The following is a 57,671-nucleotide window of genomic DNA, read 5'->3' as shown; positions in this document are numbered from 1 at the left end:
GCTCGGCGCGCTGGTCGTCGCCGACCGTCCCGCCACCGAGATCAGATCTGCCGCCGCCCGTCGGCTCCCGCAGTTCCTCGTGCCGAGTCGGATCGTGCACGTCGAGCAGATTCCGTTGAACCGCAACGACAAACTCGACATCCACGCCGCCACCGCACTTCTCACCGCGCCGGTCACCCGTGGACCGGAAGCCGAACCGGCGACCGACACCGAACGCGCACTGCTGGAACTGATCACGGCCATGCGTGACGGATCGGGTGCGCGCATCGGCATTCTCGACAGCCTCGTCGACCTCGGCATCGACAGCATCGGCGTGATCGATCTGGTATCCCGACTGCGCGGTGCCGGGTACCAGGTGGCGGCCAAAGATGTACTGGCAGCGGCGGATCTGCGTGAGCTGGCCCAGCGGATCGACGCAGGAGAAACCGGCGTCGCCCCGACCGAGGTCACCCCGGCGGGCACCATCCTGCCCCTGACCGCCCTCGCCCGCGAGATCGTCGCCAACGGCAACTACCGGTACCTCGCGCAGAGCCAGGTGCTCACCCTGCCGGATGAGACCACCGCCGAAGAGATCATCGCCCGTCTCGACGCCCTGGCCTTGGCCCACCCAACCCTGCGCTCCCGCCTGCACCACGACGAGTCCGGACCCGTCCTCATCGTCGAAGAGTCGTCCAGCGCAGCCGAACTCACCACCCTGCCCCGAGACATCGACCCGGCCACCGCCCTCACCCGAACCGTGCACCGCCTCGACCCGGACGCGGGCCGAATGATCGCGGCCACCCTCCTCGAGGGCCCCACCCGCCGCCTACTCCTCTCGATCCACCACCTCGCCGTCGACGTCGTGTCCTGGCTGTTCCTCGCCGACGACCTCCGCATCCTCGATCAGAATCGCGAAGTTCCACCCGAAGCACTTGTCGTCGAAGCAACTTCGCCCAATGCGTCCGGCGCGCCTGCTGGACCCGAGGTGCCCGCCGGAGCGGGTCCGTTGGGCAGGGCCGCTGCGCTCGATTCACGGGGCCAGCCCGATGTGCCTGCCAGGAGCGAAACGCCCGTGATTCGTGGCGCGGTGCTCGGCGCCCGCTACACCGATCCGGCCCGTGACCGTGCCGCACACACCACGAACCAGGTGGTCGAGTTCGACGCGGCCGAGACCGAGGGGCTGTTGACGGCCTGCGCCGACCACGGCGTGACCCTCGACGAGGCCATGCTGGTCGCCGCCGCGGCGGCCTTCCCCGAGACCGCCGACGCGACGGGCGATATCGCGCTCACTCGCGAGTCGCACGGCCGCCCGGCCGATGACGACTCGCGGCGAGTCGGCTGGTTCACCGTTGAGGAAACCCTCGCGGTACCCGCCCGGATCGCCACGAACTGGACACCGGCGGCCGGGCCACCGGAGCTGGGGGAGCGCGACCGCACGACCCGCGCCCAGGTCCGCCTGAATCATCTCGGCCGATTCGACCTCCTCCAGTTCGGCAGTGGCCCATGGTCGCCGGTGCCGCTGGCGGAGTTCACCGCCGAGTTCGGGGTCGCGGTGGACCCGGAACTGCCACTGCGGTTCACCGTCGACCTCACCACCGCGGTCGTGCCGCGCGAGGGGCGTCCGGTGCTGGTCGCCCAGTTCGATCTCAACTCCGCGGTACTCGATCAGGACGCGATCGCCGAGGGCGTGCGGCGCTGGCGGCGGATCGTGCTCGGCTACCTCGGCTGAGGCGCCGGAAACGGCCGATGACCTTGCCGGATCGATCCGGAGGTCGGCCCGTCACAAAGACCCATCCAGGACCGCTCCATGAGCTACCATGCCATGGAGATTAGGCAAGCCTTGCCTATGTGTGACCGGTGTGGCTGATCTGGTTGATGAGGAGTCTGATGCTCGGCAAAGCGGAAGTGCGCGACATCGTTGCGGCCGATCTCGGTCTCGCGCCGGACAGCATCGGTGACGACGACGACCTCGTGAGCCTCGGGATGCACTCCATGAAGCTCATGCACCTGTCCGCGAAATGGCGCAAGCAGGGCTACGACCTCCGCAGCTCCACCCTGGCCCTGCAGCCGACGATCGCCGCGTGGGCGGACCTGCTCGCCGCGGCGGGCGGCGCCGAATCCGCACCCCCGATCGACCCCGCGCCCGAGGTGGCCGGTGAGGAGTTCGAGCTGGCCACGATGCAGCACGCCTACTGGGTCGGCCGCCGCCAAGGCCAGGCGCTGGGCGGTGTCGCGGCGCATCTGTACGTCGAATTCGACGGCGCGGGTCTCGACCCCGAGCGGTTGCGTCACGCGGTCGCCGCGCTGGTGCGCCGCCACGACATGCTGCGCGCCCAGTTCCTCGACAGCGGTACCCAGCGCATCCTCCCGCAGCCGCTGGTCCCGGTGTTCGCTGCCGCCGACCTGAGCACCCGCCCCGACGCCGCCGACGAGCTCGAGCGCATCCGGCAGGACAAGAGCCACCAGCGCATGGACATCGGCGCGGGGCAGGTCGTCGACATCGCGGTGAGCACCTTGCCCGAGGGCAGACACCGCCTGCACCTCGACGTCGACATGGTCGCCGCCGACGCCCAGAGCTACCGGCGCATCCTCGACGATCTGGCCACCCTCTACGAATCCGACACCGAATCGCTTCCGCCACTGGGCATCTCCTTCCGCCGCTACCTGTCCGCCAAGAACGGCAACGTCCCCGATGCCGACGCCGCCTGGTGGGCCGAGAAGATCACCACCCTGCCCGACATCCCATCGCTCCCGGTGGTGCCGGAGAACGAACGCGCCGACGCCGCGCGCAGCATCCGCCTGCACCACTGGTTCGACGCCGAAGCCAAGGCGGCACTGCACCGCAACGCCCACGGCAACGGCGTCACCCCGGCCGTGGCCCTGGCCACCGTCTTCGGTGAGGTGCTGGCCCGCTGGTCGGCACGGCAGCGCTTCCTGCTCAACCTCCCGCTGTTCGCCCGCGAGCAACTGCACGACGACATCGACCAGGTGGTCGGCGATTTCACCAACTCGGTGCTGGTCGAGGTCGACGCGAGCACGCGCGAGTCGACGGTGGACCGCGCCAAGCGGCTGCAACGCGAATTGCACACCTGCGCCGAGCATTCGGCCTACGAGGGCCTCGATGTCCTGCGTGATCTGGGACGGCTGCGCGGTGGTCCGGTGACTCCGTCGGTGGTGTTCACCTCCGGCCTCGATCTCGGTGAGTTGTTCTCCGAGCGCGTGACTCGGCTCTTCGGCGAGCCGGTGTGGATCATTTCGCAGGGCCCGCAGGTCGACATCGATGCTCAGGTCGCCGAGCTCGGCGGCGGTCTCCTGGTGAACTGGGACATCCGCCGCGACGCCCTCCCCGAGGGCGTCGCCGAGGCGATGTTCACCGAATTCCGCAGCATCGTCGACGAATTGGTGGCACCCGAGGCCGACTGGCACGCCGATCTCGCCATCGAACTGCCCGACCGCCAGCGCCTGGTCCGCATCGAGGCCAACAACACCGCGTCCGACCTCGCCCCCCGAACCCTGCACGCTCCGTTCTTCGCTCGCGCCGCGCAGACCCCCGAGGCGATCGCGCTGCGCTGGCGTGACGGCGGTGCGCTCACCTACGGCGAGCTGGCCGCGCAGGCCCTGTCGGTGGGCCGTGAGCTCACCGAGGCGGGTGTGCGACCCGGCGACACCGTCGCGGTGATCATCGAGAAGGGGCACCGCCAAATCCCCGCTGTCCTCGGCGTTCTCGCCGCGGGTGCCACCTACCTCCCCATCGCCACCGACCAACCCGCCGCCCGTCGCGACCGCATCCTCACCCGCGGCGACGTGCGAATCGCCCTGGTCGACCTGCCCCTCGGTGAGCATCTCCCCACCGACGTGCGCACCATCGCGCTCGCTGACGCACTGGCAGGTCATCCCCTCGACCGCCCTGTCGAATCCACCCCCGACGACCTCGCCTACGTCCTGTTCACCTCCGGCTCCACCGGCGAGCCCAAGGGCGTCGAGGTGAGTCATCGCGCCGCCGCGAACACCATCGATGCCATCGACACCAGGTTCGGCGTGGGGGAGGGCGACCGATTCCTCGGCCTGTCCGCCCTCGGCTTCGACCTCTCGGTCTACGACATCTTCGCCCCGCTGACCCGCGGCGGCACCCTGGTCTGCCTCGACGCCGAGACCGAGCGCGACGCGCAGGCCTGGGCCGAGCTGATCGCCGAAACCGGTGTCACCGTGGTGAACTGCGCTCCCGGCCTGATCACCATGCTGCTCGAGCTGGGCACCGCCGAGCAGTTGCGCACGATCCGGCTGGTGCTCACCGGCGGCGACCGGGTGCGCACCGACCACGCCCAGCGCCTGCGAGCACTGGTCCCCGGCCTGCGTTTCGTCGGCCTCGGCGGCACCACCGAGACGGCCATCCACTCCACCGTCTGCGAGGTCACCGACGATTTCCCGGCCGAGTGGGACAACGTCCCCTACGGCACCCCGCTGGCCAATGTCGCGCTGCGCGTGGTGAACGAGCGCGGCGAGGACTGCCCGGACTGGGTGCTGGGCGAACTGTGGATCGGTGGCGCGAGCGTCGCCGAGGGGTATCGGGGCGATCCCGAGCGCACCGCCGACCGGTTCGTCGAACGCGACGGTCTGCGCTGGTACCGCACCGGCGACCTGGCCCGCTATCTGCCCGACGGGACCGTCGACTTCCTCGGCCGGGCCGATCACCAGGTCAAGATCCGCGGCTACCGGGTCGAACTCGGTGAAGTGGAATCCGCGCTCACCGCGCTGCCGAAGGTCACCGAAGCCGTTGCCCTGGTGACCGATTCGGGCCGCCTCGCTGTCGCCGTGACCACCACCGAGTCGGTGGAAACCCTGCTCGACCAGCTGCGGGATGCTCTGCCGGATTACATGATTCCCGAAGTCATCGAGGTGCTCGACCGTATCCCGTTGACCACCAACGGCAAACTCGACCGCGCCACGATCCGGCGCACCCTCACCGCCGATTCGGCGCAGGCCGGCTACGTCGAACCGGCCAACGAGGTCGAGGCGGCGCTGGCCTACATCGCCGCGCAGGTGCTCGGCATCGACCGGATCGGCGTGGAGACCGACTTCTTCGAGGTCGGCGGCAACTCGATCCTGGCCACCACGCTCACCGCCAAGGTGCGCGGCCTGCTCGCCGTCGACGGATTCGGTGTCGCCGGTGTGCTCGACGGCCGGACGGTTCGTCGCATCGGTGACGACCTGCTCGCCGCCGAACCGGTGCCGGCCCGGTTGCAGCAGGTCGCCCGCATCCTGTGCGAACTCGCCGACATCACCCTTCCCGACCCGGCCCTGTCCCGCTGACCCGGCTCCACCGCAGTAACGAGATTGGTTCGACCAGATGCGATCGTTGGAAGACCTACAGGAAGCCATGCGAGCCCGCCTCGCACAGGAAGGGCTGGCCGCTTCCCACGAGGTGCCCCCGCGTCGCGACCCGGCGCGCGCGCCGCTGTCCTTCGGCCAGCGTTATGTCTGGGCGCACCAGCAGATCGCTCCCGAGAGCACGGCCTACAACCTCTGCCTCGCACTGACTTTCACCGGCCACCTCGACGACGATGCCCTGCGCCGCGCCTTCACCGCCCTGCCCGCCCGCCACGAGGTGCTGCGCACCACCTACCACAATGACGAGCAGGGCAACCCCTACCAGCGCATTCATGCCGAGCTGCCGCCGCGCGTGCGCGAGGTCGACCTGTTCGGTCACGAGCAGCCCGATGCCGAACTGGCGCAGCTGGTCTCGGCCGCCGCGCACGAGACTTTCGACCTGTCGACCGAGTCCTCGCTGCGGCTGAGCTTCGTCCGCCTCGACGCCTCGACGATCGTGGTCGTGCTGGTGATCCAGCACATCGCCTGGGACGGCATGACCCTGCCCGCGCTGTCGCGCGATGTCGAACGGTTCTACGGTCAGGCGCTGATCGGAGAGATCACCGTCGAACCGCTGCGCCGACAGGTCGCCGACTTCGCCGAGTGGGAACAGGACCGCTTCGCCGAGGACGATCACCGTGCGGCCGAGCAGTTCTGGGCCGGGCGGTTCGACGGCGAAGTGCCCGAACTGGCCCTGCCGTACAACCGGCGGCCCGCCGTGGTGTCGGAGACCGGCGCACGGCTCGACCGCCTGCTCGGCACGTCGGCCGATGCCAACCTGCGTGCCCTCTCGGCGCAGCTGCGGGTGACCCCGTTCTCGGTGTTCCTCGCCGCCTATTACGTCGCGCTGCGTCAGCTCACCGGGCAGTCCGACATCGTCGTCGGCACCACGGTCGCTCATCGCGAAGAGTCCGGTATGGACCAGCTGATCGGCAACCTCAGCAACATGCTGCCGCTGCGGTTCACCGGTGGCGTCGACACCTTCGCCGAGCTGGTCGAGCAGGTGCGCACGGTGACCACGGATGCGTTCCGGCACAAAGGATTCCCCGCCGAAGCTGTGGTGCGCGCGGTCAACAAGGCCACCGGCAACATCGGCTCCCGGCTCTTCGACACCATGGTGCTGTTCCTGCATCAGAAGATCGACGGCCCGCAGCTGCCCGGCGCCCGCACCAGCTGGCACCTCGCCGACCACGGCGCCTCCCTGCTGCCGATCGCCGTCGAAGCGTTCATGCACGACGACCGCGTCGACGTCCAGATCACCTACCGCACCGACCTTTTCGACGAGTCGACCATCGTCCGCCTGCACGAGTACATCGACCAGGTGCTCACCGCGGCGACCGCGCAGCGCCCGCTGACCGAACTGCTCACGCTCTCCGAACGCGACCGCACCGCCCTCGACACCTGGTCGCGCGGTGGACGCGTGGCGATCGAGCGCGACACCGTCGACGCGATGATCCGGCATTCGGCGCTGACCCATCCGCAGCGCACCGCGGTCGTTTTCGGCGACATCGAACTTGACTACGCCGAATTCGATTCCCGGGTCAACCGATTCGCTCGACTGCTCCAGGCCCGCGGGATGCGCGGCGGTGACCGGGTCGGGGTGTTCGCCGAACGCAGCGAACACCTGCCGATCCTGTTCGCCGCGGTCCTGCGCACGGGCGCGGTCTACGTCCCGGTCGACCCCACCTACCCCGCCGACCGCATCGAGTTCATGCTCGCCGATGCCGAACCCACACTGCTGGTCCGCGCGGTGACCGGTGCACGCGACCGCGACCTGGGCGAGCTGTCGGTACCGATCGTCGACGTGCACACCGAGCAAACCCGATCCGAACTGGCCGCCCTGAACGACACCCCCATCGACCCGCACCGCCCGATCCACCCACTCGACGCCGCCTACCTCCTCTACACCTCCGGCACCACCGGCCGCCCCAAGGGCGTGGTGATCAACCACCGCGCCATCGCCAACCACGTCCAGTGGATGCGCGACTACCTCGGCTTCGCCGGTGCGCCACGACCGGCAGCGGCCCCCAGCACCACGCCGATTGCTGGTGGCATCGCGGAGATGGCGGGTCGCGACACGCCGGTTGCGGGCGGTGCTGCGGAGGTTGCGGGCGGTGCTACGGAGGTGGCGGGGAGCGCCACGCCGGTGGTGGGTAGCGCCATGCCGGTGGCGGGCGGCGCCACATCGGTCGCGGGTGGCGCTGCGGAGACGGCGGGTGGCACTGCGTCGGTCGAGGGTGGCGCTGTGGAGGTGGCGGGTGGAGCTGCGGATTCGGCGGAGCGCATTCTGCAGAAGGCGCCGATCGGTTTCGACGTCTCGGTGTTCGAACTCGTCAATGCTCTGTGCACCGGGTCGACCACCGTTCTGCCGCCGCCGGAGTGGTGGCAGGCCGATGTGGAGGCGCTGGCCTCGATCATCGAGCGGCATCGGATCACTCAGATCTCGTTGGTGCCCAGTGTTGTTCGAGCGTTCCTCGACTCCGGTCCCGATCCGGCACGGCTGCGATCGATGCGCTTCGTCTACCTCGGCGGGGAGGCTGTGCCGCCGCCGTTGGTCGAGGAGGCGAGCCGGGTGTTCGGTGGCAAGGTGCTCGGGTTGTACGGCCCCACCGAGGGCGCCATGGACATCACCCACGAGGACTTCGCCGGGGCACTCGCCGATCCGCCCGCCTTCCGGTCGGCCCTGATCGGCCTGCCCGAGTGGAACTCCGATGTGCACGTCCTCGACGAGCAGTTGCGCCGGGTACCCACAGGTGTCACCGGTGAGCTCTACCTCGGCGGCATCCAGCTCGCCCAGGGCTACCACCGCCGTCCCGGCCTGAGCGCGGGCACCTTCGTCGCCTGCCCGTTCGCCGACGAGCCGGGCGCACGCATGTACCGCACCGGCGACATCGTGCGCTGGCACCCCAGCGGCAGCCTGGAATACCTGGGCCGGGTCGACGACCAGGTCAAGATCCGCGGCCACCGCATCGAACTCGGCGAAGTCGCCACCGTCCTGCGCCAGGTCCCCGGCATCGCCTCCGCCGTCGCGATCGCGGTCCCACGCGGCGCCGACTCGGTCCTCGTCGCCTACTACATCGCCGACCCGGAGTCCCCCTTCGCCGACAGCGCCTCCGACGAGCACGCCGGCACCATCCGTGCACACCTCGCCCACCTGCTGCCCGACTACATGATCCCCTCGGCCCTGGTCCGCCTGCCGGAACTGCCCCTCACCGCCAACGGCAAACTCGACCGCAAGGCCCTCCCGCAACCGGACCTCGGCGGTGAATCCGGCAATGGCCGTGCCCTGCGCGACGCCGCGGAAACCGCTGTCGCGGAGGTGATCTGCCAGGTCCTCGGCATCACCGACACCGTCCTCGCGGCCGACGACGACTTCCTCGCCCTGGGCGGCGACTCCATCAGCGCCATCCGCATGGCCTCGGCCCTCAAGAAGCGCGGCTTCCTGATCACCACCAGCGCCCTGTTCGAAGCCCGCACGGTCGCCGCGATCGCCACCGCCACCACCCCGCTCGACGAGGCGGCGGGCCCGGTGCTCATCGAATCCGGCGACGGCACCGGCTGGATCCCCCTGCAACCCATCGCCACCCTTCTCACCTCGGGCCCGGCCTACAACGCCTACTCCCAGGCCACCGCGGTGGTCACCCCCGCCGACGCCACCCTCACCCGCCTCACCGCCGCGGTCCACCACCTCACCGACCGCCACCCGCTCCTCCGTTCCCGCATCGCCACCGGCCCCGACGGGTCACCCGCCTACTTCGTGCCTTCGGCTGTCCGCATCGGACCAGCGGCCACGAAAGCTCTGGCCGAGGTCGCCGAGTCGCCAGCGCACGCCGTGGTCGTCACAGCCGACAACGACCTACACTCCGCAGTCCCTACTCGGACCGCCGATCGGGATGCCGCCACCGATCCGACTGCGAGCGCCGTGTCGGATGTCGCTACCGAGCTGACGGCGGGGGCTGAGCTGGGTGCCTCCACCGAGCCGATCGCGAATCTCGTGCCGGGTGCGGTCACAGCGGAGTCGGGTGCGGTTGCCGACCGGCCGGAGCTGGCGGAGGCGGTCGACGCTGTCTCCGGTGGCGGCCAGGGCGCCGTGGCTGAGATGGAGGTAGAAGCCGGGTTTCCGGTTGTGTCGGAAGTGGTCGTACCGGAAGCCGAATGGGCTGATGGTGCAGGCGAATTGCTGCAGCGCCATCTGCGCGAAACCGCCGAATCGCTCGATCCTGCCGCGGGCCGGATGGTCGGCGCGGTCTGGGCACACACCGACGGCGGTTCGACGGGCCGCCTGCTGCTCGTCGCCCACCACCTGGTCGTCGACGGCGTCTCATGGCGAATCCTCCACGACGACCTGCGCCAATGGTGGGACGGCACAGCTGATCTCGGCACCACCGGTACCTCGGTCCAGACCTGGAACACCAATCTCGCCGCCCTCGCGCACACTCCTGAGATCACCGCGACCCTCCCCACCTGGCAGGCCGCAGCCGAGGCCACCGACCCACCACTCGGTACCCGCCCCTTCGACCCCACCCGCGACACCGTCGCCACGGTCCGCGAGATCACCGCCGACCTCGACACCGACGACACCCAGTTCCTGATGACCACCGCCGCAACGGCTTTCCGCTGCGACTTCCTCGACATCCAGGTCGCCGCCCTCGCCGTCGCCACCCACCGCTTCCGCCGCGACCGTGATCGCGACAGCGCGACCACCTCCGTCACCATGGAACGCCACGGCCGCGTCGACGACCTGTTCACCGGCGCCGACCTCGCCAACACCGTCGGCTGGTTCACCACCGCCTACCCGATGGCACTCGACATCAGCGGCGGCCGTGCGGAATTCGAGCCGGACATGGTGCGCGCGGTGCAGGCGGTCAAGGAACAGGCCCTCGCCGTCCCCGACTCCGGCATCGCCTGGGGGCTACTGCGCTGGCTGAACCCGGAGACCGGGAAAGCGCTGGAAACCCGTGCCGCACCGCAGATCAGCTTCAACTACATGGGTCGCTTCGCCCTCGCCGGTCCGGACGACGCCTGGGCTGCGGCCCCGGAGTTCGGCTACCTGGGCGGTCACGCCGACCCCGACATGCCCGCCCCCGCCGTCCTCGACATCAACACCGTCGCCCTCGTCGAAACCGGCGAGCACCCCACCCTGCGCGCCTCCTTCCGCTACCCGGGCGGTGTGCTCACCGAGGCCGAGGTGACCGAGTTCGCCGCCCTGTGGACCGGCGCCCTGCGCGACCTGGCCAAGACCGTCCGCGAGAACCCGGCCGCCCGCCGCACTCCCAGTGACGTCCTCGCCACCGAGGTCACCCAGCTCGACCTGGACCGCTGGACCGGCCTCTACGGCGCCTTCGAAGACGTCCACCCCCTGGCCCCACTGCAAGCGGGCCTGTACTTCACCGCCCTGAGCACCGCGGGCCGCGACGCCTACACCGTGCAGACCACCATCACCGTGCGCGGCGCCCTCGACGTCGAGCGCCTGACCCGCTCGCTGAACACCGTGTTCAACCGCTACCCGAACCTGCGCATCGCGGTCTCGGTCTCGCACGCTGGTCAGCCGTACGCGATCGTCGCCGAGCGGATGGACTTCCAGGTCGACGAGGTCGCCATCGACACCGCCGTGCTCGAGGACTTCCTCGAAACCGACCAGGCCAAGCCCTTCGACCTCGCCCGCGGTCCGCTCATGCGCGCCACCGTCGTCCACCTGCCCGGCGACCAGCACATGCTCGTGCTCGCCTCGCACCACATCCTCACCGACGGCTGGTCGGGCCAGCTGCTGCCGCGCGAGATCTTCGCCCACTACGCCGACAGCACTGCCGAACCACTCGGCAGTCCAGCCACTTTCGCCGAGTTCCTGCGCCACACGAGGGCCACCGAGGCGGCCACCGAAGCGGCCTGGACCGAGTACCTGACCGACGTCGGCCCCTGCCTGGTCGCCCCGAACCGCGCCACCGGCAGCTCGGAAGTGCCCGTGCAACACCGCTTCCCGATCGAACCGGACCTCGCCGACGCACTCACCGAACGCGCCGCCGAACTGGGCACGACCTTCAGCGCGCTGTGCCAACTCGCCTGGGGCAGTGTGCTGCGCTGGGTCACCGGCGAGGAATCGACGGTGTTCGGCGAGGTCGTCTCCGGTCGACCGGCCGATCTCGACGACATCGACACCGCCATCGGCTGTTTCGTCAACACGGTCCCCGTGGCGATCCGCCTCGACGCGCAGCGCACCTGGCGCGAGATCGTCACCGAGACGCAGCGCCGCCGCCGAGAACTGCTGGAGTTCCACCAGTTCCGCCTCACCTCGGCCATCAAGGCCACCGGCACCCGCAAGCTCTTCGACAGCATGTTCGTCTTCCAGTCCTACCCCTCCGGGCGCGAGGAACTGGTCCGCCTGCTCGGCGCGCGCGAACTCGACCTGGTGGCCTTCGAAGGCCGTGGCGCCACCGACAACGCCCTGATGGTCATGGTCTTCCCGGCGGACCTGCTGTTCCCCGGCGAACCGTGGCAGGTGGTCGTGTTCTACGCCGAGGACTCCTTCGACGCGGGCGACGCCGAGATCATCGAAACCGCTTTCACCAACACCCTGCGCGCGCTCGCGGGCGATGTCGATGCCGCGCTCGGCGCGACCGAGATCCTCGACGACGAGGACGCGGCGATGTTGGCGATGAGACGTATGTGGCAGTGAAGGAGATAGGTACATGGCAGGCTCACCCGGCTGGCTCCGCAAGTTCCACCGTCCCCGCACCGCGGGGGCGCCACCACTGGTGATCTGTCCGCACGCGGGTGGCGGCGCCTCGAGCTATCGGCCGTTCTCCAAGGCGCTGTCGCCGGACTTCGACGTGCTGCTGCTGCAGTACCCCGGCCGCCAGGACCGCGCCGCCGAACCGGCCAAGGGCAGCATCGTCGAACTCGCCCGCGGCGCCTTCGACGAATACGAGCGCACCCCGTTCGCCACCGGCGCCGCGCCGCTGACGGTGTTCGGCCACAGCATGGGCACCATGGTGGCCTTCGAATTCGCCCGGCTGGCCGAGGCGGCGGGTTTGCCGGTGCGCCTGCTCGGCGTCTCCGGCGCGGTCGCGCCCTGGCAGGTCGCCGACATGCCCAACCACCCCACCGACGACGACGAACTGCTCGAGCACCTGACCGGACTGCAGGGCACCGGCGCCGACGTGCTCGGCAACCGCGACCTGATGCGGATGGCCCTGCCCGCGCTCAAAGCCGACTACGCCGCCTTCGACGCCTACACCTGCGGCAAGGACGTCACCGTCGCCGCGCCGGTCCACGCGATGGGCGGCAGCGACGACGAGTTCGTCGCCATCGGCGACCTGTACGCCTGGCAGCAGCACACCGAACAACCACTGGCGGTGAGCCTGTTCGACGGCGGCCACTTCTACCTGCACGACCACATCGCCGACATCGCCGAGGTACTGGCGACCGGGCTGGAGAACCGATGAGCGCGCACGATCCGATCGTCATCACCGGCATGGCCGTGGAGGCACCCGGCGATGTCGACACCCTCGGCGGCTACTGGGACGCGCTGGCCGAGTCCCGCGACCTGCTCGGCCCCTTCCCTCGCGATCGCGGCTGGCCGCTCGACCAGGTCTTCGGACTCGGCCGCCAGGAAGGGTGGAGCACCGTCCGGGATTCGGGCGGATTCCTCACCGGCGGTGCGCGATTCGATCCCGGCTACTTCGGGATCAGTCCGCGCGAGGCCGTCGCGATGGATCCGCAGCAGCGCGTCGCGATGCGGGTGGCCTGGCGCGCGCTGGAGAACGCGGGCATCAACCCCGGGCGTCTCGACGGCGACGAAGGTGGCTGCTACCTGGGGGTCTCGGCCACCGAGTACGGCCCGCACGCCGCACAGGTCAACGAGCACACCGGATATCGCGCCACCGGCGGCGCGTTCGGCGCCGTCTCCGGCCGGATCTCGCACGGCCTCGGCCTGGTCGGACCCACCATGACCGTCGACACCGCCTGCGCGTCCTCGATCACCGCGCTGCACCTGGCAGCCTCGGCCATCAGAGCGGGTGACTGCGAATGGGCGCTGGCCGGCGCGGTCTGCGTGCTCGGCTCGCCCGCCGGATTCTTCGAATTCTCCAAGGCCAACGCCCTGTCCACCGATGGCCAGTGCAAGCCCTACTCCGCCGAGGCCACCGGCACGCTGTGGGGTGAAGGTGCGGGCATCGTCGTGCTGGAACGACGCTCGCGCGCAGTGGAACTCGGCCACCGGATCTACGGTGAACTGCTGGGCAGCCGGGTCAACCACAACGGCAAGGGCGCGCCGATCGCCGTCCCGAGCGCGCAGGCGCAGGAACAACTGATCCGCAAAACCATTGCCGCCGCCGGTATTCCGGCTTCGCACATCGGCATGATCGAGGGTCACGGCACGGGGACCGCGGTTGGCGATCCGCTGGAACTGTCGGCGCTGCAACAGGTCTACGGCGACGGCGACGCGCGCCTCGGCTCCGTCAAGTCCAATCTCGGTCACGCCCAGGCCGCTTCGGGCATGCTCGGCCTGATCAAGGTCCTGCTCAGCGGTCTGCACGGGCAGATCGCGCCGACCAGGCACGTCGAGAAACCCACCGACAAGGTGGTGTGGGAATCGACGAACCTGCGCCTGGCCGACCGCCTGCACGACTGGGCACCGATCGACGGCATCCGCTACGGCGCGGTCTCCTCCTTCGGCGTCGCCGGAACCAATGCCCACGCCATCGTGGCGATGCCCGCCCAAGAGGTGACCCATGTCTGACCATCGGCTTCCCGACGGCACCATCCCGGTGCTGCTGTCCTCCGACACCGAGGACTCCCTGCGCCGCGAAGCGGTCGCCATCCTCGCCTACTGCGAACGCCACCCCGACCTGACGCCCGAGCCGGTCGCCGAGATGCTGCTGCGCACCAGGGTCGCGCGCAAGCACCGCGCACTGGCCACCGTCACCGACCGCGCCGAGCTGCTGGCCGCATTGCACGCGATCGCCGAGGGCACCGCTCACTCCCGGGTCGTGCGCGGCACCGCCATCCCGCGCACCATCGGCTACGTCTACCCAGGTCAGGGCAGCCAGCGCCCCGGTATGGGCCGCATGTTCTACCAGCACTCCGCGGCCTTCCGCGCCGCCGTCGACGAGTGCGAGGCGGTCTTCGCCGACCTGTTCGGCATCTCGCCACTGGCCTACCTGTTGCACGAGGGCGACGAACTCGAAGACGACGTGCGCATCGTGCAGCCCGCCCTGTTCATGCAGATGATCGGCCTGTCGGCCCTGTGGCGCGCGGTCGGCGTGCACCCCGCCGCCACTGTCGGCCACTCCCAGGGCGAGATCGCCGCCGCGGTGGTCTCCGGGGTGATGCCGCTGGCCGACGGCGTGCGCGTGGTGACCATCCGCGCCGAACTGGTCGAAACCACCTGCCGCGACATCGGCGTCTACGGCGAGTACTCGATGGCCGTGCTCGGCATCGACCGCGACGAGTGCGAAGCGTTGCTGGCCGCCAACTCCGGCTGGGCCGAGCTGTCGGTGGTGAACTCCGCGCACATCCTCGCCATCTCCGGCCAGCGGTCGATGATCACCGAGGTCGTCGAAACACTCACCACGCGTGGGGCGTTCGCCAGGGAGATCCGGGTCGACTACCCGGCGCACACCTCGATCGTCAGCCCGTTCCGCGATCTGCTCTGCGAGAGCCTCGACGTCCTGGACAGCCCGACCTTCGCCGCCACCGAAATCCCTTGCTACGGCGGCGCACTCGGCAAAGCCATCACGCCTGACCTGCCGACCGGCGACTACTGGTTCTGGAACCTGCGCAACCGGGTGCGCTTCGACCTCGCCATCGCCGCCGCCGCCGAATACGGCGTCGACACGCTGCTCGAGATCGCCGACCACCCGATCCTGATGCTGGCCATCCAGGAGAACCTGGCCACCCTCGCCCCGCCCCGCGACTACCTGGTCACCGGCACCTCCCGGCGCACCGCGACCGACCTCACCGAATTCGCCCGCAGCGTCGCCCAGATCGCGGTGAGCGACACCAATTTCGACTGGGACGGACTACTGGTCCCCGGCCCGGCGGTCAAACGGCTGCCGCTGTTCGACTTCCCGAACACCCAGACCAACGACAAGCACCTGTGGGCGCCCTTCGACTACACGGGCACCTCGGCGCTGCCGGTGCCGGACGCGCCGATCGTCGAGCCCGTGCCACGGATCGTGGAGCAGTGGGTGCACCTGCCGCGTCGCACGCTGGTTCCGCCGCGCTCGATCGCCCTGGTCGATCCCACCGACAGTCAGGCCGATCTGCTGGACGCGATCCGCGCGGGCGCCAAGCGTCACGGGGCGACCATCGTCGATCTCGATGGTGGAAACAACAGTGCCACAACGGTGTACGACACCATCGCGGTGCTGCTTCCCGCTCTACCGACGGCGAATGTCGAAGCGGTGGGCGATTCCCTCCCGCTCAGCGCACCCGGGTCCATCAACGCCGCGATCGCGCAACTGGCCGAGTTCCTCGGACAGCGCTCCTGGCTGCCCGACACCGCCGGGGTCACCGACATCTGGCTGGTCACCACCGGCGGCGAACAGGTCGTCGACGGCGACCTGCCCGGCCTGTTCCCCGCCGCCGCCCAGGCCGGATTCCGCTGCCTGGCAGCCGAATACCCAGGAATCAGCTTCCGTCATCTCGACCTGCCAGCCGCCGCGGCACACCCGCCGATCACAACCGAGACCTTTGTCGGCGCGTCCGCCACCACGACTGGTCCGACGAATGCGGTCACGGCGGCGCCGGGTGCGTTCGCCGGCACGACTGATCCGGCGGCGGCCAGTGCGGCATCGGGTGCGTATACCGCCACGGTGGATCCGGCCATGGCAGCACCCGGTGGGTCCGCCGCTACCGCCTATCCGGTGACCACGGCCGGGACCGCGTTCGGTGCGTCTACCGCCATCACTGATCCGGTAGCCGCGGCGTCGGCGGCGCTCGGTGCGTCTGCCGCCATCGCTGATCCGGCGGCCGGGGCGTCGGCGGCGCTCGGTGCGTCTGCCACCGTCGCTGATCCGGCGACCACCGCCAAGGCTGTGCTCGGCGCGATGCACACCGCAGGTGAACCGGAGCTCGCCGTCCGTGAATCCGGTCTGTTCGGCAAACGCCTGATCGCCGACGAATCGGTGGTGACCACCTTGACCGCCGACGAGCTGCGCGAGGTCGTGATCGTCGGTGGCACAGGAAAACTCGGTCTCGACTTCTGCGCCGAGTTCGCCCGCGCGGGTGCGGGTCGGATCACCCTGGTCAGCCGCTCCGGCGGCTCGGCCGACGCCCAGGCGCGGATCGCCGAGATCACGGCCGCCGGGGCGCGGGTGCGCGTGCTCACCTGCGATGTCACCGATCCCGACGCCGTGCGCGCGCTGGGGGAGCAGTTCGCCGATACACCTGTCGACCTGCTCGTGCACGCTGCTGTCGACTACGCGGCCGCGGCCGACCCCACTCCGGCATCCATCACTGCCGCGGCCGCACCCAAGATCGTGGCGCTCGACCACCTGATCCGCGAGCTGCCACGCACCACCAACGGCCGTGTGCTGCTGTGCTCTTCACTTTCGGCAACCGTCGGCGGGCGCGGTCATGCGGTCTACGCGGCGGTCAACCGGATGCTCGACGCCGCCGCTGCCCGGTACCGCGCCGAAGGCATCGCCTGCACCTCGGTGCAATGGGGACTGTGGCGGGCGGTCGGTGCCGATCAGGCCGAGGCGCTCGCCGCGATCACGGGCACCGGACTGCGGCCGATGGACCCCGCGGGCGCCATCGCCGCCGGTGTCACCACCGCTGCGGAGAACGTGATCGTGGTAGCGGCGGACTGGCCACGGGTCACCGAGGTGTTCACTGCGTTCGGGCTCGGTGCGCTGTTCGCCGATCTCAAGATCACCGAAACCGTTGCCGCCGAACCTGTCACGTCCGCAGCGGTCGCGATCTCCGAACGGCAGCTCGACCCGGCTGCGCCGATCGGCGCAACCCCGGTCGGCCCGATCGCCAATGCGGCCCCGGTCGCGCCGATCGGCACCGCCAACCTCGGTGCATCGATCGGTAGGGCCAACCCTGTCGCGCCGATCGGCACCGCTAACCCCGGCCCATCGATCGGCACGGCCAATTCTGTCGCGCCGGTCGGCACCGCTAACCCCGGCCCATCGATCGGCACGGCCAATTCTGTCGCGCCGATCGGCACCGCCAACCCTGTCGCGCCGATCGGAACCGCCAATCCTCTCGCGCCGATCGCCACTGCCGACCTGGTCCGCCTCGCCCTGCGCGAGGTGATGGGCCTGGACGAGACCGACCCCATCGACGGCACCGTGCCACTGGTCGCCCTCGGTCTCGACTCACTGCAAGCCCTCGACCTACGCAAACGGGTGGAGACGGAACTGCGGCTGGAACTGCCCGTCACCGCGATCATGGGCGGCGCCTCACTCGATGAGGTGATCGGGTTGTTGCAGACGTGATGCGGCTCCCACACGGGCATCAGAATTAGGTTAGCGTTGCCAAAGTCACGTTGGGGCAAGGATTCACGGGATCGGAGAAACCGCGTTGTCAACCAATCCGGCGATCGTCGTCGAGGGAGTCGAGAAGTCCTTCGGCGACGTGCGTGCCCTGCGCGGCATCAGTTTCAGCGCGCCCGAGGGGAGCGTGCTCGGCGTCCTCGGCCCCAACGGCGCGGGCAAGACCACCACCGTGTCGGTGCTGTCCACCCTGCTCCGGCCCGACGCGGGCCGGGCGAGCGTGGCCGGCTACGACGTGGTCACCCAGGCCGACGAGGTACGCGCCTCGATCATGCTCACCGGCCAGTACGCGGCCCTGGACGAAATGCTTACCGCCAGAGAGAATCTCATCCTCTTCGGGCGGCTGATGGGGCTGGGCCGCAAGGCCGCCAAGGTCAAGGCGGGTGAACTGCTCGGCCGCTTCGATCTCGAGGAGGCGGGCGATCGCCGGGTCGGCCAGTTCTCCGGCGGCATGCGCAGGCGCATCGACATCGCCTGCGGGCTGGTGCGCCAGCCGAAGGTCGTCTTCCTCGATGAGCCGACCACCGGCCTGGATCCGGTGAGTCGGCAGGGCCTGTGGACGCTGATCCGCGAGCTCAAGGAGCAGGGCGTCACCATCCTGCTCACCACCCAGTACCTCGAGGAAGCCGACGTCCTCAGCGACAACATCATCGTCGTCGACAAGGGCACGGTGATCGCCGAGGGCACCGCCGATCAACTCAAAGCCCGCGCCGGAGCCAGCTATTGCGAGGTGGTTCCGGTCGCCGCCGGTGACGTCCCCGCCCTGGTCACCGTGCTCAGCGGCCTGGGCGAATGCGCGGTTCCCGAATCCGCGGACCGGGTCTCGCTGCCCGCACCCGATGGCGCCGCCACCCTCACCGAGGCACTGGACCGGGTGAACGCCGCGGGCATCGAACTCATCGACATCGCTTTGCGCCGCCCCTCACTCGACGAGGTATTCATCCAGCTCACCACCGAGGCCACCGCGTGATCGCCTGCGATGCAACGAGTTCCGCGTATCGGCGCGCACTCGAATGCCGACACCGACCAGGAGCAGGCGCGGCCAGTCCCGAGGGCGAACGCTGGTCGATGCTGACGGACTACATTCCGGTGCTGCACGGAACCGAGGGGGCGCGCGCATGAGCGTCGCCACCGCACCGCTGGTGCGCGTACCACCGCTCGAACAGTGGAGTGCGCTGAGCGAGCGCGGAATTCGCGCCGCCCTGCGCGAGGGCGACCTCGTGCTCACCTTCGCCTCACCGCTGGTGTTCTTCGTCTGCTTCTTCGTGCCCCTGCGCAAGTCGATGGAAGCCGTCGGCATCGACTACGCCCAGTACCTGCTGCCGCTGATCGTGGTGCAGTCGATGTTCTTCACCTCGATGTTCGCCGCCGACCGTGCCGCGCGCGAGGTCTCGGCGGGGATGGGCACCCGGCTGCGGGCCATGCCGCTGCACGCCTGGGTGCCACCGGCCGCGCGGATGTCGGCCAATCTCGTGCGCGCGGTCACCGCGCTGCTCGGCGCGCTCGTGATCGGCACCCTGTTCGGCTTCCGCTTCCACGCCGCGCTGCCCGCCCTGGTCTTCGTCGCGCTCACCCTGCTCTTCGGCGCGGCCCTTGCCATCGCCTGCGATGCGCTCGGCACCCTCACCGCCAACCCCGAACTCGGCGCGACCGTGCTGTTCGTGCCGCAGCTGCTGCTGGTGATGATCTCCACCGGATTCGTTCCGGCCGAGGGCTTCCCCGGCTGGATCCAGCCGTTCGTCCGCAATCAGCCCGTCTCCCAGGTCGCCGGCGCCCTGCGCGGCCTGGCCGAAGGGCGCTATCCCCCCGAACTCACCCTGGCGGCGATCTGGATCGGCGTCCTGCTCATCGGCGGCGCGGTGCTGTCGCTCCGGGTCGAGAGGAAGCGGCGATGACCACACTGATCGACCAGAGCCTGGTGGAGACCGGGCGGTTGCTGCGCCGCTGGAGCCGCCAGCACGAGGTGCTCACCAGCACCCTGGTGCTCCCGGTCCTGCTGCTGCTCATGTTCCAGCTCGTGCTCTCCCGCACGCTCGAGCTCGGCGGTGGCTCCGAGCCCATCTACGGCTTCGTCCCGATGATCGCCGTCGCCGGTGCCATGTATGGGGCGATGGGCACCGGGATGTCGCTGTTCGGCGAACGCGAAAGCGGTCTGCTGCGCCGGTTCTGGGTGCTGCCGATCAATCGCGGCGCGGGCCTGGTCGGCCGCCTGCTGGCCGAGTGCGTGCGCGCGCTCGCCGCCACCGTGGTCGTCGTGCTCGTCGGGATCCTGCTCGGCCTGCGCTTCGAGAGCGGCATCATCGGAGTGTTCGGCGTGCTCGCCGTGCCGGTGATCGTCATCATCGGGTTCACCCCGCTGGTGGTGCTGGTCGGCGTCAGCAAGATCGGCGGCCAGGTCGTCCAGATCTTCGCCGTCGTCGTCCTGGTCGGCATGTTCTTCAACTCCGGCTTCGTCGCCGTGAGCAACTACCCCGGCTGGCTCCAGCCCATCGTCGCCCACCAACCCATGAGCTGCGCCATCGACGCCATGCGCGGCTTCCTCCTCGGCGGCCCGATCGCCACCCCACTACTCCAGACCATCGCCTGGTCGCTCGGCCTGCTCGTGGTCTTCGGCGGGCTCGCGGTCCGCGGCTATCGCAAGGCCGCGCAGAGCTGAACCACAGCCGACCGTCTCGCTACCGTGCGGTCGACAGCCGGTTGGTGAACATCGCCAGATGGTTCGCGATGCGCCGCTCGAGTTCGGCGGGCGGGCCGGGAATCACGGTGAAATCCTCGTCGTCGTGGTGTTGCAGCAGGTAGCGGCCATCGTCCGGATAGTCGAGCCAGAGGAACGCCTTGCCGTCATCGGTCGGGCGCGCGTCCAGCTGGTAGCCGGGGAACACCGTGATCTCCCCGGTCCCGATGCGGGAGCGGCGGAAGAATCGCTGAACCTGCTCGGTGGGGGAGAGCCGGGTGGGATGCCGGGCGTAGGTCGCGGCCTCCATGTCGCGGCGACGGCCCTGGAAGCGCGGCGTCGAACCACCCGGCATGCGCGGCAGCACCGCGACGATCTCCGCCGCGAGCCCCGCCCGCGCCACGGTGCTGATCGTGACCGCGCCACCTTGGTCCCGCGTGGGACCGTGCGCCTGCGCGACCAGCGTGCACCGATCGCCGATGATTCCGGCGAACACCCGCACGACCCGCTCCTGCCCCGGCCCGTGCAGCCCCGCGATCTCGACCCGGACCTGTGGCTCGAGCACCGCCTCGAACGCCGCGTGCAGCTCCTCGTCGTACCCGTTCTGCAACCGGCGCACCGCGTCCTGGCGACGCTCGTTGTACTCCTCGAGCGTCTCGGCGAACTCCGGCTGATACCGCAGCGGATAGGGCAGCCGGTCACGGCCGTGGGCCTCGATCGCGATGGCGAACGCGTCGGCGTCGAGACGCCAACGGCCCCCGACCGGTGGCGTTCGTTCGGCGTTGTCGGACAACTCGTGGAACGAGGTGGTCATCAGCCGATCACCCCGCCCGGGGGTAGGGTCGGCGGGAGCTGGCCGATGAGCTCGCTCTCCCGATCCTGGATGAGGTAGTCGGGAATGGCGTGCTCGTTCTCGTCGTCGCGACCGTTGCCGCCGCGGCCACCGCCGCCCATCATGCCCGGCATGCCACTCATGCCACGGCCCGCGCCACCGGCACCCGCGGCCCTGGCGCCGGACCCGGCGGTGCCCGCACCGCCCTGGGTGCCCGGCAGACTGCTGCCCGCGCCCGGCACTCCCGAACCCGGAGTGCCCGAACCCGGTGCGCCCGAACCGGATCCGCCGGTTCCGGGCGAACCCGCGCCGCCGGTTCTCAGGTCGCCGGGCGTGCTCGGCGACCCGGTGCCCGCGGGCGTCGTCGCGGCCGGAGTGGTCGCGGCCGGGGTGGTGCTGCTCGGAGTGGTCGAATCGCCGGTTCCGTCGTCGCCCTGATCACCACCGGTGTCGTTCGACTGCGGCGTGGTGGTCGTCGGATTCTCCGGTGTGCCAGCGGGATTCGTGGTCGACGGGGTGCCGCCGGTGGTGCCGCCATTGGTCCCGTTGCGATTGTTGCCGCCCCCGGTGCCGTCGTCCGGGGTGCCGTCGCCGACCGTGTTCTGCGGGACGGGCAGCACCGGGGTCTGCCCGTCGACCTTCAGCGAACCCGGCTGATAGGTGCCGATCATGAACAGCCGTGCGGATTCCTCGGCCTCGTTGGCCCGATGGCTCGCCGCCTTGACCACGCCGTTCCCGGGAATGTGACCGACGAACTCGTCGAACCCCGACAGCTCCTCAGGCTTGGGAATCGCGATCTTCGCCTGTCCGAGCAGCCCTTCCATGTGGTCGATGCCATTGGCGACCATCTGGAACGTGAGCGGCAGTTTCGCCGCCTCGGCGGTATAACTCTTGATCGCATCGATCGCGGCGTTACCCGAAGCGCCCGACCACTTCTCCGACAGCACCTGCTCGAACTTGGTCCGATAATCGTTGACCGCGGTCTCGGTCCCCGTCGTGAGCCGCCGCCAACCATCGGCCCCCGCGTTCACATCGGCCGCACTCACCCCCGGCTGCCCGTCCTTGCCGTTGAGCGCGTCCCAGATCTCCTGATGCGGCCAGCTGATGAACGGCTCCGGGCTGGTGACCGCCGCCTTGGCCATCGTCACCCCCGAACCGTCCTGCAACCGCGACCATTCGTCACCGATGATCGTGCGATCGCCCTCCCACGTCCGCTTCCCCTCGTCATCCAGCCTGGACCGATCGTCCTTGGCATTGTCGGACCGGTCGTGGTTGTCCATGACCTTGAAGATCCCGAGAGTGCCCACATGGCCGAGGAATTCGCCGAGATCGCCGAGCCCCATCAGATACCCGCCCCATTCGCGGCGATATCGCCCGCGGCCTGCTGATCGACGGCCTGCAATTTGCCGATGGCGGCGAGGAAGGTGTCGCGTTGGTCGCGCGCGATGGCGATGTGCTGGTCGAGGCGTTTGACGGCGGAGTCGTCGGGGTCATCACCACCGGAGACGGCTTTGGCTTCGAGTTTCTTCTGGATGGATTGGGCGGAGGGGAGGCCGCCCCAGCCGGTCAGGCGGTTGAGGCTCCTGGCGAAGTCCTGCTGCCTCTCGAGGTCGAGGACGTACTGGTTGATGACGTTGGCGAGCGATTGACCGAGGTCTTCTTCCAGCTTGAACTCGCCGTTGATGGCTTGCTGCTTCATATTTCGCCAGTACTGGGCGTGATCCTGTGTCATCCGGGTCCCCCGATCTTCTCTCTACTTCGGCAGGTGTGGCTCGAGCGCGGCGGCGTACTTCTCTGACATCTCGCAGAGGTCACCGACTCGGGGACCTTCTGAGCTCAACCATGAGGTGCGCACTTCGAACATGCCCTGCTCGGCCTCGAACGACACGTAGCAGGCGTCGGGATCGTCCTTCTCCTTGGATACCAGGGCGGTGCGGGAGTTGACGGTGGTCTCGCGGACCACTACCGCGCTCTCCTTTTCCCTGGCTTCTGTGAGCGTGTGACTCGTGGAGAACACGCCCACCGTGCGCCGACCTGACCCGTATCGATCGTCGAGGGGTATCCAGTTGCACACCCGCCACGACGAGACACCGGTCGGCGGATCGGTCAGCACCCCCTTCGTCGCCGGATCAAGCCCCACACTGGTCAGCACCTCATCCGACAACGCCCCCCGACACGGATTGAACACCTCGATAGTGTCCAGATCCCGCACCGTCGTCGTAGCCCCCGCCGACCCATCGACAGACTCCCCACACCCGGCCAGCGCCCCCGCCGCAATCGCCCCGCAGACCACAGCCCGCATCACCGCAACGCTTCGCACAACACTCCTACCTGGTCGGACCCAGCAGCTCTCCGCCACTACAAACTTAGACGCACCCCACCCCCAACCGGTTCCACCCAATCACCCACCCCTATCCAACCATCCCACCGAACAAGCCACCACGGCACAGTGACCGACCTCGATGACGCCGCCTCGGAAAGACGGACATCTCAGCCGGGCGCGTCCTCGGCGTCGCAGTCACGGCGAACCCCTTGCGGTCTGACGTCGTCGTAGCCGGACTCGATACGTCGCGGTGGTTACGATCCGCCAGCTTGCCTCGAATTCGAGTAAACCGAACCCCTCGCTTCCGAGGAACGCCCGGGCAATCTCGCCGGCCTCTGTTTTGTCGACCCGGTCGGCACACCCATCCGTGCCTGAGTGTGACCACGTGAAGGCTTGATTCGGGAATTCTCCGCCACGTATTCCTGCACTTGCTCCGTGGCGATCAGTGGTGGCTCTGGCTCACTCAAGGTTTGTTCAGAGTCGCTCGGTTGAGAATATCGGTGTAGAGCAATCTTCCGCCCAAGAGTCGGAGGGCGGCGAGACGGGACTTGGCGCGGCCGATGTTGTCGGTGCGGGTGCCGTGCTCGTAGTAGAAGACGTCCCACCAACCGTCACCGGCTTGAATCAGGCACCAACTCTGCTCGCGCAGTTCACCTTCCGAGATCAGTGACCGCGGTGCGTCCACGTGGGAGAACCACGCGAGCTGGCCACTCGGATCCTGGGAGAAGATGCCCTCGCTTCTGGTCACTGTGCGATCTCCTCGATGAATCCGGCGCCCACCAGGTCGACGACGGGCATCACGGTGAAGTATTGGATTCCGCCACCCGGCCTGCCGAACCATGGTGCGACCGGGCCGGTCCACACCGGAGTCGGCGTGAGCACCCGCCACTGACGGTAGCCCGATTCCGCGTAGTCGATCGGCAGCGAGCGCGCACCGAAAGGCGTGCCGATGTCGTAGAGCAGTCGCGTGAAAGTGGTTCCGAACGAATCCATGATCCGTCCGGGCTCGAGTCGTCCGGGCAGACGGCTCGTGGGAGTAGCGAACCCGCTGGGGTGCAGCGTTTGGTCAGGCCAGCGGAGAAGCCTGCGACCCGCCGATGCACCCAGGTCTTCCGGAGCGACATACTCTCGTGCCCACTGGGATTCCCGCACCCCGCCGAACACGTCACCATCATCGAACAGCGCCTGGACGGCCGGGCTGGTGATCGGCGCGCCACCCACCGATCCCGCTGTGCCGTGCCCCGGTGCGAGTGGTTGTTTCCCGTCCAGGCCGCCGCCGATCAGCCCGAGAAATCCGAAGCAGGCCGATGGCTCGTTGTCGTAGACACAGAGATCGTGCTTGCCGCCACGTTCGTACCAGAATGCTTCGAAGGTGCCGCCGTCGCCCGGAACCAGGCAGAAGTGGTCATCGCGAAGTCTGCCGACCGAAGCGACGGATTCGGGGACCCCCAGCCCTCGTAGAATGACATCTAGCTCATGGAAATCCACGGTGAACCCCTGTCGTGTCCAGGTCAGTCGGACAGTATCGCTTCGAGCGCGTCATCGACCCGATCCAGCGCATCCTCATCGAGCAGGACCGGCTGAAAGCCGCGAGACTTCGCGTGCTCGATGAACTCGACGGGAACCTCGATGCCGTACTCCTTGACGAAATAGCCCCAGTAGGTAGGCCAGACCCATATTCCGTCGCTGGACAAGCCGGTTGGAACGCCGTGGTCGCGCGCCGGATCGAGGGGGTCCGCCATCGATTGGGTCGAAACCAGTGACTGGCAATCCAACAGATAGCGCGACAGGGGCTCACGAAACTCGTGGGCCAACAGGCCGACCCGATCCGCCAAGCTGACCTCTTCCCAATTTCCCTTTCCCGGCCGGGGATCCTCGATGAAATACGGAAGAAGTTTCACGATTATCAGCCTTCTCGCGCCTCGCGTGTTCTTTCCGTCGGTGACGACTATGTTTGATGTATCGAGCGCAGAGGTGGATGTACTTGCGCGCCGGGGACCGGTCTGCCCGCTTCGATCGCTTGGTCGAACTCTTCCCCGATCAGATCCGGCGGCAGACTCCGGTGCGCTGTGATCACCCCGGTGTGCTTGTTCAGCACGTAGTTTCCCAGGCCGAGTCCCATCCCGGCCGCGAGCTCGGTCGAGGACAGGATCGCCTGAGCTACCCAGCCGTGCCGGGTCTCGATCGTCAGAAACTCCCGACCCTGGCCGAAGACCTTGGCCAGCGACAGATTGGCCTGTTCCCTGGTGAGGATTGGCTCCGGCATCTGCGTACCTCCATTGGCGGTGCGATAAGGTCGGCGTTTGACGTCAGTACTTGACAAGCCATTCGGGCTGGCGGTATCGGCGAACAATGAGATCCATACCCTCGGTGAAAGTATTTCCGAGAACGAGAACCCCGGCAGTCCAGTCTCCGATGAGACGCCCATCCGCCAAGATGGAATATCCCATCTCGCCTCCGCTGCGCCCGAGTGGTGACAGAGTCTGACCAAGCCTTTCTTGAAGGCTGAAATACTGCTCGGGCAGGCCCTCGAACGGGTCCATCGGATCGAACTGGACAGGGTCGCCTGCCCATTGAGCTGATTCGATTTCTGGTGGATATATCCACAATCCGCCGAAATTACTCAGGATGTCGACGGACTCCGGTGAGAAATGGTAGCCAATCGACTCCAGTGTGCGGATGGTGGAGCTCATGTCAACCCGTCGGTCGGGACTCCATCCGCATTCCGTCAACGTTCGCTCGGTCAACGGTGATGGCCAATCATACTGCATCACTTCACCATCCAATCCCTAGAAGTCCCAACAAGTACTTGTCTCCCCGGCATGCCTCTACCCACTTGGCGTGCTGTATGTCCGAGCGGAGGGCGAACTGTTCTCTTGATCTGCGGCTACAGCTCGATTGTCCCGTGTCGGGGCCACTCTCCCGTCGTCTGGAACTGACGGACCGCCCAGTCCGTGGCCGTCGCCGACGCGCTGTCGGTCGGTTGACAGTGGAGCGGGTTCTTGGTGATCCGCAGTTGGTGCGCGGCCTCCGACTCTGTCGGTGGGTCCAGTGCCTTCACCAGGACTCGGTACTCGACCGCCGTCTGTTCCTCGCTGGTCAGAGTCAGCTGGATCCGGTGTTGGGGTGGGTGGATCCGTCGCCCAGGTGGTTTCAGACCGTTCGCTATCGCCTGGTCGTACCGGTTCCCGATCGTCGTCAGCGACAAGCTCGGATGGCGGGTGACCACTCCTGTCTTCTTGTCGATCACGTAGGCCGCCGTCCCCATCGAGTTGGCTGCTGATTCCGTGATCGGTCGGGCCACCCAACCGTGGCGGCTCTCCAGCAGGGACAGCGTTGTGTCCGGGCCCAGGATTCGCGCCAGCAGTTGTTCGGCCTGCTCCAGATTGTATACCGGTTCCGGCATTGTCGGGCCCTTCGTTGGCGTCGATCGGGATGAAGATCATCTCCGCGGCGTCGTCCAGGAGGGAGGCGGGCGGAGAGTCGGACGTTTCGGATGTCTGCGGATCCCACCACACCGGACCTTCCGCGCCCGGTGGGTAGACGATCACCGTCGCATGGCCTCCCTCGATGACCGGGGATCCGTCGTCGCATGCCACTGCGTGCCGACGACGGCCGCGGATTCTGGTCCGAGGCTGTTCACCAGATCGTGCAGCGCACGGTACTGCTGGTCGAGCGAGACGTCGGCGAACTGCTCTCAGCCTCTACCGAGCCAGTTGGTAGCGCGGTTACCGCCGTCGGATTCACCCTCGGCGACAGGAGTGCCATCCGGCCAGCGTGGTACGGCGATTCGCGGGACTCCGAAGAACGAGGAGATAGCGGACAACGCACAGTCGAGGCAATTGTTGTCCCGGCCATCCACTTCTGTGCCACCGTCATTCAAGACACCGGCGACCGTGCCGGACGCTCGGACCAGCCCATCGGCCGACCACACGCTCACCGGCTCCGCGGCCTGCTGGGCGGCCAGCAGGACCGATTTCTCGGCCGTGAACGAATCGAGCACGCCGCATCGACTCGCCACCCACCTGATCCGTTCGACCGAGGCGAGCTGTCGGCTCGGCATGCCCGCCCCGATATCGTCGTCACGATCTATGCACCGACTGGTGAGCGCTTCGGTGTCTTCTCGACCAGCGCGGAGGCCGCGGGATCCGTCGCGGCCGGGTTGTGCGTATCAAAGAGTGGGGGATCGGTGTGGTGAGCTTGCTACCTGCTGAGGTGCCGTATGTCGGACGACCGGCGGACGTACCTGCGTTGCAGGGCCGCTGGGGGCAGGCGAAGTGGCTGCTTCGTCTGGCGTTTGTGGTGATTCCGTTGATCATTGTGGCGGGGTGCGGGTACCTGGCCGGGATACCGTCCGGCCATCCGGTGGTGTTGCTCGCCGCTGTGGGCGGTGCCGCGGTGCCGGGTGTCGCCGGGGTGGTGTGGTTGCGACGCCGGGGTTTGCGGAATTGGTCGCGGTGGACGCTGTCCGCACTCGGTTTCGGGCTCTTGCAGGTGGCGGTTGGAGTCGGCGCCGGTCTCGGTGCTGACGTCATGGTCGGCGGGCCCGGGTTGTCGGCTGCGCTGTTGGTCCCCGGTGGACTCGGGCTGTCCTTGGCCGCCGCCCTTACCGCGGGGTTCGCATCGAAACGGATGCTGCGCCCACTCGTTCCCGAGCTGGGCGCGATCGACCAGGAGGTCCTGCTCGCCAGACAGACGGCCTTCCTGACGGACTTCATCCCACGCCTGGGCCGAGTCCGGCAGGTGACAACCGTCGCGATGGCAGACCGTATCCAGGTCCTGCACATCGACGGCAACACCCAGCTGGACCGGACAACCGAATCGATCCCCTACACCGAAATCGCAGCGGCACATCCGATCACACTCACCGCCGACCACCGAGCCCACCCATGGTTCATCTCGGCGAGCGGCTACCCCTGGTACCCCACCGGCGACCGCGCGATCAGAATCAACACCGGCCACCGCGCCACCAACCTCCTGATCCCCACCACCGACGCCGACGTGATCGCCGACATCATCAACACCCGAGTCCGCCGAGCGAAACAAGTTCGGCGCTGAGCCGGACGGCGCACGCGCACCGGCGGCGAAGTTCGCTGGCGGGCTATTTGGCCGCGGCGACCAGATAGGGGTCGAGTTTGTCGAGGATGTAGGGGACGGAGAGGGCGGTGGGCTGGTTGACGGCGCTGATCTCCTGGGTGGTCAGGAAGATGACCGCGTCCTTCTTGACGGCGGGGAGGTCGGAGTAGCCCGGGAGCTGGCGGTATTTCTCGTCCATGCCGGGGGAGTAGCCGGCGAGCAGGAGGTCGGCGGTGAGTTCGTCGACGCGCTCGGGGGACAGGGCGAGGCGGCCCTGGTTGGACGGTTGGGCGGTGAGGTTTGCGGGGATCGTCATGCCGAGCTGGGCGAAGACCTTGGCCGAACCGTCGTTCGGGTCGGTGAGCACCATCAGCTGGGACGGGCTGGCCAGCCAGGTGCTGGCGAAGGTCTTGCCCGCCAGGCCGGGGTTGGCCGCGGCGATGCCAGCGATCTTGTCGTCGACCTTCTTGATCACCGCGTCCGCGTCGGACTCCTTGCGCAGCACCTTGCCCAGTGCGGTGACCTGCTCCTGCCACGGCGTCACGGCATCGGCGGTGAGCGCGGGCAGCGTCGGGGCGATCTTGGACAGTTCGTCGTAGGTCTTCTGATCGGCGATGAACGGGTCGACCAGGATCAGGTCCGGCTCGAGCGCGGCCACCTGCTCGGCGACATTGCCCGTGGTGCTGAGCGCCTTGGACTGGTTGACGCTCTCGGGTTCCCACGGCGGGATGGTCTTGGACACCGCGGCGACATTGTCGATGTGGCCGACGGGCACGACGCCGAGCGCCAAGGTGGTGTCGAGCCACTGGTTACCCAGCGCGACGATCTTCTCCGGGGTCCCGTTCACCGTCGTCTCGCCCTTGGCATGGGCAATGGTGACCGCCTCGCCACTCGTCTCGGTGTCCTCGGTGGAGCCGCACGCGGTCAGGCCGACGGCGAGTGCTCCTGCCAGCACGGCGACCGCCGCTCGTCGCCACATCCGTGCGGTGCGAACAGGCGTCATGATGTCTCCTCCGGGGGTCGAATCAGCCAAGGCTAACCTCCCCGACCCGCAGTGATGTGCATCTTGGCAACAAGCTCGCCGGACCGGCATCGATCAGGTCGACTTCCCCTGAGTCGGAGCTAGTCTGGGTAGCCGGAACCGTGACCGGCCGGGTGTCCTACCGATCGTCCGGCGCCATCGCCGGACTTTTCGTCCTCGACTCCGACTTCGCCGCGAAGAACTGAACCTTTCGGTAAGCCGCTGCGGCCTCCCTGGATACGCACGCCCGGCGAACCGGCCTCCGCCGGGTTAGACTTCGCCGAATTTCGGCACGCGGCAGGTGATGAGGAGCTCGGTGGAAACATCTAGGGACTGGGCGAACGAGGTTGTAGAAACCCTGAAATGGCTGGTGATCGCGTTCTCGATCACCGTGGTCGTGTTCACGGTCATCGTCGCGCTGCTGCTGCGGTTCACCAACTGGGGTCGCCAGTTCTGGCGCATCAGTGGCGGATTCTTCAAGGGCCCGGACGCGTGGAAGACCATCGCGTTCTACGGCGTGCTGCTGCTGATGGCACTGTTCACCGTTCGGATGAACGTGCTGTTCAGCTATCAGGGCAACGATCTCTACACCGCGTTGCAGGTCGGCGGATCGGCTCTGTCGCAAGGGGATACGGCCACGCTGGAGGAGGCCAAGTCCGCCTTCTGGAACGCGGTCGTGCTGTTCGCCATCCTGGCGACCATCCATGTCGTGCGCGCGTTGACGAACTTCTTCCTCGGCGAGGCCTTCGACATCCGGTGGCGCCTGTGGTTGACCGAGCACGTCACCACCGACTACCTGCAGGGCCGGGCCTACTACCGGGGCCGCTTCATCGATGACACCATCGACAACCCGGATCAGCGTATCCAGATGGACATCACCAGCTTCGTCCAGTCGTCACGGACGTTGTCGATCGGCGCGGTGAGCGCGGTCGTCTCGGTGGTCTCGTTCACCCAGATCCTGTGGGACCTGTCCGGGCCGCTGACGCTGCTCGGCGTGGAGATCCCCCGCGCGATGATGTTCATCCTGCTGATGTTCGTGCTCGTCACCACCATCATCGCGTTCTGGATCGGCCGCCCGCTGATCCGCCTGAACTTCCTCTACGAACGCGTGACGGCCAACTTCCGCTACGCGCTGGTTCGCCTGCGGGACAACGCCGAGAACGTCGCTTTCTACAACGGTGAAGGGGTCGAGCGTCGCGGTCTGCTCGCTCGATTCGCCGCGGTGATCAGCACCTACTGGCAGTTGGTCTTCCGGAACGTGAAGTTCCTCGGCTGGAACCTGTCGGTCAACCAGACCGCGGAGATCTTCCCGCTGCTCATCCAGGCGCCGCGCTTCTTCGACGGGTCGGTGTCACTCGGCGGCATGACGCAGACGGCCTCGGCCTTCCGCGCCATCCACGATTCGCTGTCGTTCTTCCGTGAGGCCTACGACGACTTCGCCGCCTACCGCGCCTCACTGATCCGGCTCGACGGCCTGTTGATCGCGAGCGAGCAGTCCCGCGACCTGGCCAAGATCACCACGGTCGACCTCGCCGACGCGGTCTCGCTCGACAAGATCGGCGTGCGGACCCCGGACGGCACGGGCCTCATCGACGACCTGAACCTGAACCTGACCGCAGGCGACGCACTGGTCATCAAGGGGCGTTCCGGCAGTGGCAAGACCACGCTGCTGCGCGCGCTGGCCGAGATGTGGCCGTATGTCGACGGCGAGTTCGGCAGGCCGGGCGGCACCGAGAGCCTGTTCCTCTCGCAGATCCCGTACCTGCCGCTCGGCGACCTGCGCACCGCGGTCGCCTACCCGGCCCAGCCCGACGATCTCGGCGACGACGCCCTGCGCGAAGCGCTCACCAAGGTCCACCTCGGCCACCTGGTCAACCGGCTCGACGAGGAAGCCGACTGGGCGAAGATCCTGTCCCCGGGTGAGCAGCAGCGACTGGCGTTCGCCCGCATCCTGTTGATCAAGCCGAAGGCCGTGTTCCTCGACGAGGCAACCTCCGCGGTGGACGAGGGTCTCGAGTACTCGCTCTACGACCTGATCCGCACCGAGGCCGCCGACACGATCCTGGTCAGCGTCGCCCACCGCAGCACCGTCGACCAGCACCACACCCAGCGCCTGGAACTCGAGGGCGAAGGCGCCTGGAACCTCGCGCCGATCAACGCCTGATCGAAGTGTGCCCGGCGACAACCTGTCGCCGGGCACACGGCAGTGCCTCTGGCGACCGGCAGCCCTCGCAGGCACACTGGTGTGGATCAGGCCGGGGAATCAGGGGCGGCCTGCGGATCATCCGAGGGGGCCTTCGATGACGCGGATGCGGATCGTCGCAGTTCTGTCCGAATACAGTGCGGCGGCGCGTGCTGCGATGCCCGACGAGCCCGGCGCGAGGTCTCTGGCGCGGTGGCGGAGGGAGTTCGACGGCTCGCTGCACGGGACGGTCGCCGGTCCGGACGGGCGGTGGCACGAGATCTCGTTGGCGGCGATCGAGGGATTGTCCGTCGATACGCACATCGATGTGACCTTCGTCCGCTCACGGGCGGATGGATCGTTCGGCGAGTTCCCGGCCGACTGGGTGGTGCTGAAGGAAGTGGACGCCCCGCCCGGTGAGTTCCCGTTCGGGTAGGACCCCCGATTTGGGATGACCTGGGGGTTCACCTACACTAGACCGGTTGCCTGCGGTAGCTCTGCGTCCGCAATCCGGCAGTGAACCCCCAGTGGTCGTGAAAAACCGCTGGCAGGCGCGCGTCCGGAGGGTGACTGACCATGTGCGTCGGGTCGGCAATCCGGCGTACGTATACATCCAGGTCCAGGAGGTGCTGAAGTGATTCAGCAGGAGTCGCGACTGCGCGTCGCCGACAACACCGGAGCGAAGGAAATCCTTTGCATCCGCGTGCTCGGTGGCTCGTCGCGTCGCTATGCCGGTATCGGTGACATCATCGTCGCCACCGTCAAGGACGCCATCCCCGGCGCGAACGTCAAGAAGGGCGACGTCGTCAAGGCTGTCGTCGTGCGCACCGTCAAGGAGCGCCGCCGTCCGGACGGTTCCTACATCAAGTTCGACGAGAACGCTGCCGTGCTGATCAAGCCGGACAACGATCCTCGCGGCACCCGCATCTTCGGCCCCGTCGGCCGTGAGCTGCGCGACAAGCGCTTCATGAAGATCGTTTCGCTGGCCCCGGAGGTGCTCTGACCATGAAGGTGCACAAGGGTGACACCGTCCTCGTCATCTCGGGCAAGGACAAGGGCGCCAAGGGCAAGGTCATTCAGGCCTACCCGGCGACCGGCAAGGTTCTCGTCGAAGGCGTGAACCGGATCAAGAAGCACACCGCGAACTCGACGAACCAGCGTGGTGCGTCCTCGGGTGGCATCGTGACCCAGGAAGCCCCCATCCAGGTTTCCAACGTCATGGTCGTCGACTCCGATGGTAACCCGACTCGCATCGGCTACCGCACCGACGAAGAGACCGGCAAGCGGGTTCGGATCTCCCGTAAGAACGGGAAGGACATCTGACATGACCACCTCTGAGCAGACTCAGCCCCGGCTGAAGGCGCGCTACCGCGCCGAGATCAAGGACGCGCTGAACGGCGAGTTCGAGTACGCCAACGTGATGCAGATCCCGGGCGTCGTCAAGGTCGTCGTGAACATGGGTGTCGGTGACGCCGCCCGTGACGCGAAGCTGATCAACGGTGCCGTCAAGGACCTCGAGCTGATCACCGGCCAGAAGCCGGAGATCCGCAAGGCCACCAAGTCGATCGCGCAGTTCAAGCTCCGTGAGGGCATGCCGATCGGCGCCAAGGTCACCCTCCGTGGCGACCGCATGTGGGAGTTCCTCGACCGCCTGGTCTCCATCGCGCTGCCGCGTATCCGCGACTTCCGCGGCCTGTCGCCGAAGCAGTTCGACGGCAACGGCAACTACACGTTCGGCCTCAGCGAGCAGTCGATGTTCCACGAGATCGACGTGGATTCCATCGACCGCCCGCGCGGTATGGACATCACCGTGGTGACCACGGCGACCAACAACGAAGAAGGCCGCGCGCTGCTGAAGCACCTCGGCTTCCCGTTCAAGGAGAACTGAGCACATGGCTAAGAAAGCACTGCGCATCAAGGCCGAGGCCAAGCCGAAGTTCGCGGTCCGCGCCTACACCCGCTGCCAGCGTTGCGGTCGCCCGCACGCGGTCTACCGCAAGTTCGGCCTGTGCCGCATCTGCGTTCGCGAGATGGCCCACCGCGGCGAGCTGCCGGGCGTGCACAAGAGCTCCTGGTGAGCCCGCGCTCCTCGTGAGCGCTGCCGCCTAGGCGAATACCCCACGAAGACACGGACTTCCGACGGAAGTCCGTGTCTTCGTGCGTTCAGGCGGTGTGGTGTCGCCACTCCGCCCATGCCTCGTCGAGCAGGGGTGCGACGGCTTCGTAGGTGTCCCAGGTGTCCGGGGCGTGGTAGATCGTTTCGTGGCGGGCGATCTCGGGGATGTACCCGTAGGCGCGGAGGTACTGCGGGTAGGCGGCGGCGGTGAAGGCTTGGCCGCGGGGGTTGAGGTCGCTGAGGTTCAGTTCGCCGCAGCAGTGGTCGAGGAGGTAGCGGCCGGGGGTTTTGGTGCGGTTGAACAGGGCCGCCAACTCCGGTCGGGTCCGTTCCCCGGGTTCTCCCCAGATGGCCATGGTCGGTGAGTGCAGGTTGTTGGCGACGGCCCAGGCGTAGAACATGCCGATGTGGGTGGCGGCCGCGTCGCCGTCGAGGCCCAGCTCCGATGTCGTATCCGAATGCCAGCTGCAGTCGTCGTAGGTCATGTGGATCCCCCTCGTGATTCGTGTCCTCGAAGACTAGGTTCGCCCTCCGACAGAGTTACGAGCGGCGCGTGTGCGCAGGTGGTTTCGACGGGGTTTTCCACGTATTGGATGAAATGTTTGCATTTCACTCCCTGGCGGGTGGGGTGTGGTGTTCGCTGTGCGGATGAAGAAGATCGTCACCGCCGCAGTCATGTCCTGTGCGCTTCTCGGGGCGCCCGCTGTCGCCTCTGCCGCTCCCGTCGCGACCGCCCCCGTCGTGGCCGCACCCATTGCCGAGTCCGGGTCGGCACAGCTGGGCTCGTCGAAGGGTGGGTCGGGGTCGTCGGAGACGGCGCTGATCTGCTCGCCGATCGCGCAGTTGTTGTTCTCCACCGGCAGTGTGGAGAAGCCGCCGCTGTACGACCTGCTCTGCCTGTTCGTGTAAACCGTCGCGTGCTCCGCTGACGTCGATCAGTCGAACGGTGACCGGTCGATGTCGCAGCCGGTGCCCTCGGGTGGCAGTTCGCCGGTGAACAGGTAGTCGCGCTTGACGCGTTCGGCGCAGGTGCTGGCCACGTACATCGTGCTGTGGCCGGCACCCTCCACCACCACTACCCGGGCGTCGGCCAGCTGGGCGGCACCCGCGTAGGCGCCGTGCAGGGGAGTGGCCGGGTCGAATCTGCTGTTCAGGACCAGGATCGGGGCGGCGGTCGGGCGATTCCACGGGCCGGTGTAGCGGTCGGCGTCGGATGCCGGCCAGAAGGCGCAGGGGGTGGCGTTGAAGACGGCGGTGCGGCCGAACCAGGGCACGCGCACGTCCTCGATGGCCGCGACCCGGCTGTAGACGGCGGGGTCGGTGGGGACGGCGCTGTCGGCGCACTGGATGGAATAGAACGCCTCGACGCGATTGTCGACGGGTTCCTCGGGGAAGTCGGCGTCGGGGACAAGAGCGGGTGGCAGCGCGGTGGCGGCGTTGAACAGCTTCTGCAGCAGGGCGGCCAGGTCGGGATAGAACTCGGGCCGGGCCAGGCTGCCCGCCGCGGTGACGATCTGCTGGTAGGTCAGCGGTTCGCCATCGACGACGATGGGCGCGATCCGGGCTCGTTCGGCGACGGCGATCCACTTGAGCTTCGGATCACCCTCGCCGAAGGCGCAGCGGGGGCCGGCGGCCGCGCAGTCGCGCAGGAACGCCTCGAAGGTCTCGGCCATGGCGTCGGCCACGCCCTGCCTGGTGTCCAGCGGCAGGTCACCGCTGACATTGCCCGCGAAATCCAGCGAACCGTCGAACGCCATCGCTCGCACCCGGCCGGGGAACATGTTGGCGTAGATCGCGCCGAGCTGGGTGCCGTAGGAGATGCCGTGGTAGGTCAGGGCGTCGTCGCCCACCGCGCGGCGCAACAGATCGAGGTCGCGGGCGGTGTTGGCGGTGGAGGCGTGGTTCAGGATCGGGCCCGCGTGCTCTCCGCAGCGCGCGGCGATGTCGGCGGAGCGGGCGAAGAACTCCGGTTCGTCTCGTGGATCGGTCGGGATGCCGGGGAAGCTCGCCAGGTACTCGGACTGCTCTTCCGGCGAGGAGAAACAGCTGGTGGGGGCGCTGCGGGCGACCGAACGCGGGTCCCAGGACACCAGGTCGAACCGGGCGCGCAGCTCCGCGGAGAACAGCCACGGCCACTGCGCCCGCTCTCTGAGCCGGTCGACGCCGGACGGGCCGGGGCCGCCGAAGTTGACGAACAGGGTGCCGATCCGGCGATCCGGGTCGGTGGCGGGCAACTTGATCACCGCCAGGTCGATCTGGGCGTCGCGCGGGTGGTGGTAGTCGAGTGGCACCCTTGCCATGGCGCAGGAGAAGCCCTCCGAACAATCCGCCCAGCTCAGGGCCGGGGTGTCGGCGGCATCGGCGAGCTGATCGAGGTGCGGATCGGGCGCGGCCGTCGCGGGCGCGGGCGAGCCGATGACCAGTGCGCCGACGCCGAGCAGGACCGCGAACACGCTGGTCAGGCTGCGGCGAGTTCCACGGCGCGTAGTGCGCGAATACAACTGCCGAGCCTCCCGTACGGATCCGACGAACCCCGCGAAGCTACCACATCGATAGCCAGGCTCACGATCGCAAAAGGCAAGGTGCCGAACAGGATTCACAGGAACGCGGCTCGGGCGATCGACCCCGATTTTGGCGTGACCACGGGGTTGTCTACACTAGAGCGGTTGCCTGGGCACATCTGTGTCCGCCGACGCCTCGCAGTGATGCGCGGGCGGGCGGACGGTCCGGGCACCGAGAGCTCGTAACGAGAACTCATCCGGTCGGTAAGTGCCGACCGGACCAGCCGAATTGTTGTAGGCCCACGGCCGGTGCGTGAGAACGCGCCGGTGCTGCATGGGAACCGCAGCGAGAAAGGTGTCGAGGTCTAACCATGACCATGACTGATCCGATCGCGGACTTCTTGACACGTCTGCGCAACGCCAACTCGGCGTACCACGATCAGGTGAAGGCTCCCCACTCGAAGATCAAGGTGAACATCGCCGAGATCCTCAAGCGCGAGGGTTACATCGCCGATTACCGCACCGAGGACGCGACCGTGGGCAAGTCCCTCGTCGTCGATCTGAAGTACGGCCCCAGCCGTGAGCGCAGCCTGCAGGGCCTGCGTCGCGTCTCGAAGCCGGGTCTGCGTGTGTACGCGAAGTCCACCAACCTGCCCAAGGTCCTCGGCGGCCTCGGCGTGGCGATCATTTCCACGTCGACCGGTCTGCTCACCGACCGTCAGGCGGCCAAGCAGGGCGTGGGCGGCGAAGTCCTCGCCTACGTCTGGTAAGGGAGGACTACTAATGTCGCGTATTGGTAAGAAGCCCGTCGAGATTCCGGCCGGCGTCGATATCACGATCGACGGCCAGGTCGTCACCGTGAAGGGGCCCAAGGGCACCCTGTCGCACACCGTGGCCGAGCCGATCACCGTCACCAAGGGTGAAGGCAACGAGCTGGAGGTGGCCCGTCCCAACGACGAGCGCGCCAACCGTTCGCTGCACGGCCTGTCCCGCACCCTGATCGCCAACATGATCGAGGGTGTCACCAAGGGCTACGAGAAGAAGATGGAAATCTTCGGCGTCGGTTACCGCGTTGCCGCCAAGGGCTCGAACCTCGAGTTCGCCCTCGGCTACAGCCACCCGGTCCCGATCGAGGCCCCGGAAGGCATCACCTTCGCGGTGGAGTCGCCCACCAAGTTCTCTGTGTCCGGTATCGACAAGCAGAAGGTCGGCCAGATCTCCGCTGTGATCCACGGACTGCGTAAGCCCGACCCGTACAAGGGCAAGGGCATCCGCTACGCCGGCGAGGTCGTTCGCCGCAAGGTCGGAAAGACGGGTAAGTGATCATGGCGCAAACTGCAAACCAGAAGGCCAAGCGGATTCCGCTGGGCAAGGACGCATCGACGAAGCGTCGTCTGTCGAAGACTCGCCGTCACTTCCGTCTGCGCAAGAAGGTCGAAGGCACCACCACGCGTCCGCGCCTGGTGGTCAACCGCTCCTCGCGGCACCTGCACGCTCAGCTCGTCGACGATTCGGTCGGCAAGACCATCGCCGCCGCGTCCTCGATCGAGGCCGACGTGCGCGCGCTGGAGGGCGACAAGTCCGCCAAGGGTGCCAAGGTCGGTCAGCTGATCGCCGAGCGCGCCAAGGCCGCGGGCATCGACACCGTCGTGTTCGACCGTGGTGGTCACGACTACCACGGCCGTATCGCGGCGCTGGCCGATGCCGCTCGTGAAGGCGGGTTGAAGTTCTGATGACTGTTATTTCGAACGGAAGGAACGTCTGATGCCGGGACGTCAGCGGCGTGACGGCGGCAACGGACCCGCCGGACAGAACACCAACAGCAGCGGTGGCCCCGAGGGCAACCGTCGCGGCGGCGGCGATCGTCGCGGTGGCGGCGACCGTCGGGACAACGCTGCCGAGAAGAACCAGCTCGAGCGCGTGGTCGCGATCAACCGCGTCTCCAAGGTCGTGAAGGGTGGTCGTCGCTTCAGCTTCACCGCCCTCGTGATCGTCGGTGACGGCAACGGTCTGGTCGGCGTCGGCTACGGCAAGGCCAAGGAAGTTCCCGCGGCCATCCAGAAGGGTGTCGAGGAGGCTCGCAAGAGCTTCTTCCGCGTCCCGATGATCGGCTCGACCATCACCCACCCGGTTCAGGGTGAGGCGGCGGCCGGTGTCGTCATGCTGCGTCCGGCTTCGCCCGGTACCGGTGTGATCGCCGGTGGCGCGGCGCGTGCCGTGCTCGAATGCGCCGGTATTCACGACATTCTGGCCAAGTCGCTCGGTAGCGACAATGCGATCAACGTCGTTCACGCGACGGTTGCCGCGCTCAAGCTGCTCCAGCGTCCCGAAGAGGTTGCCGCGCGTCGTGGTCTCCCCATCGAGGATGTCGCTCCGGCGGGCATGCTGCGTGCGCGGGCGGGACAGGGAGCCTGACATGGCAGATCTCAAGGTGACCCAGATCAAGAGCACGATCGGCGCCAAGGCGAACCAGCGCGACAGCCTGCGGACCCTCGGCCTGCGGAAGATCCGCCAGTCGGTGGTTCGTGAGGACAACGCTCAGAACCGCGGTCTGATCAACGTCGTGCGCCACCTCGTAACAGTTGAGGAGGTCTGACATGACCATCAAATTGCACCACCTGCGTCCCGCTCCGGGTTCCAAGACCGAGAAGACCCGTGTGGGTCGCGGTGAGGGTTCCAAGGGCAAGACCGCCGGTCGTGGTACCAAGGGCACCAAGGCGCGCAAGAACGTCCCCGCGGCGTTCGAGGGTGGCCAGATGCCGCTGCACATGCGACTGCCGAAGCTGAAGGGCTTCACCAATCGCTTCCGGGTCGAGTACCAGGTCGTGAATGTGGGTCGCATCGCCGAGCTGTTCCCCGAGGGCGGCACGGTCGGTAAGGCCGAGCTCGTCGCGGCCGGCGCCGTTCGCAAGAACGAGCTGGTCAAGGTTCTCGGCGACGGCGAGATCGGTGTCGCGGTCCAGGTGACCGCCGACAAGGTGACCGGCTCCGCCAAGGAGAAGATCGCCGCCGCCGGTGGCACCGTCACCGAACTGGCCTGACGGTACTGTAGTCAACAGCGGACACCGGACGAGTCGAGAGCTCGTCCGGTGTCACTGTTAGAGTCTCACCAAGTGTTGTCTGCCAAGCCCGTCATCGGCTGACGTTTCCGCACTACCCGCTATGGGGTTAAGCCGCATGGCATGACCATGTCGTTCGCCAGGAGGATTTGTGCTTTCCGCCTTCGTATCGGCCTTCCGGACTCCGGACTTACGGCGGAAGATTCTCTTCACGCTGGGGTTGATCGCGCTGTACCGGTTGGGTGCCGCGCTGCCGTCCCCCGGCGTCGATTACCGCGCGGTCCAAGACTGCGTGAAGCTGGTCTCCGGCGGTGAGAACGCCGGTATCTACCAGCTCATCAACCTCTTCTCCGGTGGTGCGCTGCTGCAGCTGTCGGTGTTCGCGATCGGCATCATGCCGTACATCACCGCGAGCATCATCATCCAGCTGCTGACCGTCGTCATCCCGCGCTTCGAGGAGCTGCGCAAGGAAGGCCAAGCCGGCCAGACCAAGATGACGCAGTACACCCGGTACCTGTCGATCGCGCTCGCGGTCCTGCAGGCCACCGGCCTCGTCGCGCTGGCCGCGCGTGGTCAGCTGCTGCAGGGCTGCCAACAGGACATCCTCGCCGACACCAGCATCTTCGGCATGGTCATCATCGTGCTGGTGATGACCGCCGGTGCCGCGCTGGTCATGTGGTTCGGCGAGCAGATCACCGAGCGCGGTGTCGGCAACGGCATGTCGCTGCTCATCTTCGCCGGTATCGCCGCGCGCATCCCGCTCGACGGCAAGCAGATCCTCGACACCCGCGGCGGCATGGTCTTCGGCCTCGTGTGTGTCGGTGTGCTGGCGATCATCATCGCGGTGATCTTCGTCGAGCAGGGTCAGCGCCGGATCCCGGTGCAGTACGCCAAGCGGGTGGTCGGCCGCAAGATGTACGGCGGCTCGTCGACCTACCTGCCGCTGAAGGTCAACCAGGCCGGCGTCATCCCGGTGATCTTCGCGTCCTCGCTGCTCTACCTGCCCAACCTGATCGCTCAGCTGACCTCGTCGAGTACCACGACGGATCCGAGCTGGTGGCAGGAGATCATCCAGAAGTACCTGGTGAACCCGTCGAACCCGGTGTACATCGCCATCTACTTCGGTCTGATCGTTTTCTTCACCTACTTCTACGTCGCGATCACCTTCAACCCGGAGGAACGCGCGGATGAGATGAAGAAGTTCGGCGGCTTCATTCCGGGCTACCGTCCCGGCAAGCCGACCGCCGACTATCTCAACTACGTCCTGAGCCGCATCACCCTGCCTGGCTCGCTCTACCTCGGCGCGGTCGCCGTGCTCCCGAACGTGTTCCTCGACATGGGTAATTCGGGTGCGGTGGCGAACATGCCGTTCGGCGGTACCGCGGTGCTCATCATGGTCAGCGTCGGTCTCGACACGGTCAAGCAGATCGAGAGCCAGCTGATGAATCGAAATTACGAAGGGTTCCTCAAGTGAGAGTTGTTCTGCTCGGGCCGCCCGGTGCCGGTAAAGGTACTCAGGCCGTTCTGCTGTCGGAGAAGCTGGGCGTTCCGCACATCTCCACCGGAGACCTCTTCCGCGCGAACATCAGCCAGCAGACCGCTCTCGGTCGCGAGGCACAGAAGTACATGGACGCCGGCGACCTCGTGCCGAGCGATGTCACCAACCGCATGGTCGAGGCCCGCGTGGCCGAGCCCGACGCGGCCAACGGGTTCGTGCTCGACGGCTACCCGCGCACGGTCGACCAGGCCGACGCGCTGAAGAAGATCCTCGAGCACAACGGCACCGCGCTCGACGCCGTGCTGTGTTTCGTGGTCGCCGAGGACACCGTGGTCGAGCGCATGCTCGCCCGTGGGCGCGCCGACGACACCGAGGACGTCATCCGCAACCGGCTGCGGGTCTACCGTGAGGAGACCGAGCCGCTGCTCGAGTACTACGATGGTCTGGTCGTGACCGTCGACGGCATCGGTGAGGTCGACGAAGTCAACGCGCGGGCGCTTACCGCCCTCGGTCAGTAACCACCGATCGGAGTACTGAGGCCGGATGGTCTTCAACCGTAAGAAGAAGGTCGTGCCGTTCCGTTCGGCGGGCGAGCTGGATGCCATGGCGGCAGCCGGCGCGATCGTCGGACGGGCGCTCGTCGCCGTGCGCGCGGCGGCGAAGCCCGGCGTGTCGACGCTGGAGCTGGACGAGGTCGCCGAGCAGGTCATCCGTGACGCGGGCGCCGTCCCGTCGTTCAAGGGCTACCACGGCTTCCCCGGCTCGATCTGTTCTTCGGTGAACGACCGGGTGGTCCACGGGATCCCCTCGGCGAAGGACATCCTCACCGAGGGCGATCTCGTCTCCATCGACTGTGGCGCCATCCTCGACGGCTGGCACGGCGATTCCGCGTGGACGTTCGGCGTCGGCAACATCATCGAGGCCGACGCGCTGTTGAGCGAGGCGACCAAGCTGTCGATGGAGGCCGGTATCGCGGCGATGCTGCCCGGTAACCGTCTCACAGATGTCTCGCACGCCATCGAGCTCGGCACCCGCGCCGCCGAGAGCGCGCACGGTCGTGCCTACGGCATCGTCGACGGGTACGGCGGTCACGCCATCGGCCGCGAGATGCACATGGATCCGTTCCTGCCGAACGAAGGCGCTCCCGGCAAGGGGCCGCGCCTGGTGGTCGGTTCGGTGCTGGCCATCGAGCCGATGCTCACCCTCGGCACCACCGAGACCAAGACCCTCGACGACGACTGGACCGTCGTCACCACCGACGGCACTCGTGCCGCGCACTGGGAGCATAGCGTGGCCGTCACCGAGGACGGTCCGCGCATTCTCACGCTCCGCCCGGAGTAGTCCGCACGAACTTTCGGCCCGGTCAGCCTTCCAAGAGGATGGTGACCGGGCCGTCGTTCGTCAGGGTGATCTGCATGTGGGCGCCGAATCGGCCGGTGGCCACCGTGGCGCCGAGTTCGCGGAGCGCGGCGGCGTAGGCGTCGACCAGCGGTTCCGCGAGCGAGCCGGGGGCGGCGGCGTTCCAGGACGGGCGGCGGCCCTTGGCGGTGTTGGCGTAGAGGGTGAACTGGCTGACCACCAGGATCGGGGCGTTCAGATCGGCGGCCGAGCGTTCGCCGTCGAGGATGCGTAGTCGCCAGGTCTTGTCGGCCAGCGCTTTCGCGGTGGTCTCGGTGTCGGTGTGGGTCGCGCCGACCAGGGCGAGCAGGCCGTGCGGACTGCCCACCTGCGCCGGGTTGATCGCGCCGACCACCTCGTCGTCCACACTCACCTGGGCGCTGGTCACCCGCTGCAGCAGTACTCGCACAGTCACCGATCATGCCGGGTGGTGTGGCCCGGCGCCGGTCCGGGTCAGTCCTTGCCGAAGAACAGGATGTTGGCCCCGAAGTCGGTGAGCGGGCCCTTCTCCGCGGCCTGGCGGATGCCACTGCCCGGGAGTTCGGTCACCTTCGCGAACATCGAGGCATTGCCGAAGGCGGCGCGCACCTGGGTCTCGGAGGCGTAGTCGGCGCCGTAGTCGGCCAGCGTGGCGAAGTCCAGCGGAGCCAGTGGCGCGTCCAGCGGTGCCTGCCCGGCCGGACGGCCCAGCGCCGCGTACTGGGTGGCGACGCCGTTGTCGTAGAGGCACAGCTCGTAGGAGATGTTCTCGATGGTGGCGACGGTGAGCACCGGCCACTTCTCCGAAAGGCGGGTCGCCAGGGGATGTTTGGCGAGCGCGCCGATCTCCCAGTTCAGGCTCTTCACCGAAATCCAGCTGCCGGACGCCTTCTCGACGAGCACCACATCGGCACCGAGATCGATCGCCGAGTTGGTGACCGGTTCCTTGACGCCCCAGTGCTTTTCGTGCACCCCGGCGAACCGTCCCGCGTCGACCGGCTCGGCACCGTCGCGGGCGTACGCGGCGACGATGGCGGCGCGCACCTGTTCGAGCGCGTCCGGCGCCGAACAGCGCACCGCGATCGCGCCGTAGGTCGCCGAGATCTCGACCGGCCGCGACGGCGGTTCCGGCATGGCACCCGCCGCCAGCGGCTTGAGCCCGACCAGCGCGAGCCGCCAGTTGATCTCGTCGATGGTGGCCAGGTCGCCGCCCGACTGGTACAGAATCTGCTGCTGGGTCAGCCGCCCGGCCCGCTCCAGCGTCGTCGCGCCCAGCTTCACCAGCGCCTGGGTGGTCTTGAGGGTGAGATCCAGCTCCTCGACCCGGGTTTCGCGCAGCTGTGCCGTCGCGGCCGCCGAGGTCACCTCCGAGTACAACGCGCGATAGCTCGCGATCGCCTGCTTGCGCGAGCGCCCGACCATCATCGTGCGCAGCAGGGTACTGAGACTGGCCAGGTACTTGCCCGGCTGCTCGGGCGAGCGCGCGTACATCGCGGCCCGGATCCGCACCGCCGATTCGGTGGCCGCCACCGCCGCGTCGTGATCGAGCCGCATCAGCCAGACGCCACACTTGGACAGGCCGTCGGCGCACATGGCCGAGACACCGGGGTAGTCCTGGGCCACCTGCCGATACGCCGAGCAGGCACTGCGAATGGTGTTGGTCGCCAGCTGACGATGGCCGACCAGCCTGGTGGCCTGCTCGAACAGGCGCAGCGCGTCCTGCAGCGCACCGGCGTATTCGTAGCTGACCCAGCCCTCGACCAGCCAGTGCAGCCGGATCGCGACCGCCTCCTGCGCGGGTTCCAGGGACTCCGCGGTCCGGTCCCGGCCGGAGGGGTCGTCCCTGGTGGCGAGTAGTCCCTGCGCCAGCTCGGTCAGTGATCCGGCCAGCCGTAGGTAGTCCTCGGGGGTCTGGCTCCGGGTCTGGCTGCGGTCGGCCGCAACGCGCCGTTCGAGGCCGCTCAAATCGGTCATGAGCAGTTCCATCGCGACGTCAACCTGAGCCCCATCATCGTTCGTGCGTGGTCGTTGCCAGCGACCCGGTTACTGATCCACCGAGTCTGCCACAGTTGACGCGGCGGCGCGGTCGAGGTGCGAATGTGGTTGTGCACAGTAGTCAGTTCTACTGTGGGCCGGTCGTTCTCGTCCCCTGCATGCGGATCGTTAGCGTGGCATACTTGCCACGTATGCCACCGATGGTGAAGGAGGGTCGCGATGGCCAGCGATGAGGTCGAGCTCGACGAACACCTGTTTCGCAGGGCTGCTGCCAAGACCGGACACGCGCAAGACCGGATCACCGGGATCTTGGAGACGCTGGGTGGGGTCGTCGCCAGCAACGACGGTTGCTGGGGTTCCGACAAGATCGGTACCACTTTCGCCAACGGTGAAGATGGCAAGGGTGGCTACATCAAGTCGGCCAAGGCGCTGACCGAGAACGGGGACGCGATCGCCACCTCGCTGGGCAACATGTCCGAATCGCAGTCCAAATCGGCCGAGTTCATTCACAACATGGAGCTCGACAACGAAGCCGGACTTCGCTGACAAGGTATTCGGATAAATGTCGAACGAGCGTGCAAAGGCCGAGATGGCCGACATCCTCGAAGGTGTGCAGGAACAAATGCGCACCATCGCGCGATTGCAGCAGGAACGTGCCGAAATGATGGCCAGCGCCACCGTGCGCAGGCAGGTCACGGTAACGGTGAACGCCGACAACGTGGTGATCGAGACGAAGTTCGGCCCCGATATCGAGGACCTCACCCTCGCCGAGATCGCCAAGGCGGTCACCGAGGCGGCGCAGCAGGCTGCGGCGGAGATGGCGCGCAAGACCAGCCAGCTGCTCGAACCGTTGAACGACCAGCGGGCGAGGATGCCGAAGCTCTCGGATCTGGTGCCCGGCATTCCCGACATCAGTGCCCCGGAACCGGTGATGGCGCCCACGACGGCCCCGAATTCCCGTGTGCACCAGCAGGATTCGGCTGACGATCTGCCGATGGAATTCTCCGGGACAGTCGACATGAAGCCCGACCGAGGCGGTTCGGTAACCGACTCGAGCTGGTGAACTCGCGGATCTCGGGGTAACCACAGGTGGCGATCGATCCCCCGGAAGTAGTCAAGAAGCTGGGCTGGCTGGCCGGTATGGAATGGCCAGAGGGCAACGAAGACAAGATGTGGGAGCTCGGCGAGGCCTGGAAGACCGCCGCAGCTGAACTGACGAAGGCCATCAGCGATATCGAGGCAGCCAAGGGCGCCACGAAGAACGCGTATCCGGCCGGCGAGGGCATGACCAAAATGCTCGCGGCTTTCGACTCCATGTTGGTCGTCGACAGCAAAGGTCAAGACCGGACGCTGAAAAAGCTTGCCGAGTACTTTGAGCAAACCGGCGACGGCGCGTATCAGACCGGGACCGAGATCGAATACGCCAAGCTGATGTACATTTCGTCGCTGCTCTTGCTGGCGGCGGAAATGGCGGCTTCCTTCTTTGCCGGGCCGTTCAAACTCGGATTGGACGCGGCGGCCATCGCCGCCACGCGTATCGCCTGCCGATTCATCGCGGCGCGTCTGCTCGACGCGGTCCGTCGGGTCGTCGGCAACGCGGTCGTCAAGTTCATCTTCAAGCACATCCTGATCGACACCACCATCGGCACGATGCAGGACTACGGCATCCAGAAGTATCAGGTCGAGCAGGGGACCCGTAAGAAGATCGAGTGGGGCCAGGTCGGGCTGACCGCACTGAGCTCTGCGGCCGGTGGCGCCGCGGCCGGTCCGCTGGCTGATGTTCTCGGCAAGAAGCTGATGAAGGGATTCGGCCCGGACAACCCGATGTCGTTCGGGCGGCAGTTCGTGAACAATCAAATCACCGGTATCACCGCCGGGGTGACCGGTGGTCTGGCGGGCTACGCGGTGACGATCCCCTTCGGCGGCGAATTCGACTACCGGATGCTCACGGCGGGTGCCTCGAACGGTGGCCTGACGGCCGGGGCGAGGACACTCGGCGCTGGAGCGTGGCAAAGAGCTGCCCCTGGTTTGGCGGGCCGCCCCGATTTGGGGACCCGGATGAACAGTCTCTTCGGCGATCCCGCTGGGCCGCCGGTGGGCGGGGGACAAGGTCTCGCGACGGGTGCCGGCCCGGGTGCGTCGAACTCGCCGAGCCGTGCGGGCTTGGCCGGTGACGGTTCGCGGGGTGGGGGCTCGCCAGCCCAGTCCACGGCGGGTGGCGGGGGAAACCAGGCGGCATCGCAGTCCTCGACCGGTTCGAGAGACGCAGGCGCGCAGAATGGTTCGCGTTCACACGCCGGTGGTGGTGAAAGCTCGCAGACGAGTGGCCAGTCCGACAACACCTCGTCGTCGCAGGGCGGTGAGGGCGGCCGTTCACACGACAGTGGCCAGTCGTCTTCGAACGACCAGTCCTCGTCCAACGACCAGTCGTCTTCGAACGACCAGTCGTCTTCGAACGACAGGTCCTCGTCGAGTGATCGTGAATCGGGCGACAATGCCACTTCCGAGCGTGGGGCCGGTCTGGCCGATGATTCGGGTACCCAGTCCGACGGCAGTCGGACAAGGCTCGGTGATGAGCCAAATCTCGTTGCGGGACAACATGATGGTGGGCTGAACGGCGCGGCGCCGATTGGTGCCGCGGAGGGCGCACAGGCCGGGTCGAATGGCCAGCATTCCCCTGTCGCGGCGGCACCGGCCGCGGCAGGCGCGCCAGCGGCCGCGGGGGCACCGGCCGCGGCAACGGGCGCGCCGACCACCGCCGCCGCACCCGCGGCGGCCGGTGCCGGTTCGTCCGCCCCGACGCACGCCTCGCCGGGTTCCGGGGATCCCCGGACCGCTGCCGCTGGAGACCCGCGCGCGCAAGCGTCGAAACCCGAAGGGGCGGAAGGCGCGAACAGTCGCGCAGGTGTCGCCGAACCCGTGGCAGGGCAGGCCGATGGTGGTCCTGCACTGCGTGCCGGTGTCACTGATTCCGAAGCACCGCAGTCCAATACGAGGCAGAGCGACGGCGAGACTCGCCAAGCTGCCGACGGTGAGACCCGTCAGGCGACCGACGGTGAGGACGGCGTCGGCGAAGGCGCGAACCCGCTGCGTGCGGGCACACCGGACGAGGAGGGGAACAGCCAGCGGCCGAACGTCGATCCGATCATCGTGCCGGTGGTCGGTGTCGTGGGCGACGGTGGCGGTGAGCCGAGGCCTGCGCGCCGCGCCGATGCCGGTGGCGATGACGCGCCTCGTCGCGATCCCGATGCCGATCCCGCGCGGGACCCGGATTCTCCCGCCCCGCGCAACGATTCGGATGATGCGCCGGAGAACCCCGCGAAAAAGGGGTTGGAAGAGATCAAGGAAGCGACCGGAAACCGGCGGATCAAGCCGCCGAAGGGTCCGGTCGGCGAAGCCGGGATGTCGCTGCGCGATACCGAGCGGGCCGCGCGCGGGCGCATGCACGAATTCCCCGGCGGTGCAGGGGATCAGCCGCGGCATCAGGGAGTGGCCGACGAGTTGGTGCGCATCGCGGAGGGCATGGACCCGGCCGATATCGCCGACGGCAAGCTGCCGCGTGCCCTGGTCGTGGCCGAGCGCGCGGTGAACGGCCGTGGGGTCGGCGCGGATTCCTATGTCCTGACGGCCCACCCGAACGGCGACGGCGGATTCGATGTCAGGGTCTCCGGTTCGGACGGTCAGACCCGGCCCGGACCGACGCCGCACGGGCACGGCGAGGTGCGCAACGTCAATGCCGTGCTCTTCGACGGCGATGGAAAGTCGGTGCGGCCCAGCGGATCCGACACTCGTGTTCGGCCCTCGCACGAGCGGACGATCTACACCCGTGACGGTCGGATCGAAGGCAGGCGCGACGGCGAGTCCGTCAAGCAGCACAGCTGGCGGATGCGTGCCGAACGCGCCGATCAGCTCGCCGCCCGGGAAGCCGAACGGGGGCGCGCACTGCGTGATCTGATCGCCGCCGGTGGCGATCAACTCGACAAGAAGACCAGGAAGGGCTTGATTCGCGACGCCAAGCTCGCCGAGTGGCACGCCAAGGAACACCGCAAGGACGCCAATTCCCTGTGGCCGAAGGCCGGTGGACGCCCCGACGATGGTTCCCTCCCACCGCGCATCATCGGTACCGACGAAGCGTCTGCCGTTGCCCGACGCGAGGGTGAAGCTCCGCCCGAGACGAACCGCTCGCGGCCCCCGCGGAACGAGAACGAGCCGGCGGGCACCGACGACGTCACCCGCGACACGCCTGACTCGCGTGACACCTCCGAATCGCGTGACACCCCTGACTCGCCTGACACCCCCGAATCGCGCGATACCCCCGAGGTGCGCGAGCCGGACGGGTCGACGACTCCCGAAGCGGTCCGGGATCTCGCCCGTCGAGCCGAGCTGGACGAGACCCCCGACTTCCTCGCCGAATCCGACGACATCGAAGGAGACCTGGAAAACAACGTCTATCAAACCCCGGACGGCAAATGGCATCACTTCGGTGATCCGCCGAACACCTTCCGTAACATCAACTTCCGGCTGTGCAACCTCAGGGGCACCTTCATCAAGGACTGGCTGAAGGCCGAATATCGGTACCTGGCTCAGGAAGGACCCAAACAGCCCTACCAGGTGGTCGATCCCGCGATCGCGCAGCAGATCTCGGATGTCGTCACCGAGCGCCGTGGTGTACAGACACGCAGCAATACCGCACTCGGTGTCGTCAACGATCACATGGCCGAATTCGGTGTCACCAAGCTGGGTGACATCGCCAGTGCCGACAAGTTGCGGCTGGTCGCCGAGGGGCAGCGCCAGAAGATCATGGACGCGCTCACCGACGTGGACGAGCGCATGCTCGACTCGCCCGACGACAAGGCGTTGCAGAACAAGATGTCGGAGCTGATCAGGAAGCTCGAGCGGCTGGAGGCCTTCGAGTACAACGGGCACGAATTCAACGGTCTCCGAACCGAACTCGTCAAACACTCGAAGGCGCTCGGCGAACTCGCGGCCACGGCGTTCGGGCTCGATCCGGCGAAATTCCCGGGTGCGGTGCTGATGTCGCCGTACGAGGGCCTGATCCATGGCGAAAAGGCGATCGACGGTGCCGACACCCTCGATGTGGTGGTGTACGTACCCGGCGTCGACGGCGCGCCGCCGATGCTGGTGTCGCACGAGGCAAAAGGTGGCGGATCACGGCTCGGTGGCTCCAAAATCGCCAGTGCCGAGCAAGGCTCGCCCGAGTACCTGCGTCGCACGCTGCGGATCGACAACAATCTGCATCGAATTCTCAGCGAGACACCGGAAGAGATGGCCGAGCGCGGCATCGATCCGGCCAGCGCGGAGGGTCAGGCTTTGATCCGGGCACGCACCGACATTCTGGAAGCCCACCGTGCGGGCACCCTGGAGTTCGAATATCACAAGGTGCACGCTGATACGGACGGAAAGGTAGATGTCCGGCAGTTCGATCTGGTTCGCGACGGTGAGCTGGTCCGGATGGACAACATCGGCCGAATCGATTCGCCCGCGCTGCGATCGGATCTGGACTCCGCCGCCGATGACGGGGGCACCACGCGGCCGGACGACCCGGACGAGGCAGCCCGTTTCGACGCCGACCAACTCGGTGTTCCCCGCACCGACGAGTGGTCGCCACTGACCCCCGAAGAGGTGGGCGACCGTCTCCAGCAACATCTGCGCGACGTGTTCGGCAACCCCGATTTCGATGTGTCCGGGTTCGATTCGTCCAAGGTGAATCCCGAGGTGGCACGCGAATACGCCCGTGCCATGGTCGAGTTGGTCGAGCGTGCTCCGAGTGTGGATCTGCGCCGGATCGGCATCGGCCAGTTGCCCGACGGGGTGATCGGGATGTCGCAGCCCCGGATCGACCCCGCGACCGGCAGGTTGTTCACCGAGTCGATTGTGCTGAGCCAGGATCACGCGCGGGACGCGGAGTTCTTCCGGCAGCGCATGCAGCTCGGTGTCGACAACAATCGGTTCGCGGCCGAGGTGATGAACCGCCCGGTGTTCGCGGTGATCGGGCACGAATACGGTCACGCGCTCGACTACGCGGGCCAGCAGAGCGCGCGCCATCAGGCCGATGATGTTCTCGCGCAACGCTATGCCGATGACACCACCCGTGACCGCAACCAGTCCTATGACGACTGGTTGCGCCAGCTCAGCGGGTACAGCTTCGACGGAGCAGGCAGATTGCGGCCCGGTGAGGCACTGCCGGAGGCCTTCGCCGCTGATTTCCTGCGCAGCCTCGATGGCGACGACGCACGTCCCGTTCCGGTTCGTGTACTACGCGATCTCCTGGTCGACAATGCCGTGCGCCCGCCGGATTCCATCGATTGGACGCTGTCGGATCGTCCTGATCGGATCGCGGGGCCCGACGAGTCGCCGGAGGGGACACGCCGAGATCCCGACATCTTCGTCGATCCCCCGGATGAGGAGTGGTCGGGCCTGACTCCCGCCGAAGTCGGCGAACACCTGCGCGACCGTATCCGTGAGATGACGGGTTCTCGCGATTTCCAGACCTTCGGCTTCGATCAACCGGGTGTGCACCCGGCGATGGCTCGCGAAGTGGCGCGCGCGATGGTCGACATGCACCAGCGGTATCCCCAGGTGGACGTGCGCAGCGTCGGGATCGGCGAGACCGAGCCGGGCCGGGTCGCGGAATCGGCGTGGGGTCTGAACCCGGACCATACGCGGCACACGGAGTCGATCACCTTCAGCAGCAAGTACTTCGCGTTGCGCCCCGACCTGTTCGAGGCCATGGTGCGCGCAAGGAGCACGGACGGCTTCTATTCGCCGAGCTTGCGCGAGCGCGCGGTCTACGGATTCGCCGTGCGGGAATTCGGACATGCGCTCAATTTCGCGGGAGATACGGCAAAGACCAGGTCGCTCGCTGATTTGGCACTGTTCGGCCACTATCTCGACTACGAACCCGGCGCGCGGAATCGCGTCGGCTACCGCCGCTGGCTGGCCGGTGAACTCAGCGGCGACAGCGTGAATCGGGACACCGGCGTCATCGATCTCGGTGCGGCGCTCGCCGACGGCTTCCGGGAAATGGAAGCCACTCGTGATGCCGACGGTGTGCTCGACCGGGACGCGGTGAGCCCCGCGGCGGGGCTGCTGTACTACGCCCTGCTCATGCCCTTCGACGCTGGTCCGACATCGACGGCTCACCAGACCGATACCGTGGCCGACCACTCGGGCTCCGCGCGTCCGGAATCATCGGACGAGAACGGCAGGCCCGCGGCCCCCGCCGAGCCGGATGCGACCCGTCTCGGCGCACCGACCGACGACTGGTCGAGTCTGTCAGCCCGCGAAACCGGCGAATTGCTGCGCGACCGTGTTCGGGAACTGAGCGGTAACGATCGATTCGAGGTCACCGGTTTCGATCGGGCCGACCTGAATCCGGAGATGATCCGCGAATACGCGCGCGCCATCGTCGACATGTTCGAGAAGTTCCCGACTGCCGACCTGCGCAAGGTGTCCATCGGTGAGCTGCCCGCGGGCAGCTACGCAGAGACCAGGTCCTCGTTCCGTATACATGGTTGGCGTGCTGACGAGATCGTCTTCAACGCGACATTGAGCGCGGATCTCGACCTGTTCCATGCATTGCACAGTGGGAACATACGGAGCGGCTGGTACACGGCGGGCGGTGAGAGGCCCGCCTACGCGATCGCGGTGCACGAGTTCGGACATGTCATCGACAGCACCGGAAATGGTTACGCGCGACTCGACCTCGATGCCCTGTTGCATGTGCACTACATGGTGAACGAGCTGGGGGAGCGCACCATCTCCGGCTATCGCCAGTGGTTGCGCGAGAACCTGAGCGGCTACAGCATCGACGTACACGGACTACTCAATGTCGGTGAAGCTCTGCCGGAGGCGTTCCTCGCGGTGCAGACCTATGGTCGCGACAATGTCACCGAAGCGGAGCGGTTCATTTACGACCTGCTCGAGCAGGGCGTTGTGCGACAGCAGAACCGCGGTCCGATCGGCCGGTTCATCGACGGTGGCCGATGGGTCCTCGACAATGCCCGAACGGGCCTCGACAGTATCGGCGCCATGGATTCCAGGCATGACCACGTCCTGGTGCGACCCGATGACGGTCAACCCGACGGGTGGATGTACCGGCCCACCGACACGATGGCTGCCGGTGTACGGGAAGTGCTGTCCCACACCACAGTCGGGCGAGACGCGCTGGTCACCTTGCGCGATGCCGGCGCCATGGTGCGATTCACCGACGACGCAGGGGTCTCAGCCGGTTACTTCAACGATCGCACGATGGAGTTCACCATCGGCACCCACGAGCGCGACCAACTGATGCAGGCCGGAGAGGTCGTGCGCACCGCGGAACTGGTCCGCGCGGTGCTCGACGGCAGAATCGAGAACTTGCCGGTTCGGATCGGGGAGCTCGACCGGGGCGACTATGTCGCAGCCCGCGTGCAGGTGGAAGCGGAGGCGTTCGGCCGACGTGCCGAATTCCACCGGGAAGCAGCCGAACTTGGCTACGACCCGCTCAGGGGCGCACTGCACGATCCGGTCGACGCCGCGCAGCAGCGGATGCTGGAAGCCACCTACCTCCGCGGTTTCGACGCGGCGCTGCGTAACGATCCCACTGATCCAGCGGCAGCGCGTGCCGCCGGTGCGCGCGATCTGCTGGCGGATGCCCGGTTCGGCGCCGACGACGCACTGACGGGACGCTCGAACGCGGAGATGGATTGGGCTGCGTCGCAATCGACCGCGGCGACGGGCGGGGTGGCCGAATACCGGCCCGGGTCACCGGCGGCCGCACGTGAGGTGGGTCGGCTGACGCGGGCCGACGCGGCCGTGGTCCGTGAGCTGCACCGGCTGGAGGCCGATTTCGACCGGATCGCCCGTCGGCTGGCCGCCGCCTTCAACCTGCCCGCCGAGGAGATGCCCGCAACCCGGCCGCAGAAGTACGCGGTGCTGGCCGAACGTGTCGACCGGATCGATGTCCGCCACGGCGAGAGCAATATTCGGATTCTCGGTGAGCTGGTCGACCAGCACGCCAAGGCCGAGCGGGAGCGCGCCAGGATCAACGAGGAAATCAGGGCCGTGGTGGTCCGCGATCTCGCGGACCAGGCCGGTTCGGCCGAGCAAGGCCGTGTCCAGGTGCACAATGACGGATCCGGGGTCCTGCGGGTCTCTCGCAGTGCCGACGACAGCGCGACCCCGCGCGCCGAGGTCGATCACCCCCCTCACCTGGGCGACAGACAACCGACGGTCGGCGAGCTCACGCAGCAGAACCGCCGCGACGACCCCACCCGTGCCGAATTCGGCCGCGACGACATCCCGACCACGCTCGGCGCGCTCGCCGAGCGGACCCACAACCAAACTCTGCGCGCGCTGATCGATCTCGGCCACGGTGACTGGGCGAAGGCGACACTGGAACGGCTCGGCGTCGAGGTGCGCTACAGCAACGAGCCCGGCGCACGGTCGACCCCGCTGTCGGACCGGCGTTATCAACTCGGCGCCGAACAAGGCTACGACCCGGTCACCAACACCGTTGTCGTGAGCAGTGAAGGCGATCCGCGCGGGCGGGCAAGGGAACTCGTCGTGGCCGCCCGGCTGGCCGAACAGTTCAGCGAAGACGGGGCGGCGACTCGGCTCACGCTCCCGCGCGACGAATTCGTCGAGCTGATGATGGGCCGGATGGCCGAAGCGTATGCGCTGATGTACGCGAGCGACGCCGACGACAGGGGGCTGCTCGATCTGTCGTCGCCGTACGCCGACGCCGGGATGCACGTGTATGCCGAGGCATACGCTCACGGGTTGGCCTACGCCGAGAAGGCGTACTGGAAGTCGGGAGTCGTCCAGTCCTTCCCGCTCTATCACCGGGCTGCCTTCCGGGCCGGCGTGCGCGCGTTGGCCGAGCATCTCAACGACGTCGGGCCCTTGGTCGACGGCGGGCCCGAGACCGGCCGGGCGCCCGATGAACAGCGGCGCAAAAGCCTTCGGCTCGCCGAACATTTCGCGGCGACCTGGGACCGGGCGAACGGGCTGCGCCCGGGTACCCCGATCACCGGCGACGCCGTGGCAGCGAATCGGACCGATCCGCGAGCTGGGCACGACGCCCACAGCCGCCGCCTCGCCGACGAGATCGCCGAACTGCGCGAACTGCGTGATGTCGGCCGCTTCGTCCCGGAGAGCCCCGCGGAAACGGCGTACAACAAGGCTTACGACAAAGCGCACGCGAAAGCCGAACGGGCGCAACGGCGTGACCCCGACGCGCCGCCACCGGCGCAGGTCGCGCAGGAGGCAGGTCGTCGGGCGGTACACCGCTACCTCGACCGGGTCGGGCTCGAACAGGCCGAGATCGCGCTCGATGTGGTGCGGGCAGCCGGTGACAGCGACAGTTCGCGCTGGGGACACCCGAAGCCGCCCACCGATCCCGGCACGCTCGCGCACACCTCGGATTCGCCCACTCATCCGGCCGGTGACTCGGATCTCGCGCGCCAGGTTCTCGACGCCGAGTACGATTTCCCGCCGTTCCCGGAGCGGCTCAGCGACCAGGTGGCACGCTATTCGACCGAATCGGAGCAGCTCAGGCGTCCGCGGCTGGTCATCGTCGCCGAACCGGGCGGGCACATGGACGCGCTGCACGCGCTGGCCCTGACCCACCCCGAACTCAGCAATGTCCTGTGGGATCGTTCCCACACACTCGACTACCGGGCTGTCGCCGTGACACCTGGCTTCACACCCGGCGCGGACCGGCCGTCCACCGCCGACGCCGAGGGCCCGTACCGGCATCCGGATGAGGCCGAAGCCGTCGCCGAGATGCTGTCGCACTACCTGCGCTATCGCGCCGACGGCCTGGTGCGGCTCGGCTTCGACGATTGGTTGAAGCAGCTCGGGCCCGACGCGTACACCCGGCCGGAGGAAACGAGGTATGTGTCCGGCGGACGCAGGGAGCCCAGCCTGCGCCGAGGATTCATCGAGGCAGGCCATCGCCGGATCCTCGATGGGGATGTGCCGACGGACCTGACGCACCCCGCCCATGTCGCGCACCAGCTGGTGACTCGCCAGATCGCGTTGCCCGATCTCACGACCAGCCAGACATCCGCGCGCCCGCTCCATCAGAGTTCCCAGCAGATATGGCTCGACGCGACACACGTCACCGCGTTAGTCGAACCCGACGGCCGCGGGAACTGGCGCGTGTCGGCGCCCACCCTGGCCGGTGGAGACGCCGATGTCCTGGCACGGCACTTCGAGGGCATGTCCGCGCCGACCGCCCAGCAGCTGGCCGATCGGATCCTGAAGGTACTCAACGACCCGTCCCTGGATCTGGCCGATCGGACTCCGCCGCGGGGACGCTTCGGACGGTTCATCGACCGGCTGCCGTTCACCTCGACGCCGAGTTCCGCTGATCCGGCCGCCACCCAGCCGAGTCCCCGTGATCCGGGCGCTGTGCCGAGGGACACCGACCTCCTACGTGTGGACGAATCTCCCGACAGAACTCGTGACGAACCGCGGTTGCGTCCACCATCGGAAGACCTCACCGCCGATGTCGTGGACGCACGGCTCCTCGGCGCCCCCGTCGGTGACGAATGGTCGTCACTGACTCCCGCCGAAGTGGGTGCGCGACTGCAGGATCACCTGCGGGCGGCGATGGACAACCCGACGTTCGAGGTGTTCGGGTTCGACCGTGCCGGACTCAACCCCGAGGTCGTGCGTGACTATGCGCGGTCGATGGTCGAGCTCTACAACGAGTTCCCCCAGGCAGACCTGCGCGGTGTCGGCATCGGCGACCTGTCGGCCGGCGTGCTCGGCCAGACCGAGCGCTTTCACGACGGCGCGACCGGACTGCCCTACACCCGGATCACTCTCGGCTTCGACTACGCCACCAGTGCCGAGCAGCTCCGCTCGGCACTGCAGCGCGGCGTCGACAGCGGCAGATTCCATCCCGAGGTACTGCGCAGGCCCGTCTTCGCCGTGGCCGCCCACGAATACGGGCATGCTCTCGACGCGGCCGGGCGGCTGGCGGCGCGTGGCGGCGCCGACGATGCGCTCGATCAGGCCTTCCGCAACGATCCGGCCACCGATGCGGACTCCTGGCTGCGCCGGCTCAGCGGCTACAGCTTCGACGCGAACGGCGTATTGCGCCCGCACGAGGCCGTCGCGGAAGCGTTCGCCGAGGTCATGCTGGTCGGCCGGGATCAGGCCAGTGCGCCTGCCCGCGCGCTGTACGACCTGGTGACCAGGACGGCGGAGAATCCACCACTGAAATCGGCTCGCCCGCACGAGGAATCGGGCACCGACCACCTCGACCTGCCGAGCGAGGGTGATCCGGATCGGCGTTCGGAGGACGAACCCGACCAGGAGGAGGCGGATAAGCCGCTCGCCGGGCCGCCGGAGTCGAGTCCACCGCCCGACGAGCCGCCGACGGACGTGCACATCACCCTCGACATCGACGGCGAGGAGGTGAAGGTGCGATTGCGTCCGGACGGCGAAGACGGCTGGGTGATCGTGCCCGAGGACGAGACACTGTCCTCCGCCGAGGCCAAACCGTTCCTCAAACGCGCTCTCGACCGGCTGGGCGAGCACGGGTTGACGCTCAAGCCGGTCTCCGGTGCGCCCGGACAGGGCGACAGCGCAGGACTGGCCGCCATGCGTGACGGTGTGTCCGGTATCGGAGACCTGGTCGCGAACCCGCCGCACGGGCTCACGCCCGCCCCGATCCCGACACCGCAGCATCCAGTGGTCGGTCCGGCACCTGACGCGTCACCGTCCGATCCGACGTTTCTCGGGGTCGCCGCACAGGCGGCGATCTGGATCCAGAGCCGCGAGAAGATTCCGTTCTTCGGTCAGTTCGCCGGTCGGGTGCGGGCCGAGGCGGGCGAGCATGTGCCGATGTTCAACGCCGACGGCTCGGAGTATCGGCCGTGGATCAGCGATGTCGACGCCGATCTGGTGCGCCAGCAGATCCTGAGCGATCTCGACGCCGGGCGGACTACACCCGAGGAGGCGAAAGCAGACCTGCTCGATGCCTTCGACACCGCGCTCGACGGACCGCGCCGTCGGATCATCAGCGATCTGCTCGCCTACGATCTGATCTCCGACGCGGAAGCAGACGCGCTGAGCGACCGGCCAAGGGCCGACCTGCTGCCCGCCCTGCCCGCTGACATCGCGCCACCGCCAGAGGGCGGTGAGACGCTCA

General features: G+C 67.7%; 45 protein-coding genes (2 of these 45 cut by a window edge). 29 read left to right on the top strand and 16 right to left on the bottom strand.

Going from position 1 to position 57,671, the window contains the following annotated elements; all coding sequences use genetic code 11:
• From ACFVVM_RS28925 to ACFVVM_RS28885, 9 genes are all read left to right on the top strand, one after another.
• Positions 1 to 1,708: the 3' portion of a condensation domain-containing protein gene (locus tag ACFVVM_RS28925; protein ID WP_387624698.1), read on the top strand. The gene continues 3,143 nt to the left of window position 1, outside the view; only the last 1,708 of its 4,851 coding nucleotides appear in the window; its start codon lies off the left edge, out of view; it ends in the stop codon at positions 1,706 to 1,708.
• Positions 1,709 to 1,866: 158 nt separating this feature from the next.
• Positions 1,867 to 5,289 (top strand): amino acid adenylation domain-containing protein, encoded by a 3,423-nt coding sequence (locus ACFVVM_RS28920; RefSeq protein WP_387624695.1) that lies wholly within the window; start codon positions 1,867 to 1,869, stop codon positions 5,287 to 5,289.
• 37 nt (positions 5,290 to 5,326) lie between these two features.
• Positions 5,327 to 12,019 carry a condensation domain-containing protein gene (locus ACFVVM_RS28915; protein WP_387624693.1) on the top strand — a complete coding sequence of 2,231 codons (6,693 nt, stop codon included), beginning with the start codon at positions 5,327 to 5,329 and terminating at the stop codon, positions 12,017 to 12,019.
• A 13-nt stretch (positions 12,020 to 12,032) separates the two neighbouring features.
• Positions 12,033 to 12,788 (top strand): thioesterase II family protein, encoded by a 756-nt coding sequence (locus tag ACFVVM_RS28910; RefSeq protein ID WP_387624690.1) that lies wholly within the window; start codon positions 12,033 to 12,035, stop codon positions 12,786 to 12,788.
• Complete coding sequence (locus tag ACFVVM_RS28905) at positions 12,785 to 14,083, top strand: polyketide synthase (RefSeq protein ID WP_387624687.1); 1,299 nt, start codon at positions 12,785 to 12,787, stop codon at positions 14,081 to 14,083. The genes ACFVVM_RS28910 and ACFVVM_RS28905 overlap by 4 nt, the downstream gene beginning before the upstream one ends.
• Positions 14,076 to 17,792 carry an SDR family NAD(P)-dependent oxidoreductase gene (locus ACFVVM_RS28900; protein WP_387624684.1) on the top strand — a complete coding sequence of 1,239 codons (3,717 nt, stop codon included), beginning with the start codon at positions 14,076 to 14,078 and terminating at the stop codon, positions 17,790 to 17,792. The genes ACFVVM_RS28905 and ACFVVM_RS28900 overlap by 8 nt, the downstream gene beginning before the upstream one ends.
• 85 nt (positions 17,793 to 17,877) lie before the next feature.
• Positions 17,878 to 18,819, top strand: a complete 942-nt coding sequence (locus ACFVVM_RS28895) for an ATP-binding cassette domain-containing protein (protein ID WP_387624682.1) — start codon at positions 17,878 to 17,880, stop codon at positions 18,817 to 18,819.
• A 148-nt stretch (positions 18,820 to 18,967) separates the two neighbouring features.
• Positions 18,968 to 19,744: an ABC transporter permease gene (locus ACFVVM_RS28890; protein ID WP_387624679.1), complete on the top strand. Its 777-nt coding sequence runs from the start codon at positions 18,968 to 18,970 to the stop codon at positions 19,742 to 19,744.
• Positions 19,741 to 20,505, top strand: coding sequence for an ABC transporter permease (locus ACFVVM_RS28885; RefSeq protein WP_387624677.1), 765 nt, complete (start codon positions 19,741 to 19,743; stop codon positions 20,503 to 20,505). The genes ACFVVM_RS28890 and ACFVVM_RS28885 overlap by 4 nt, the downstream gene beginning before the upstream one ends.
• 19 nt (positions 20,506 to 20,524) lie before the next feature.
• On the opposite strand, the gene ACFVVM_RS28880 is transcribed toward ACFVVM_RS28885, so the two are convergent.
• The 11 genes from ACFVVM_RS28880 to ACFVVM_RS28830 all read right to left on the bottom strand — a co-directional run bounded on the left by ACFVVM_RS28880 (position 20,525) and on the right by ACFVVM_RS28830 (position 27,741).
• Entirely contained in the window at positions 20,525 to 21,337 is an 813-nt protein-coding gene (locus tag ACFVVM_RS28880) for an ESX secretion-associated protein EspG (protein WP_387624674.1), read from the bottom strand.
• The gene (locus ACFVVM_RS28875) at positions 21,337 to 22,698 is read right to left on the bottom strand and encodes a hypothetical protein (protein ID WP_387624671.1); all 1,362 of its coding nucleotides are present in this window, start codon (positions 22,696 to 22,698) and stop codon (positions 21,337 to 21,339) included. Before ACFVVM_RS28875 ends, ACFVVM_RS28880 begins: the two co-directional genes overlap by 1 nt.
• Positions 22,698 to 23,087 (bottom strand): hypothetical protein, encoded by a 390-nt coding sequence (locus ACFVVM_RS28870; RefSeq protein ID WP_387624668.1) that lies wholly within the window; start codon positions 23,085 to 23,087, stop codon positions 22,698 to 22,700. Before ACFVVM_RS28870 ends, ACFVVM_RS28875 begins: the two co-directional genes overlap by 1 nt.
• A 21-nt stretch (positions 23,088 to 23,108) precedes the next feature.
• A complete protein-coding gene (locus ACFVVM_RS28865; RefSeq protein ID WP_387624665.1) occupies positions 23,109 to 23,675 on the bottom strand; it encodes a DUF3558 domain-containing protein in 567 nt (188 codons plus the stop codon).
• A 466-nt stretch (positions 23,676 to 24,141) separates the two neighbouring features.
• Complete coding sequence (locus tag ACFVVM_RS28860; RefSeq protein WP_387624662.1) at positions 24,142 to 24,426, bottom strand: hypothetical protein; 285 nt, start codon at positions 24,424 to 24,426, stop codon at positions 24,142 to 24,144.
• Entirely contained in the window at positions 24,423 to 24,830 is a 408-nt protein-coding gene (locus ACFVVM_RS28855; protein ID WP_387625055.1) for a TNT domain-containing protein, read from the bottom strand. The genes ACFVVM_RS28860 and ACFVVM_RS28855 overlap by 4 nt, the downstream gene beginning before the upstream one ends.
• A gap of 359 nt (positions 24,831 to 25,189) precedes the next feature.
• A complete protein-coding gene (locus ACFVVM_RS28850; protein ID WP_387624659.1) occupies positions 25,190 to 25,579 on the bottom strand; it encodes a hypothetical protein in 390 nt (129 codons plus the stop codon).
• 47 nt (positions 25,580 to 25,626) lie between these two features.
• On the bottom strand, positions 25,627 to 25,944 hold the full coding sequence (locus tag ACFVVM_RS28845; RefSeq protein ID WP_387624657.1) for a hypothetical protein: 318 nt from the start codon (positions 25,942 to 25,944) through the stop codon (positions 25,627 to 25,629).
• A gap of 43 nt (positions 25,945 to 25,987) precedes the next feature.
• The gene (locus ACFVVM_RS28840) at positions 25,988 to 26,449 is read right to left on the bottom strand and encodes an SUKH-3 domain-containing protein (RefSeq protein WP_387624654.1); all 462 of its coding nucleotides are present in this window, start codon (positions 26,447 to 26,449) and stop codon (positions 25,988 to 25,990) included.
• 116 nt (positions 26,450 to 26,565) lie between these two features.
• On the bottom strand, positions 26,566 to 27,084 hold the full coding sequence (locus ACFVVM_RS28835) for a hypothetical protein (protein WP_387624652.1): 519 nt from the start codon (positions 27,082 to 27,084) through the stop codon (positions 26,566 to 26,568).
• A 291-nt stretch (positions 27,085 to 27,375) separates the two neighbouring features.
• Positions 27,376 to 27,741, bottom strand: coding sequence for a toxin glutamine deamidase domain-containing protein (locus ACFVVM_RS28830; protein WP_387624650.1), 366 nt, complete (start codon positions 27,739 to 27,741; stop codon positions 27,376 to 27,378).
• 248 nt (positions 27,742 to 27,989) lie between these two features.
• Between ACFVVM_RS28830 and ACFVVM_RS28825 the strand changes: the two genes are divergently transcribed.
• Positions 27,990 to 28,736 carry a hypothetical protein gene (locus tag ACFVVM_RS28825; RefSeq protein ID WP_387624647.1) on the top strand — a complete coding sequence of 249 codons (747 nt, stop codon included), beginning with the start codon at positions 27,990 to 27,992 and terminating at the stop codon, positions 28,734 to 28,736.
• A 43-nt stretch (positions 28,737 to 28,779) separates the two neighbouring features.
• On the opposite strand, the gene ACFVVM_RS28820 is transcribed toward ACFVVM_RS28825, so the two are convergent.
• Positions 28,780 to 29,757, bottom strand: a complete 978-nt coding sequence (locus ACFVVM_RS28820; protein ID WP_387624644.1) for an ABC transporter substrate-binding protein — start codon at positions 29,755 to 29,757, stop codon at positions 28,780 to 28,782.
• A gap of 322 nt (positions 29,758 to 30,079) precedes the next feature.
• Between ACFVVM_RS28820 and ACFVVM_RS28815 the strand changes: the two genes are divergently transcribed.
• The 6 genes from ACFVVM_RS28815 (at position 30,080) to ACFVVM_RS28790 (ending at position 34,035) form a co-directional block, all read left to right on the top strand.
• On the top strand, positions 30,080 to 31,939 hold the full coding sequence (locus ACFVVM_RS28815) for an ABC transporter ATP-binding protein/permease (RefSeq protein ID WP_387624641.1): 1,860 nt from the start codon (positions 30,080 to 30,082) through the stop codon (positions 31,937 to 31,939).
• 145 nt (positions 31,940 to 32,084) lie between these two features.
• Entirely contained in the window at positions 32,085 to 32,393 is a 309-nt protein-coding gene (locus tag ACFVVM_RS28810; protein WP_387624638.1) for a hypothetical protein, read from the top strand.
• A gap of 198 nt (positions 32,394 to 32,591) precedes the next feature.
• Positions 32,592 to 32,960: a 50S ribosomal protein L14 gene (gene rplN, locus ACFVVM_RS28805; RefSeq protein WP_043647623.1), complete on the top strand. Its 369-nt coding sequence runs from the start codon at positions 32,592 to 32,594 to the stop codon at positions 32,958 to 32,960.
• Positions 32,961 to 32,962: 2 nt separating this feature from the next.
• Positions 32,963 to 33,280 carry a 50S ribosomal protein L24 gene (rplX, locus tag ACFVVM_RS28800; protein WP_387624635.1) on the top strand — a complete coding sequence of 106 codons (318 nt, stop codon included), beginning with the start codon at positions 32,963 to 32,965 and terminating at the stop codon, positions 33,278 to 33,280.
• Position 33,281: 1 nt separating this feature from the next.
• Positions 33,282 to 33,845, top strand: a complete 564-nt coding sequence (gene rplE, locus ACFVVM_RS28795) for a 50S ribosomal protein L5 (RefSeq protein ID WP_056818389.1) — start codon at positions 33,282 to 33,284, stop codon at positions 33,843 to 33,845.
• A gap of 4 nt (positions 33,846 to 33,849) precedes the next feature.
• Positions 33,850 to 34,035 carry a type Z 30S ribosomal protein S14 gene (locus ACFVVM_RS28790; RefSeq protein ID WP_056818387.1) on the top strand — a complete coding sequence of 62 codons (186 nt, stop codon included), beginning with the start codon at positions 33,850 to 33,852 and terminating at the stop codon, positions 34,033 to 34,035.
• 85 nt (positions 34,036 to 34,120) lie between these two features.
• Here ACFVVM_RS28790 and ACFVVM_RS28785 read toward each other — a convergent pair whose 3' ends face one another.
• The gene (locus ACFVVM_RS28785) at positions 34,121 to 34,558 is read right to left on the bottom strand and encodes a hypothetical protein (RefSeq protein ID WP_387624633.1); all 438 of its coding nucleotides are present in this window, start codon (positions 34,556 to 34,558) and stop codon (positions 34,121 to 34,123) included.
• A 163-nt stretch (positions 34,559 to 34,721) separates the two neighbouring features.
• Between ACFVVM_RS28785 and ACFVVM_RS28780 the strand changes: the two genes are divergently transcribed.
• On the top strand, positions 34,722 to 34,982 hold the full coding sequence (locus tag ACFVVM_RS28780; protein WP_387624630.1) for a hypothetical protein: 261 nt from the start codon (positions 34,722 to 34,724) through the stop codon (positions 34,980 to 34,982).
• Positions 34,983 to 35,008: 26 nt separating this feature from the next.
• On the opposite strand, the gene ACFVVM_RS28775 is transcribed toward ACFVVM_RS28780, so the two are convergent.
• Complete coding sequence (locus ACFVVM_RS28775) at positions 35,009 to 36,526, bottom strand: alpha/beta hydrolase (protein ID WP_387624627.1); 1,518 nt, start codon at positions 36,524 to 36,526, stop codon at positions 35,009 to 35,011.
• Between the two features lie 419 nt (positions 36,527 to 36,945).
• On the opposite strand from ACFVVM_RS28775, the gene rpsH reads away from it, so the two are divergent.
• From rpsH to map, 9 genes are all read left to right on the top strand, one after another.
• Positions 36,946 to 37,344 (top strand): 30S ribosomal protein S8, encoded by a 399-nt coding sequence (gene rpsH, locus ACFVVM_RS28770; protein WP_071926435.1) that lies wholly within the window; start codon positions 36,946 to 36,948, stop codon positions 37,342 to 37,344.
• 13 nt (positions 37,345 to 37,357) lie between these two features.
• Positions 37,358 to 37,897, top strand: coding sequence for a 50S ribosomal protein L6 (rplF, locus tag ACFVVM_RS28765; RefSeq protein WP_387624623.1), 540 nt, complete (start codon positions 37,358 to 37,360; stop codon positions 37,895 to 37,897).
• Between the two features lie 2 nt (positions 37,898 to 37,899).
• Positions 37,900 to 38,307, top strand: a complete 408-nt coding sequence (gene rplR, locus ACFVVM_RS28760; RefSeq protein WP_387624620.1) for a 50S ribosomal protein L18 — start codon at positions 37,900 to 37,902, stop codon at positions 38,305 to 38,307.
• A gap of 31 nt (positions 38,308 to 38,338) precedes the next feature.
• A complete protein-coding gene (rpsE, locus tag ACFVVM_RS28755; RefSeq protein WP_071926438.1) occupies positions 38,339 to 38,989 on the top strand; it encodes a 30S ribosomal protein S5 in 651 nt (216 codons plus the stop codon).
• Between the two features lies 1 nt (position 38,990).
• Positions 38,991 to 39,170 (top strand): 50S ribosomal protein L30, encoded by a 180-nt coding sequence (rpmD, locus tag ACFVVM_RS28750; protein ID WP_071931163.1) that lies wholly within the window; start codon positions 38,991 to 38,993, stop codon positions 39,168 to 39,170.
• A gap of 1 nt (position 39,171) precedes the next feature.
• On the top strand, positions 39,172 to 39,615 hold the full coding sequence (gene rplO / locus ACFVVM_RS28745; RefSeq protein WP_071926439.1) for a 50S ribosomal protein L15: 444 nt from the start codon (positions 39,172 to 39,174) through the stop codon (positions 39,613 to 39,615).
• Positions 39,616 to 39,784: 169 nt separating this feature from the next.
• Positions 39,785 to 41,107, top strand: coding sequence for a preprotein translocase subunit SecY (gene secY, locus ACFVVM_RS28740; RefSeq protein ID WP_387624616.1), 1,323 nt, complete (start codon positions 39,785 to 39,787; stop codon positions 41,105 to 41,107).
• Positions 41,104 to 41,649, top strand: coding sequence for an adenylate kinase (locus ACFVVM_RS28735; protein WP_387624613.1), 546 nt, complete (start codon positions 41,104 to 41,106; stop codon positions 41,647 to 41,649). Before secY ends, ACFVVM_RS28735 begins: the two co-directional genes overlap by 4 nt.
• 25 nt (positions 41,650 to 41,674) lie before the next feature.
• A complete protein-coding gene (gene map, locus ACFVVM_RS28730; protein ID WP_387624610.1) occupies positions 41,675 to 42,472 on the top strand; it encodes a type I methionyl aminopeptidase in 798 nt (265 codons plus the stop codon).
• Positions 42,473 to 42,494: 22 nt separating this feature from the next.
• On the opposite strand, the gene dtd is transcribed toward map, so the two are convergent.
• Both dtd and ACFVVM_RS28720 read right to left on the bottom strand, forming a co-directional pair.
• The gene (gene dtd / locus ACFVVM_RS28725; protein ID WP_387624607.1) at positions 42,495 to 42,938 is read right to left on the bottom strand and encodes a D-aminoacyl-tRNA deacylase; all 444 of its coding nucleotides are present in this window, start codon (positions 42,936 to 42,938) and stop codon (positions 42,495 to 42,497) included.
• A gap of 44 nt (positions 42,939 to 42,982) precedes the next feature.
• On the bottom strand, positions 42,983 to 44,482 hold the full coding sequence (locus tag ACFVVM_RS28720; protein ID WP_387624604.1) for a hypothetical protein: 1,500 nt from the start codon (positions 44,480 to 44,482) through the stop codon (positions 42,983 to 42,985).
• A 240-nt stretch (positions 44,483 to 44,722) separates the two neighbouring features.
• Here ACFVVM_RS28720 and ACFVVM_RS28715 point away from each other — a divergent pair, with 240 nt between their 5' ends.
• The 3 genes in view from ACFVVM_RS28715 to ACFVVM_RS28705 are tightly spaced (at most 26 nt apart) and all read left to right on the top strand, a layout consistent with a single transcriptional unit that may run on beyond the window.
• Entirely contained in the window at positions 44,723 to 45,049 is a 327-nt protein-coding gene (locus ACFVVM_RS28715) for a hypothetical protein (protein WP_387624602.1), read from the top strand.
• Positions 45,050 to 45,065: 16 nt separating this feature from the next.
• On the top strand, positions 45,066 to 45,566 hold the full coding sequence (locus ACFVVM_RS28710; RefSeq protein ID WP_387624599.1) for a YbaB/EbfC family nucleoid-associated protein: 501 nt from the start codon (positions 45,066 to 45,068) through the stop codon (positions 45,564 to 45,566).
• 26 nt (positions 45,567 to 45,592) lie between these two features.
• Positions 45,593 to 57,671 carry the 5' portion of a hypothetical protein gene (locus ACFVVM_RS28705; RefSeq protein WP_387624596.1) on the top strand. Its footprint extends 8,543 nt past the window's final position, so the window shows 12,079 of its 20,622 coding nt (coding positions 1-12,079); it begins with the start codon at positions 45,593 to 45,595; the stop codon falls past the right edge of the window.

This window comes from Nocardia sp. NPDC058176, assembly GCF_042883805.1.
Taxonomy (GTDB): domain Bacteria; phylum Actinomycetota; class Actinomycetes; order Mycobacteriales; family Mycobacteriaceae; genus Nocardia.
This window is presented reverse-complemented; position numbering and strand designations above follow the sequence as displayed.

What these genes read in the sequence shown, in the direction of transcription:
- ACFVVM_RS28920 (WP_387624695.1), top strand. Translation starts at nt 1,867, where the DNA reads ATGCTCGGCAAAGCGGAAGTGCGCGACATCGTTGCGGCCGATCTCGGT.
- ACFVVM_RS28915 (WP_387624693.1), top strand. Translation starts at nt 5,327, where the DNA reads ATGCGATCGTTGGAAGACCTACAGGAAGCCATGCGAGCCCGCCTCGCA.
- ACFVVM_RS28910 (WP_387624690.1), top strand. Translation starts at nt 12,033, where the DNA reads ATGGCAGGCTCACCCGGCTGGCTCCGCAAGTTCCACCGTCCCCGCACC.
- ACFVVM_RS28905 (WP_387624687.1), top strand. Translation starts at nt 12,785, where the DNA reads ATGAGCGCGCACGATCCGATCGTCATCACCGGCATGGCCGTGGAGGCA.
- ACFVVM_RS28900 (WP_387624684.1), top strand. Translation starts at nt 14,076, where the DNA reads ATGTCTGACCATCGGCTTCCCGACGGCACCATCCCGGTGCTGCTGTCC.
- ACFVVM_RS28890 (WP_387624679.1), top strand. Translation starts at nt 18,968, where the DNA reads ATGAGCGTCGCCACCGCACCGCTGGTGCGCGTACCACCGCTCGAACAG.
- ACFVVM_RS28885 (WP_387624677.1), top strand. Translation starts at nt 19,741, where the DNA reads ATGACCACACTGATCGACCAGAGCCTGGTGGAGACCGGGCGGTTGCTG.
- ACFVVM_RS28880 (WP_387624674.1), bottom strand. Translation starts at nt 21,337, where the DNA reads ATGACCACCTCGTTCCACGAGTTGTCCGACAACGCCGAACGAACGCCA.
- ACFVVM_RS28875 (WP_387624671.1), bottom strand. Translation starts at nt 22,698, where the DNA reads ATGGGGCTCGGCGATCTCGGCGAATTCCTCGGCCATGTGGGCACTCTC.
- ACFVVM_RS28870 (WP_387624668.1), bottom strand. Translation starts at nt 23,087, where the DNA reads ATGACACAGGATCACGCCCAGTACTGGCGAAATATGAAGCAGCAAGCC.
- ACFVVM_RS28845 (WP_387624657.1), bottom strand. Translation starts at nt 25,944, where the DNA reads ATGCCGGAGCCAATCCTCACCAGGGAACAGGCCAATCTGTCGCTGGCC.
- ACFVVM_RS28840 (WP_387624654.1), bottom strand. Translation starts at nt 26,449, where the DNA reads ATGCAGTATGATTGGCCATCACCGTTGACCGAGCGAACGTTGACGGAA.
- ACFVVM_RS28835 (WP_387624652.1), bottom strand. Translation starts at nt 27,084, where the DNA reads ATGCCGGAACCGGTATACAATCTGGAGCAGGCCGAACAACTGCTGGCG.
- ACFVVM_RS28830 (WP_387624650.1), bottom strand. Translation starts at nt 27,741, where the DNA reads ATGCCGAGCCGACAGCTCGCCTCGGTCGAACGGATCAGGTGGGTGGCG.
- ACFVVM_RS28820 (WP_387624644.1), bottom strand. Translation starts at nt 29,757, where the DNA reads ATGACGCCTGTTCGCACCGCACGGATGTGGCGACGAGCGGCGGTCGCC.
- ACFVVM_RS28815 (WP_387624641.1), top strand. Translation starts at nt 30,080, where the DNA reads ATGAGGAGCTCGGTGGAAACATCTAGGGACTGGGCGAACGAGGTTGTA.
- ACFVVM_RS28810 (WP_387624638.1), top strand. Translation starts at nt 32,085, where the DNA reads ATGCGGATCGTCGCAGTTCTGTCCGAATACAGTGCGGCGGCGCGTGCT.
- rplX (WP_387624635.1), top strand. Translation starts at nt 32,963, where the DNA reads ATGAAGGTGCACAAGGGTGACACCGTCCTCGTCATCTCGGGCAAGGAC.
- rplE (WP_056818389.1), top strand. Translation starts at nt 33,282, where the DNA reads ATGACCACCTCTGAGCAGACTCAGCCCCGGCTGAAGGCGCGCTACCGC.
- ACFVVM_RS28790 (WP_056818387.1), top strand. Translation starts at nt 33,850, where the DNA reads ATGGCTAAGAAAGCACTGCGCATCAAGGCCGAGGCCAAGCCGAAGTTC.
- ACFVVM_RS28785 (WP_387624633.1), bottom strand. Translation starts at nt 34,558, where the DNA reads ATGACCTACGACGACTGCAGCTGGCATTCGGATACGACATCGGAGCTG.
- ACFVVM_RS28780 (WP_387624630.1), top strand. Translation starts at nt 34,722, where the DNA reads ATGAAGAAGATCGTCACCGCCGCAGTCATGTCCTGTGCGCTTCTCGGG.
- rpsH (WP_071926435.1), top strand. Translation starts at nt 36,946, where the DNA reads ATGACCATGACTGATCCGATCGCGGACTTCTTGACACGTCTGCGCAAC.
- rplF (WP_387624623.1), top strand. Translation starts at nt 37,358, where the DNA reads ATGTCGCGTATTGGTAAGAAGCCCGTCGAGATTCCGGCCGGCGTCGAT.
- rplR (WP_387624620.1), top strand. Translation starts at nt 37,900, where the DNA reads ATGGCGCAAACTGCAAACCAGAAGGCCAAGCGGATTCCGCTGGGCAAG.
- rpsE (WP_071926438.1), top strand. Translation starts at nt 38,339, where the DNA reads ATGCCGGGACGTCAGCGGCGTGACGGCGGCAACGGACCCGCCGGACAG.
- rpmD (WP_071931163.1), top strand. Translation starts at nt 38,991, where the DNA reads ATGGCAGATCTCAAGGTGACCCAGATCAAGAGCACGATCGGCGCCAAG.
- rplO (WP_071926439.1), top strand. Translation starts at nt 39,172, where the DNA reads ATGACCATCAAATTGCACCACCTGCGTCCCGCTCCGGGTTCCAAGACC.
- map (WP_387624610.1), top strand. Translation starts at nt 41,675, where the DNA reads ATGGTCTTCAACCGTAAGAAGAAGGTCGTGCCGTTCCGTTCGGCGGGC.
- ACFVVM_RS28720 (WP_387624604.1), bottom strand. Translation starts at nt 44,482, where the DNA reads ATGACCGATTTGAGCGGCCTCGAACGGCGCGTTGCGGCCGACCGCAGC.
- ACFVVM_RS28715 (WP_387624602.1), top strand. Translation starts at nt 44,723, where the DNA reads ATGGCCAGCGATGAGGTCGAGCTCGACGAACACCTGTTTCGCAGGGCT.
- ACFVVM_RS28710 (WP_387624599.1), top strand. Translation starts at nt 45,066, where the DNA reads ATGTCGAACGAGCGTGCAAAGGCCGAGATGGCCGACATCCTCGAAGGT.